Source organism: Kitasatospora sp. NPDC088160, from assembly GCF_044741445.1.
Taxonomy (GTDB): Bacteria; Actinomycetota; Actinomycetes; order Streptomycetales; family Streptomycetaceae; genus Kitasatospora.
The window spans coordinates 331,723-383,464 of the sequence record NZ_JBIUSS010000004.1 but is presented as its reverse complement, the minus strand read 5'-3'; the positions used below and the strand labels follow the sequence as shown (position 1 = coordinate 383,464).

The 51,742-nt window shown below is 69.9% G+C and carries 44 protein-coding genes, 1 pseudogene and 1 CRISPR repeat array (1 of these 46 cut by a window edge); of the genes and pseudogenes, 26 read left to right on the top strand and 19 right to left on the bottom strand.

Annotated features, from left to right (window positions below; genetic code table 11):
- Nucleotides 1-131: 131 nt before the first annotated feature.
- Nucleotides 132-680, bottom strand: coding sequence for a hypothetical protein (locus ACIOGZ_RS08735; protein ID WP_400985380.1), 549 nt, complete (start codon nucleotides 678-680; stop codon nucleotides 132-134).
- A gap of 148 nt (nucleotides 681-828) precedes the next feature.
- Between ACIOGZ_RS08735 and ACIOGZ_RS08730 the strand changes: the two genes are divergently transcribed.
- A complete protein-coding gene (locus tag ACIOGZ_RS08730) occupies nucleotides 829-2,073 on the top strand; it encodes an IS701 family transposase (protein WP_400985388.1) in 1,245 nt (414 codons plus the stop codon).
- A 205-nt stretch (nucleotides 2,074-2,278) separates the two neighbouring features.
- On the opposite strand, the gene ACIOGZ_RS08725 is transcribed toward ACIOGZ_RS08730, so the two are convergent.
- Complete coding sequence (locus tag ACIOGZ_RS08725; protein ID WP_400985378.1) at nucleotides 2,279-2,545, bottom strand: hypothetical protein; 267 nt, start codon at nucleotides 2,543-2,545, stop codon at nucleotides 2,279-2,281.
- 543 nt (nucleotides 2,546-3,088) lie between these two features.
- Between ACIOGZ_RS08725 and ACIOGZ_RS08720 the strand changes: the two genes are divergently transcribed.
- The 4 genes from ACIOGZ_RS08720 (at nucleotide 3,089) to ACIOGZ_RS08705 (ending at nucleotide 6,340) form a co-directional block, all read left to right on the top strand.
- Nucleotides 3,089-3,640, top strand: a complete 552-nt coding sequence (locus ACIOGZ_RS08720; RefSeq protein WP_400985376.1) for an RNA polymerase sigma factor — start codon at nucleotides 3,089-3,091, stop codon at nucleotides 3,638-3,640.
- Between the two features lie 174 nt (nucleotides 3,641-3,814).
- Entirely contained in the window at nucleotides 3,815-4,081 is a 267-nt protein-coding gene (locus ACIOGZ_RS08715; RefSeq protein WP_400985374.1) for a hypothetical protein, read from the top strand.
- 188 nt (nucleotides 4,082-4,269) lie between these two features.
- Nucleotides 4,270-4,935 (top strand): ParB/RepB/Spo0J family partition protein, encoded by a 666-nt coding sequence (locus ACIOGZ_RS08710; protein WP_400985372.1) that lies wholly within the window; start codon nucleotides 4,270-4,272, stop codon nucleotides 4,933-4,935.
- The gene (locus tag ACIOGZ_RS08705) at nucleotides 4,928-6,340 is read left to right on the top strand and encodes a ParB N-terminal domain-containing protein (RefSeq protein WP_400985370.1); all 1,413 of its coding nucleotides are present in this window, start codon (nucleotides 4,928-4,930) and stop codon (nucleotides 6,338-6,340) included. The genes ACIOGZ_RS08710 and ACIOGZ_RS08705 overlap by 8 nt, the downstream gene beginning before the upstream one ends.
- Nucleotides 6,341-6,440: 100 nt before the next feature.
- Here ACIOGZ_RS08705 and ACIOGZ_RS08700 read toward each other — a convergent pair.
- A pseudogene (locus ACIOGZ_RS08700) lies at nucleotides 6,441-6,797 on the bottom strand (transposase family protein); the annotation flags it as partial.
- Nucleotides 6,798-7,005: 208 nt separating this feature from the next.
- On the opposite strand from ACIOGZ_RS08700, the gene ACIOGZ_RS08695 reads away from it, so the two are divergent.
- Nucleotides 7,006-7,323 carry a hypothetical protein gene (locus tag ACIOGZ_RS08695; RefSeq protein WP_400985368.1) on the top strand — a complete coding sequence of 106 codons (318 nt, stop codon included), beginning with the start codon at nucleotides 7,006-7,008 and terminating at the stop codon, nucleotides 7,321-7,323.
- Between the two features lie 132 nt (nucleotides 7,324-7,455).
- Entirely contained in the window at nucleotides 7,456-8,091 is a 636-nt protein-coding gene (locus ACIOGZ_RS08690) for a hypothetical protein (RefSeq protein WP_400985366.1), read from the top strand.
- Nucleotides 8,092-8,155: 64 nt separating this feature from the next.
- Here ACIOGZ_RS08690 and ACIOGZ_RS08685 read toward each other — a convergent pair whose 3' ends face one another.
- Nucleotides 8,156-15,304: a polymorphic toxin-type HINT domain-containing protein gene (locus ACIOGZ_RS08685; RefSeq protein WP_400985364.1), complete on the bottom strand. Its 7,149-nt coding sequence runs from the start codon at nucleotides 15,302-15,304 to the stop codon at nucleotides 8,156-8,158.
- A gap of 610 nt (nucleotides 15,305-15,914) precedes the next feature.
- On the opposite strand from ACIOGZ_RS08685, the gene ACIOGZ_RS08680 reads away from it, so the two are divergent.
- Complete coding sequence (locus ACIOGZ_RS08680; RefSeq protein ID WP_400985363.1) at nucleotides 15,915-19,457, top strand: ricin-type beta-trefoil lectin domain protein; 3,543 nt, start codon at nucleotides 15,915-15,917, stop codon at nucleotides 19,455-19,457.
- A 369-nt stretch (nucleotides 19,458-19,826) separates the two neighbouring features.
- Here the strand turns inward: ACIOGZ_RS08680 and ACIOGZ_RS08675 are convergent, their stop codons facing one another.
- Nucleotides 19,827-20,333, bottom strand: a complete 507-nt coding sequence (locus tag ACIOGZ_RS08675; protein ID WP_400985361.1) for a hypothetical protein — start codon at nucleotides 20,331-20,333, stop codon at nucleotides 19,827-19,829.
- Between the two features lie 392 nt (nucleotides 20,334-20,725).
- Nucleotides 20,726-21,668: direct repeats of the CRISPR family, unit length 28 nt; unit sequence GGTCAGCCCCTGCACGCCCGGGTCGGAC.
- Between the two features lie 344 nt (nucleotides 21,669-22,012).
- Between ACIOGZ_RS08675 and ACIOGZ_RS08670 the strand changes: the two genes are divergently transcribed.
- The 3 genes from ACIOGZ_RS08670 to ACIOGZ_RS08660 all read left to right on the top strand — a co-directional run bounded on the left by ACIOGZ_RS08670 (nucleotide 22,013) and on the right by ACIOGZ_RS08660 (nucleotide 25,180).
- Nucleotides 22,013-22,498 (top strand): NUDIX domain-containing protein, encoded by a 486-nt coding sequence (locus tag ACIOGZ_RS08670; RefSeq protein WP_400985359.1) that lies wholly within the window; start codon nucleotides 22,013-22,015, stop codon nucleotides 22,496-22,498.
- A gap of 761 nt (nucleotides 22,499-23,259) precedes the next feature.
- The gene (locus ACIOGZ_RS08665; RefSeq protein WP_400985357.1) at nucleotides 23,260-24,435 is read left to right on the top strand and encodes a macrolide family glycosyltransferase; all 1,176 of its coding nucleotides are present in this window, start codon (nucleotides 23,260-23,262) and stop codon (nucleotides 24,433-24,435) included.
- A 97-nt stretch (nucleotides 24,436-24,532) separates the two neighbouring features.
- The gene (locus ACIOGZ_RS08660) at nucleotides 24,533-25,180 is read left to right on the top strand and encodes a M15 family metallopeptidase (RefSeq protein WP_400985356.1); all 648 of its coding nucleotides are present in this window, start codon (nucleotides 24,533-24,535) and stop codon (nucleotides 25,178-25,180) included.
- Between the two features lie 126 nt (nucleotides 25,181-25,306).
- Here the strand turns inward: ACIOGZ_RS08660 and ACIOGZ_RS08655 are convergent, their stop codons facing one another.
- Together ACIOGZ_RS08655 and ACIOGZ_RS08650 are read right to left on the bottom strand one after the other, a co-directional pair.
- Entirely contained in the window at nucleotides 25,307-25,633 is a 327-nt protein-coding gene (locus ACIOGZ_RS08655) for an antibiotic biosynthesis monooxygenase (RefSeq protein WP_363580788.1), read from the bottom strand.
- A gap of 401 nt (nucleotides 25,634-26,034) precedes the next feature.
- A complete protein-coding gene (locus tag ACIOGZ_RS08650) occupies nucleotides 26,035-26,790 on the bottom strand; it encodes a helix-turn-helix domain-containing protein (RefSeq protein ID WP_400985354.1) in 756 nt (251 codons plus the stop codon).
- Between the two features lie 157 nt (nucleotides 26,791-26,947).
- Between ACIOGZ_RS08650 and ACIOGZ_RS08645 the strand changes: the two genes are divergently transcribed.
- From ACIOGZ_RS08645 to ACIOGZ_RS08625, 5 genes are all read left to right on the top strand, one after another.
- Entirely contained in the window at nucleotides 26,948-27,139 is a 192-nt protein-coding gene (locus ACIOGZ_RS08645; RefSeq protein WP_363580784.1) for a hypothetical protein, read from the top strand.
- A gap of 19 nt (nucleotides 27,140-27,158) precedes the next feature.
- Nucleotides 27,159-27,299: a hypothetical protein gene (locus ACIOGZ_RS08640; protein ID WP_363580782.1), complete on the top strand. Its 141-nt coding sequence runs from the start codon at nucleotides 27,159-27,161 to the stop codon at nucleotides 27,297-27,299.
- Between the two features lie 176 nt (nucleotides 27,300-27,475).
- Nucleotides 27,476-27,682, top strand: a complete 207-nt coding sequence (locus ACIOGZ_RS08635; protein WP_363580780.1) for a hypothetical protein — start codon at nucleotides 27,476-27,478, stop codon at nucleotides 27,680-27,682.
- Nucleotides 27,683-27,740: 58 nt separating this feature from the next.
- Nucleotides 27,741-27,950: a DUF397 domain-containing protein gene (locus tag ACIOGZ_RS08630; protein WP_400805518.1), complete on the top strand. Its 210-nt coding sequence runs from the start codon at nucleotides 27,741-27,743 to the stop codon at nucleotides 27,948-27,950.
- A gap of 563 nt (nucleotides 27,951-28,513) precedes the next feature.
- A complete protein-coding gene (locus ACIOGZ_RS08625; RefSeq protein WP_400985353.1) occupies nucleotides 28,514-28,702 on the top strand; it encodes a hypothetical protein in 189 nt (62 codons plus the stop codon).
- 83 nt (nucleotides 28,703-28,785) lie between these two features.
- On the opposite strand, the gene ACIOGZ_RS08620 is transcribed toward ACIOGZ_RS08625, so the two are convergent.
- Nucleotides 28,786-29,196 (bottom strand): cupin domain-containing protein, encoded by a 411-nt coding sequence (locus tag ACIOGZ_RS08620; RefSeq protein WP_400805516.1) that lies wholly within the window; start codon nucleotides 29,194-29,196, stop codon nucleotides 28,786-28,788.
- 78 nt (nucleotides 29,197-29,274) lie between these two features.
- Between ACIOGZ_RS08620 and ACIOGZ_RS08615 the strand changes: the two genes are divergently transcribed.
- The gene (locus ACIOGZ_RS08615; protein WP_400985351.1) at nucleotides 29,275-29,772 is read left to right on the top strand and encodes a MarR family winged helix-turn-helix transcriptional regulator; all 498 of its coding nucleotides are present in this window, start codon (nucleotides 29,275-29,277) and stop codon (nucleotides 29,770-29,772) included.
- 49 nt (nucleotides 29,773-29,821) lie between these two features.
- On the top strand, nucleotides 29,822-30,874 hold the full coding sequence (locus ACIOGZ_RS08610) for a S41 family peptidase (protein ID WP_363580771.1): 1,053 nt from the start codon (nucleotides 29,822-29,824) through the stop codon (nucleotides 30,872-30,874).
- Here ACIOGZ_RS08610 and ACIOGZ_RS08605 read toward each other — a convergent pair.
- Nucleotides 30,871-32,943 (bottom strand): MFS transporter, encoded by a 2,073-nt coding sequence (locus ACIOGZ_RS08605; protein ID WP_400985349.1) that lies wholly within the window; start codon nucleotides 32,941-32,943, stop codon nucleotides 30,871-30,873. The genes ACIOGZ_RS08610 and ACIOGZ_RS08605 overlap by 4 nt on opposite strands.
- A gap of 403 nt (nucleotides 32,944-33,346) precedes the next feature.
- Between ACIOGZ_RS08605 and ACIOGZ_RS08600 the strand changes: the two genes are divergently transcribed.
- Nucleotides 33,347-34,489, top strand: a complete 1,143-nt coding sequence (locus ACIOGZ_RS08600; RefSeq protein ID WP_400985347.1) for a peptidoglycan-binding protein — start codon at nucleotides 33,347-33,349, stop codon at nucleotides 34,487-34,489.
- A gap of 17 nt (nucleotides 34,490-34,506) precedes the next feature.
- Here ACIOGZ_RS08600 and ACIOGZ_RS08595 read toward each other — a convergent pair whose 3' ends face one another.
- The 4 genes from ACIOGZ_RS08595 to ACIOGZ_RS08580 all read right to left on the bottom strand — a co-directional run bounded on the left by ACIOGZ_RS08595 (nucleotide 34,507) and on the right by ACIOGZ_RS08580 (nucleotide 39,342).
- Nucleotides 34,507-35,097: a TMEM165/GDT1 family protein gene (locus ACIOGZ_RS08595; protein ID WP_350878273.1), complete on the bottom strand. Its 591-nt coding sequence runs from the start codon at nucleotides 35,095-35,097 to the stop codon at nucleotides 34,507-34,509.
- A gap of 313 nt (nucleotides 35,098-35,410) precedes the next feature.
- The gene (locus tag ACIOGZ_RS08590) at nucleotides 35,411-36,127 is read right to left on the bottom strand and encodes an ABC transporter permease (RefSeq protein ID WP_363580974.1); all 717 of its coding nucleotides are present in this window, start codon (nucleotides 36,125-36,127) and stop codon (nucleotides 35,411-35,413) included.
- 50 nt (nucleotides 36,128-36,177) lie between these two features.
- Nucleotides 36,178-37,806, bottom strand: coding sequence for a dolichyl-phosphate-mannose--protein mannosyltransferase (locus tag ACIOGZ_RS08585; protein ID WP_400985346.1), 1,629 nt, complete (start codon nucleotides 37,804-37,806; stop codon nucleotides 36,178-36,180).
- A gap of 231 nt (nucleotides 37,807-38,037) precedes the next feature.
- On the bottom strand, nucleotides 38,038-39,342 hold the full coding sequence (locus ACIOGZ_RS08580; protein ID WP_400985344.1) for an MFS transporter: 1,305 nt from the start codon (nucleotides 39,340-39,342) through the stop codon (nucleotides 38,038-38,040).
- A 146-nt stretch (nucleotides 39,343-39,488) separates the two neighbouring features.
- On the opposite strand from ACIOGZ_RS08580, the gene ACIOGZ_RS08575 reads away from it, so the two are divergent.
- Nucleotides 39,489-40,049, top strand: coding sequence for a MarR family transcriptional regulator (locus tag ACIOGZ_RS08575; protein WP_363580762.1), 561 nt, complete (start codon nucleotides 39,489-39,491; stop codon nucleotides 40,047-40,049).
- Nucleotides 40,050-40,181: 132 nt separating this feature from the next.
- Here the strand turns inward: ACIOGZ_RS08575 and ACIOGZ_RS08570 are convergent, their stop codons facing one another.
- From ACIOGZ_RS08570 to ACIOGZ_RS08560, 3 genes are all read right to left on the bottom strand, one after another.
- Nucleotides 40,182-42,011: a glycosyl hydrolase family 18 protein gene (locus ACIOGZ_RS08570; protein WP_363580760.1), complete on the bottom strand. Its 1,830-nt coding sequence runs from the start codon at nucleotides 42,009-42,011 to the stop codon at nucleotides 40,182-40,184.
- A 363-nt stretch (nucleotides 42,012-42,374) separates the two neighbouring features.
- Nucleotides 42,375-43,001, bottom strand: coding sequence for a hypothetical protein (locus ACIOGZ_RS08565; protein ID WP_400985342.1), 627 nt, complete (start codon nucleotides 42,999-43,001; stop codon nucleotides 42,375-42,377).
- A gap of 149 nt (nucleotides 43,002-43,150) precedes the next feature.
- Entirely contained in the window at nucleotides 43,151-43,711 is a 561-nt protein-coding gene (locus ACIOGZ_RS08560; RefSeq protein WP_363580756.1) for a DoxX family membrane protein, read from the bottom strand.
- Between the two features lie 200 nt (nucleotides 43,712-43,911).
- Between ACIOGZ_RS08560 and ACIOGZ_RS08555 the strand changes: the two genes are divergently transcribed.
- The gene (locus tag ACIOGZ_RS08555) at nucleotides 43,912-44,544 is read left to right on the top strand and encodes a MarC family protein (protein ID WP_363580754.1); all 633 of its coding nucleotides are present in this window, start codon (nucleotides 43,912-43,914) and stop codon (nucleotides 44,542-44,544) included.
- 31 nt (nucleotides 44,545-44,575) lie between these two features.
- On the opposite strand, the gene ACIOGZ_RS08550 is transcribed toward ACIOGZ_RS08555, so the two are convergent.
- Entirely contained in the window at nucleotides 44,576-45,121 is a 546-nt protein-coding gene (locus ACIOGZ_RS08550) for an NAD(P)H-dependent oxidoreductase (RefSeq protein ID WP_363628616.1), read from the bottom strand.
- 76 nt (nucleotides 45,122-45,197) lie between these two features.
- Nucleotides 45,198-45,641: an Lrp/AsnC family transcriptional regulator gene (locus ACIOGZ_RS08545; protein ID WP_400985340.1), complete on the bottom strand. Its 444-nt coding sequence runs from the start codon at nucleotides 45,639-45,641 to the stop codon at nucleotides 45,198-45,200.
- 215 nt (nucleotides 45,642-45,856) lie between these two features.
- On the opposite strand from ACIOGZ_RS08545, the gene ACIOGZ_RS08540 reads away from it, so the two are divergent.
- From ACIOGZ_RS08540 to ACIOGZ_RS08530, 3 genes are all read left to right on the top strand, one after another.
- Nucleotides 45,857-46,687, top strand: coding sequence for a tryptophan 2,3-dioxygenase family protein (locus ACIOGZ_RS08540; RefSeq protein WP_363580750.1), 831 nt, complete (start codon nucleotides 45,857-45,859; stop codon nucleotides 46,685-46,687).
- A 14-nt stretch (nucleotides 46,688-46,701) separates the two neighbouring features.
- On the top strand, nucleotides 46,702-47,928 hold the full coding sequence (gene kynU / locus ACIOGZ_RS08535; protein WP_400985338.1) for a kynureninase: 1,227 nt from the start codon (nucleotides 46,702-46,704) through the stop codon (nucleotides 47,926-47,928).
- Nucleotides 47,929-48,054: 126 nt separating this feature from the next.
- Nucleotides 48,055-48,552 carry a hypothetical protein gene (locus ACIOGZ_RS08530; protein ID WP_400985337.1) on the top strand — a complete coding sequence of 166 codons (498 nt, stop codon included), beginning with the start codon at nucleotides 48,055-48,057 and terminating at the stop codon, nucleotides 48,550-48,552.
- Nucleotides 48,553-48,699: 147 nt separating this feature from the next.
- On the opposite strand, the gene ACIOGZ_RS08525 is transcribed toward ACIOGZ_RS08530, so the two are convergent.
- Nucleotides 48,700-50,100, bottom strand: coding sequence for a choice-of-anchor A family protein (locus tag ACIOGZ_RS08525; RefSeq protein ID WP_400985335.1), 1,401 nt, complete (start codon nucleotides 50,098-50,100; stop codon nucleotides 48,700-48,702).
- A 332-nt stretch (nucleotides 50,101-50,432) separates the two neighbouring features.
- Here ACIOGZ_RS08525 and ACIOGZ_RS08520 point away from each other — a divergent pair, with 332 nt between their 5' ends.
- Complete coding sequence (locus tag ACIOGZ_RS08520) at nucleotides 50,433-51,140, top strand: 4'-phosphopantetheinyl transferase family protein (RefSeq protein ID WP_400985333.1); 708 nt, start codon at nucleotides 50,433-50,435, stop codon at nucleotides 51,138-51,140.
- Between the two features lie 154 nt (nucleotides 51,141-51,294).
- Nucleotides 51,295-51,742, top strand: the 5' portion of a protein-coding gene (locus ACIOGZ_RS08515; RefSeq protein WP_400805503.1) for a DUF2269 family protein. 35 nt of this gene lie beyond the right edge of the window; the window shows 448 of its 483 coding nt (coding positions 1-448); the start codon lies at nucleotides 51,295-51,297; its stop codon lies beyond the right edge, outside the window.

Genomic DNA, 51,742 nt, shown 5'->3' with positions numbered 1-51,742 from the left:
GCTCCACCAAGCCCCACTCGGCATCGGAGAGTTCATGGCGACGTATCACCACACCATGATCCACTAGCCAAGATCACTTTGACGACACTGCCTAGTACTCCAGCTGTAGATCGCTCCTGTGCCGGTGGCGCCTATGCTCGCCATGGTTTGCGCGGCTTGCCCCAGCTGCCGTGTGGCCGGCTTCGAGTCTGGGCCAGCGTCGCCGCGTCGAACTCGCCCTTGCTGATGACCGCTCGTGGTTCTGGTACGAGCAGGGCCGCAGTCGATCGCCATGGGACAGCCGAGGCCCAACCGACCAGGGGCATCGTCTCGTCGTAGCGGGGAGCGAACTGCGCGACGGTGATGGTGGGCATCCGATAATTCAGGCTACGGACGTGTTCGACGAACGCTTCAGGCAGCGAGACGTGGTGCGTCTCCACGTAGTGCGGGAAGTCCTGGCGCCACAGCCAGGTACCGTCTGTCGTCAGTGAAGAGCACCCCGGGGAGTGGCGGTGGGCGCTGCCGGTGATGGCGTCGCGTCCCGCCTCCATGACGTCGATGAGGATGTGGCCAGCATCCAGGTAGGCCACCAGGTCCGCCTCGTCCGACTTGCCGACAGGCCGGACGGCATCGTGTATCGATCCGTTCGGCTGGCCGCAGCGGTTGTCCAGTTCGCCGTAGAAGCCCAGCAATCCCAGCACTGCGTCCTCCTCTACGAGCCTTGCCGTCCCATCGGCACGTGCAGGTGCGGCCACCGTTGATCATCAGTGTGTGAAGACAAACGATCACGCGGTGGCCGCAGGTCACAGCGTAGACGCCGACCACTGGCAGGAAGCGTTCGAGGGCCTGATGGGCCGTATTGCGGGCCGGTTCGCCCGGGTCGAACCCCGACACCGAATACGGCGCTTGGTCATGGGACTGCTCGCGGACCTGCCGAGGAAGAACTGCTGGACCATCGCCGAATGGGATGGAGAGGCGACTCCTGACGCCATGCAGCACTTGCTGAGCCGAGTCAAGTGGGACGCCGATGCCGTCCGCGACGACCTGCGCGCCTACGTCGTCGAGCACCTGCATGACGACCAGGCAGTACTCGTGGTCGACGAGACCGGCGACGTGAAGAAAGGCACCCACACTGTCGGCGTCCAGCGCCAGTACACCGGCACCGCGGGGAGAATCGAGAACTCCCAAGTGGCCGTCTACCTCGTCTACGCAGGTCGACGCGGACACGCCGCAGTGGACCGCGAGCTCTACATTCCGCGCTCGTGGACCGACCAGCCCGACCGCTGCCGGGCGGCCGGACTCGCCCCGGACACCCCGTTCGCCACCAAGCCCCAACTGGCCGCCCGCATGGTCACCCGCCTTCTGGACTCCGGCCACCACGCCCCCTGGGTGGCCGGAGACGAGGTCTACGGCGGCAACCCCCAACTGCGCACGGCCCTGGAGGAACGCACCACCGGCTACGTCCTCGCGGTGGCTCGCACCCACGAGGTCACCACCGGGGTCGGCAAGCTCCGCGCGGACGCCCTGGCCAAGAAGCTCCCCAGACGGGCCTGGCAGAAGCTGTCCGCCGGAGCCGGAGCCAAAGGACAGCGGTTCTACGACTGGGCCCACATCGACCTGCCCAGCACCGCTCCCGGCCACCGCCACCTGCTGATCCGCCGCAACCGCACTACCGGCGAACTCGCCTACTACCGCTGCTACTCACCCCGACCGGTGCCGCTGACAACCCTGGTGCGGGTCGCGGGATCCAGATGGAGAGTCGAAGAGGCATTCCAGACTGGAAAGGACCTGGCCAGCCTCGATGAGCACCAACTCCGCCGCTACACGTCCTGGTCCCGCTGGGTCACCCTCGCCATGCTCGCCCATGCCTTCCTGGCCGTCGTCCGCGCCGAGGAGCACCAGCTCCGCCCCGGGCCCGACGGCCTGATACCGCTGACATGCAACGAAATCCAGCGACTCTTCATAGCCCTTGTCGCCAGATCCGTTCACGAGGCCGACCACTGGCTTCGCTGGTCCATCTGGAGACGCCGCCATCAGGCCCGCTCCCAGGCCAGCCACTACCAACGCCAAGCCGCGACATCAGCACGATCGTGAACTACAGCTGGAGTACTAGCCCATAGATCATTTGTGCGAGTTTCCTGCATGTGTCTCGGGCCTCTTGAAGGAGGGCATCAGGGAGTTGTCCGGGAGATTTGCCGGACAACTTTCGAACCGCACTCGCCCTGGTGGAGAGTGTGGTCCTCGACCTTCGAGGAGTGCGCAATTGTCAGGAAGCCGACGGACCAGGCCGTGGGGGCCGTTACGTGGCCGAAGTCAGCAGGCAGACTCTACGGCCCTGCTGATGCGGTGTTGGCTCGACGCGACCGGCATGACCGTAAGGGACCTGCATACCGGACTCATGGCCGGTCGTCGGTGCCCGAAGATGGGTCGAACCGCCGTAGCCGACCGCCTGGCAGGAATGTATCTGACGGTCGACTTCGTCGACGCTGTAGCCGAGGTCTGCTTCGACGATATCGATGTCCGGCGAGCCCGTTCGCAGGAAGGTCGAGATGCTCTCAATGGCCAATCCTCGCCGTCACCTTGCTCAGCGAGTGAGTCCGTTTACAGGACCTTGCCGTTAGCGGCGGAGGCTTTCCACCGAGCGAATGAACCCGATCACGAATCAGCCGAGACCCTTAAAGCCAGAGCTGCGCGGCTGGACAGGGAGAATAGCCGCCTGCGTGTCCAAATCGCTGACCTTCGCGAACGAGGGCAGGTCGCCGCAAGTGCAGCTAGTCGCGCTATTCAGCAGCGGGACGACGCCAGGCGTCAGCGCGACGAGCGCGCGGCGGAACTGGCGGACCTCTTGGCTCAGTTAAGCCAAGACACCGAATGCGAGGGAGTTTCCAAGCCCGCACCGTCCGACCAGATCGACTCCGGACATGGTGCCGACGGTCAACCGGGTGATGCTGACGGTTGTCCGCCGCGTCAAGTCGCGGATGGGGTCGGACCTCAGCCAACGTCGTCCGGCTCTCCGAATAGGCTCGACGCAGATCGACCGGAGAGGTCTCTGCCGGCGGGTAGAGGAGGGGCTGTCGCACAGGCAGTGGCTGTCCTACCATCCCCAGCCTTGAGTGGAGTTACCGATGCTGCTCAGGAGTCTGGTAGCGGGGCGGCCCTCAGTGGGCGAGATCGTCTCGCGTTCGCGGCCTTCCGCGAAGTCCACTTCCGCGCTCACTACAGCTTCGTGTATGCAAGGTTTGGTGACCGGCGTCGGGCGCTACGGATCGCTGAGGAAACCTTCTCCCAGCTGGCGGCCAACTGGAGGTTCGTCCTAAGGCAGGAGATCCCCGCAGCCTACGCCTGGTCAATCACGCGGGAAGCTATCAGGCGCGAGTTCGGCTACGTGCAGCGGCGGGCCGGCGCCGCTCGGGAGGTGTTCGAGTCAGCCAGGGCGGGCCTTGCTCTCATGGATGACGCGACCGGTCTCTTCGAGGCCATTCTGGAACTACCAGAGCGTCAGTACGAGGTGGTCGTGCTCCGCTACATCCTTGAGCTCGATTTATATGAGGTGGCGGCCTACCTGGGGGTTTCAGAAACCAACGCGAGGGGCCTCGCCCGAAGGGCTACAGACCGTCTAAGCAGAATTCTGAACCGGCATCAGTCAATCGATCCATCATGAACTGCCAAATCGACAGGATTTCGGCTGCGGTGCGCGGACCGCCCAGAGCGGCCGACCAAGGCGACCACCGGCCCGGTGAGGGATCGCACCCCCCACCGAGCCGGGCCCCATCAGAAGCGGTACATAGCAAACCCATTACCGCCCTGAGACAAGCAGCACCTACAGGAGGACTACTTGGACAGCAACGGTAACGCGAACCCATCAATGCAGCCGCCGGTGATCAACATCAACATTGGCGGGACTGGTACAAAACTGCAGATCACCACGCCGGTCGCGATCGCCGATGGTGGCTCCATCGCTCAGGCGGAAGCTACGAAGTACAAACCGTCGGAAGCTGGCGAAGAACCGCCGTACTGGCGCCGCACCGCGGTCGTGTGGAGTGCAGTAGCCGCGCTTGCGACACTCGCGGGTGTGGCATTCTCCGCCTGGAGCGCCAGGTAGCGACGCCGCTGGCATCCTGCGGGTTTCCCGCAGCACGGGTGGGATCTGCCCGTCGGCTCCCGCCCGTGCTCTGTCGGATGCGCAGGGCCTCCCCGCTCGGGGACGGTGAATGGAGGCTCCCGCCCTGTGATCGTCTAGGCTGGCTGCCCAGTAGGGCGCGGGGAATCGGCCTATGAAGGATCCAGCTTGTGCCTGAACCGATCGACCGGATCATTGACTCCCTGCTGCCCCTCGCTGTCCCGATCGGCGACCTGACCCGGTACCACTGCAACCCGCGGCAAGGCGACGTGAGCTCTGTCGCCGACTCCCTGAAGTGGCATGGTCAGTTCAAGCCGATCGTCGCCAATCGCGGCACCCTCACGGGCCGCCTGAACGAGATCCTGGCGGGTAACCACACCTGGGATGCTGCCGTTCAGCGCGGCTGGGACCAGATCGCCGTGTCCTGGGTCGACGTCGATGACGACGCGGCCGCGAAGATCGTCATCGTCGACAACCGCACCAGCGACTTGGCCGGGTACGACACCGAGCTGCTGGCCGACATCCTGGGTGCCCTGCCCGACCTCGACGGCACCGGTTACGACCAGGACGCCGTCGACGACCTCCTCGACGGCATCGAGCTGCCGTCCCAGCTCGCCGCCGAGACCAGCGACCGCGAAGGCGACAAGACCGCCGACGAGCACCTGCAGTGGGGCTTCGTGCAGTGGGGCACCACCCGCGTGCAGATCACCAAGGAGGAGGTCGAACGGCTGAACAACATCCACGAGGCGTTCTACGAGGCCCGCGGCACCGACACCGGCTTCGCGCACTACCTCCTCGACCAGCACGACGCGGAGCAGGAGGCCGTCGATGCCTGAGTTCGTCGAGGCGTACGCCCTGGCTGGCCTCAAGCCCGCCCCGTACAACCCGCGCCGCCTGTCGGAGGAGGCGTTCGACCGGCTCCAGCGGTCCCTGGCCTTGTTCGGGTGCGTCAAGCCGGTGATCGTCAACGGCAACGGCATCCTCGTCGCCGGCCACCAGCGGACCAAGTCGTTGAAGGCGATCGGCCAGACTCACGCCCCGGCGATCCTCCTCGACGGGCACGTCTCCACCCAGGACGAAGTCCAGTTCAACCTGCTGCACAACTCGATCGAGACCGACGGTTCGAAGGTGCGAGTGCCCGCATCCGGGCCGGACGCGCAGGGCTGGGAGTGGATCCAGCCCGAGGACGTCACCGCAGTGTCCCGCTCCAACCCGGCGATCCAGGCCGAGATCCGCCGCCTGGTCACCCGCTACGGCACGTGGGGCTCCGTCGTCGCCGATGCGGCTGGCCGGGTCATCCTCAACAACGACTACGCGGTCGTCGTCTCCGACCTCAAGCTGCCGCTGCTGTGCTACCGCATGTCCGTGCAGGAAGCCGACGAACTCGCCGTGTGGCTGGACGGCGACTACGGCGTCTACGACTACACCCAGCTCGGCATCCACGCCTACAACCAGCACTGGTGCCAAATGCACCGCCTCGGCGGAGACGAAGGCGACTCCAACAAGTCCACCACCTACGAGCAGCACGTTCTGCCCGCGCTGCGCCCCGGCCAGCGGGTCATGGACTTCGGCGCCGGCGAGCTGGCCTACATCCAGCGGATCAAGGCCCAGGGCTGGGACGCGCACTGGTACGAGCCGCACGTCAAGGCCGCCGGGAAGCAGAACGCGCTCGACGTGGCGGCCACGGTCTCGCACATCCGCGACCTCCAGCGGGACATCCCCGCGAACGGCCTCTACGACGTCGTCGTACTGGACTCGGTGCTGAACTCCGTCACCTCCCTGGAGTTCGAGAACGCCGTGGTCGCCACGTGCAGTTCGCTGCTCGCCAAGAACGGCACCTTCTACACCGGGACCAGGTCGCTCGGCTCCGTCGCGCGCAGGGTCGGCGGGAAGAAAGCCCGCAACAACGGCCGGTACAGGCGCAGCGTCGAATTCCTGGACGACAACGGGTTCACCGCGAGCTTCCGTGCCGGCGTGTGGACGATGCAGAGGTTCCACGACCCTGAGTCGCTTCGGTCGCTGATGGGCCGGTACTTCGACGAGGTGGAGGTGCGGGGCAACCCGAACGGGAGCAACATCTACGCGGTGTGCCGCAAGCCGAGGGTGCTGCCGGAGGAGGAGCGGCGGGCGGCGCTGGAGCTGGAGTTCAACATGGAGTACCCGGGGGAGTACCGGCACAACCGGCACCGGCCGCTGGTGGAGGCGCTGATGAGGGCTTGCCGGGAGCGGGACGGCGGTTAGGGCACCACCAGTTGAGAGTATAAAATATAAGTGAAAGGATTGTTGACTACAAGGCAGAAAAGCCGAGTTGGCGTCTATGGTCATTGATAGGGGCGCCATGTTGCTCGGCGACGGCGTGGTCACGGGTGGGCACGAGCGTGCCGTCCACGACGAGTACGGGGCCCTCGCGGAACCGCTGCCGCTGCTTAAGCGCGAGCAGCGGCCCATGTGATCGACGATCCGATCGGCCGCTGACTTCGAGACGTTGAACAGCGGGGCGAGCTTCCGGAGCGTCAGGTTAGTGCGCGAGTAGGCAGCCACCAGCAGGACCCGGCCCTCCAATGGCAGCGACCACGGACGGCCCGGGCGGTTCCTGTCCGTGCCTTCCCGGCGCAATGTCGTGATCAGCTTGCGGAACGCGCGCGGACTCAGGCCGGGTGAACGGGGTTATCCAGGACGGCTCCGACGTCGTGATCACGCCAGCCGCGGCGAGATCGTCTCATCTTGATCACCCGTCCTGGCGATCCTCAGCCTTCGGCGGTGGCACATCTCGGCAGCCCGGACGGTTTCGGCATGAGAGCCTCACGATCACGGCCACTGAAACCGAGGTAGGTGAGCTTTTGCACCAGCGCGGCTGGCGGACGGCGTTCACGGTCGCTGAAAGGGTGAGCACGTGGGCTGCCCGGGTGAGTGTCATTGAGCGCGGCTATGGCGACGGCATCTGCGAGTACACCAACGACCTCTACTGTCGGAACTGGCTCCACGATGCGTGGCTCCTGCTGGACGACTGCGTTGTTCAGCTCTGGACGCCACAGATCAAAGCCCTGGGCGACTGGTACAGGGCCGCGACCGTTGACGACGACGGCCAAGCACTCGACCAGTTTCACAAACTGCCCGGCCCCGACCTGTGGTGGTGGCGGCGACACCCCCGCAGCCTCACCGGAGAACTCGGGCGATCACTCGGTTCGGCCGGCGCCATCGGCACCGACCCGGACACCACATGACCCTCAGCCTGGCGAGGTTACGAGGGCGGCGCCGTGATTGGCGTGTCGTGAAGGGGCGTTGCGGTGATTGAGCTACTGGTCTGATTCATCACCCCAAGGATCCCCGGGCGATTCCCGTGGGAGGATAGTCCTGTGATCGATCCTGCAGACATTGACTTGGCTGACTTCCTTGCTGCTTGCTATGGCCCGCCGAGCAGGAGCGCGGTAGGACTTCCTGACTCCTGCGACTGGCTCCCCGCTCCTCTAAGGGAATGGCACGTTCTCGCCTCGCGTTGGGAGAAGCGCATAAATTTCATGACAAAAATGATCGCGCCTGAGCGGATCCGTCTCGCCGGGGACGGCAATGCCGTTTTCATGATCGACAGTACCGGCGACTGGCGCTGGTGCTTCGATCCGGCCAACCCGGACAGTGTGTTTGAGGCCGGGCTTCACGAGCCATGGGAGAAGATGCCGGAGCGGATGTCGCAGTTCCTTGTGCATGCCACGATAAGGGAAGCTGTCTATGGTGCGACCTTTGGGACGCATGCGCTATCTGTGACTGAAGATGTTTTGCGCGAAATTCTTGCCCCCATGAGGGAAGTCGGATTTGGCGAGTGGAATTGGCCGGAGCCGGGCTACCGAATTTTTATGGGGGAAGGTTTTGTTGCGATGGTGGCCAAGTCGGTCCCTGGTCAGCCAGGATGGGATGTGGAGGTAGGTGCTTTTGAATCCTCCACACTGTCGGGGCTTGAAGATATTCCAGGGGTTGATTGGCGGAGGAATTCTTAGAGTCGCCCTATAGATGGCAGGCCGGACCCGCGTTAGGCGGGTCCGGCCGTGTGTTTTTCTGGCCCTAGCGCGCGTTACCCTTGTATTTCGACTCTCGGCTGACGGTTCCGTCTTCTCGTCTGAAAATAACCGTCAATTCAGAATTTTCTGGAAGCATGTCCCTCAGGCTTGTGTCGCAAGCCCAGCAGACCTCTCGTTCAGTTTCCTTGTTCCAGAAATGAATGTATAGGGTTGCATTTTTAATGCTCAAATCTTGCCGCATAAGCGACGCAACCTGCGCCTCTAGGTGGTGCCTGTAGCCCCGCTTGGTTCCGGGGGCAAAGTTACCATCCACCTCCGGGTGGATGTTGTCGAGGCCGGACGAAAGCGGAGTTTCATACCACCCGCGCCCCTCCACATACATTGCGCCAGTTGCGCCTCCGGGCTTCGGAAAGTGGCCAGCTGCCCGTTCGGCTAGTGCCAGCCCCGTCTCGTCCTTGCACACATTGTGCACGAGAACCGATATGGCGCCCGCGACCACGTAGTACGTGTGGAGGTCCGCGACGGTGAGGTTGTACATGGCCTGCTGGCCGGTGATCTCGTGGACGGCCCTGACGGTGGCGTCCTGCCCGTTTTCTGTTTTGAGGGTGTGGCCGGGCTGGAGGTCAGCCGCAGGGATCCACATCTGAGCGGTGGTGTCCCAGAAGGGGTGCTCGGAGGTGGTGTGTATGGTCTCTTCGCCGTCGTCCGACCGGATGGTGACGTCGATGAGGTCGGTGTCGTCGTGCTTCCACGTGGCGGTGACGGTGTGGCCGTTGTCTTCACCGGTCTGTGGGTCGGCCGCCTGGACTTGGTCACCCGGTTTGATGTCGATGATGTCCCGGGTGCTGCCGTCGGCCATGAGGACCTGCGTCGACGCCGCGAAGCTGCACGCGCCGGCCTTCGGCCGGATCTTCGAAGCGATCTTGCTGATGAGTTTCTTCACCACGCCGGGGTGCTTAGCGACTACTTCCGCACCGTGAACTGCCGTCTCGGCCGCGAGGCCGCCCGGGGTGATGATGGGCAGGGGCGGGCCCATGGTGTCGACCCACCACACGCCCCACTGGTACGCCTTGCTTTGCGTCTGCGGTCCGTCGAGGGGGCCAGCGACTTCCGAGATGATGGTGGTGAGGTTGAGCGGGGAGTTCGGGTTTTCCCGCTGGTTCTTGAAGTTGTCTGCTGTCTTGTCGTCGCCAAGGAGTCGCGCGGCGCCCTCGGCCAACTTGTTGTATTGCTTGACGGTTTCGTGCCAGGCGCCGCTTGCCGCCTGCTTGGCCTTGTTGACGGCGTCGTCGCAGGACTTGCAGTCGATGCCGAGGAACAGTCCGCTGGGGTCGCTGGCGTTGATGGGGTCGTTGTTGCTGTAGGCGTAGCCGTTCCACTGCTGGGGATTGGCCGGGTCGAGGATGGGGTCGGGGTTGATGAAGCGTCCGCGGACGGGGTCGTATTGGCGGGCGCCGAGGTTGGTGAGTCCGGTGGTGTCGTCTTTGGTGCCGCCGACGAAGCCCTTGCTGCCAGCCCACTGGCCGGCATCGGGCTGGGTGCCGCGGGGGTTGCCGAAGGGGTCGGTGGGCCGGCGGGTGACAGTCTGGTTGGCGTCGGTTCCGATCTGGACGCCGTTGGTGTTGTGTGGGTCGGCGGCCTGGATGACGACGTTGCCGCCGCCGATGGCCGAGGTGACCCTGGTGTAGGTGAGGTTCCCTCCTGCGGCGATGGAGCGGACGTTGGTCAGGGTACCGGTGGCGGCGTCGAGGGTGAGCTCGTCGGTGGGCAGGTTGAGGGTGGTCTTGCCGGGGTTGCGGCGGATCAGCTGGTTGCCGTCCGCGTCGTAGAGGTAGCTGGTGGTTCCGGCTGCCCCGGTCGAACTGAGGGACGCCAGTTTGCTTTCACTGTTCCAGGCGAGCGTTGTGGTGCCGCTGGTGTCGGTGATGGCGGTGGTGTTCCCTGCGGCGTCGTACTGGTAGCTGACGGCCTTGGTGCCTGCCTGCCCGCTGGTGGTGGAGCTGAGCAGGGCGTGGGGCCCTCCGGTTCCGCTTCCGGTGTTGGGGGAGTTGGTGGGGGTGTTGCGGCTCTTGGCCGCTCCGAAGGTCTGGGTGGTGGTGGTGTCGTTGAGGCTGTTGCCGGTGATGTCGTGCTGGACGAGGCCGGTGCGGTTACCGGTCGCATCGTAGGTGTAGGTGTTCCAGTAGGGTGCCGGTCCGCCGACGGTCCGTCCGCCGGGGTTGACGGTGGCCGGGCCGTTCGCGTTGTTGCATCCGCCGACACCGGGCACGGTGGTGGAGCTGCCGGTGCCGTGGACGGCGCCTGAGGAGTCGGTCCAGTCGGCGGTGGTGGAGGTGCCCGCGGTGTCGGTCCAGGCGCCCGTCAGCCGGCCCAGGTGGTCATAGGTGAAGCACTGGGTGTCGGTTGCGGACGCGTCCTGGATGTCGGTGACCGAGGTGATCCGGCCGGACGGATTGTAGGTGTAGCTGGTCTGGTTGGCGGAGACGGTTCCGACCTGGCGGTCGAGGAAGTTGTTGATGACCCGTCCGGTGGCCCAGTCGTACTGCTGGGTGGAGACGACCTGTGTGCCGTAGTCGCCGACCGTCGTCCGCACGGGGCGTGCGAGGGCGTCGTAGTCGACCTGCGCGACGATGGCCTGGTCGAGGCTGGCGGATCCGTAGAGCAGGCCGGTGATGGTCCGGGCGTAGGTGATCGATTCGGCTGGGAGTCCGCCGGCTGCGGGGATTTCGGTCCCGGTGGCAGTGCCGAGGACCGGGCTGTAGGTGTTGGTGGTGGTGTAGGTGCCGGCGAGTGCCCCTTCGACGGACGGGATGGTGATGGAGGTGCCGAGCGGCCGGTAGGCGGTGTCGTAGCCGGTCACGGCGGTGGTGTAGGCGGCGCCTCCGCTGCCGCCGACGTAGCGGGTGGAGGCGGTGGGCTGGCCCTTGGCGAGGGTGTCGTAGGTCCATGCCGCCAGCTGGTTCGCGGGCGCCACGGTGCCGTTGAACGTGCCGGTCTTGCGGCCGAGCAGGTCGTAGGTATAGGCGAGCGTGTTTCCCTTGGCGTCGATGGTGTGGTCGACCAGCGAGTTGACGTCATAGAAAACCTGGGTGGCACCGGTGTCCGGGGTGGACACTGAGTTCTGCCGTCCACGCAGGTCGTAGGAGTTGGTCCAGGTGTTGCCGCTGCTGTCGGTGCGGGTGGCAGGCTGACCTGTCGGCGTGTAGGCGTAAGTGGTGACGTCGGCGTCGGCACTGTTGCCCGTCGCGGTTGGTGTGCGGTACTGCCAGACGGCGGTGGCGCGCCCCCGGGCGTCGGTCACGGTCGAGGTCGGCGTGCCGCCGCTCGGCGGGGTGGTGTCGACCCGGTCCGCACCGGGGTAGGCGGTGGTAGTGGCCCACTGGAGGTTGCCGTAGGAGCGGAACTCCGCCCGTGCCACACGCCCGTTGCCGTCGTAGGTGTTCCAGGTCTGGCCTGGGATCTGGCCGTCACCCACCGGGACGAAGACCGATTCGGTGGGGAAGGAGCTCTTCTCGTAGTACGGTGCCGAGGTCTTGATGACCCAGCCGTGCGTGTCGTAGACGGTATCGGTGATGAGGCGCCCGGTCGGCCGGGCGTCGCTGGTGCGCTGGCTCTGACGCGGGCGGCCTAGGCCGTCGTAGACGTCGATATTCACCGTGTACGTGGCCGCGTCGTCATTGAGCGACTCGGTTTTGACCGTGGACGGCCCTGCGGTGCCCCTGAGCGAGTAGGTGAATTGTTTGCTCGGGAGCTTGTCGGTCGGGCGGTCCGGTGCCCAGACGGCAGTGAGCCGGCCGACGGCGTCGTACTGAGCGGTGATGACGCGGCCGTTGGCGTCGGTGCTGGTCAGCGCCGATTCGCGGGCCGGGTCCAGCGTGGTGGTGGTGGTCCAGTCGGCGCCCATGGGTCCGGTGGTCTGCATCTGGGTCGGCAGGGCACCGGTGGCCGGGGTGAATGTGCTCCTGGTCACCGTGGGGGTGACCGACGGGCCGCTCAGCTGCGCGCCAGCGTTGTTGTAGGTGGAGCCGTCGGTGGTCGCCGTTGTCAGGCTCCGACCGTAGGCGTCGAACGTCGCGCTGCCGGCGTGGGCGTAGACGGCGTTGCCTGCCTGGTCGAAGCGGTCGAGGACCTGGTTGCTCGTCGGGTCGCCGGCCGCGCCAGCTTTCCCGAAGGGCTTGCCGTCGTAGAGCGTGCGGCCGCTGGACAGGGTGTTGGCCGGGGTGGCTTTTCCTGTGCAGGATCCCTGGAAGGCGGTCTTCTCCGAGACGAGCGTGAGCAGCTGCGGGTTGTCGCTGGCCGCGTAGCTGGTGACGGCGCAGGTTTCCGGGGTGGCGGCGGTGCCGTCGCCCTTGTCGTCGACCTTGACGACACGGTTGCCGTTGGCCGGTTCCGTGGTCGCGACCACCGTTGTGGTGCGCCAGCTGCCGTCGGCGAGCTTGGCCTTGGTGATCGCGGTGGTCTCGGAGTCAGGACGCCAGGCGTAGACCTTCGGCGCGCCCGCACTCTGGGCGTGGGTCGCGGAGACCGTCTGCCCGTTGTAGGTGCTGCCGGACACCGCTGTGACCGTGCCGCCGGCCTGGTCGTAGACCTCGGTGGCGACGACGCGGCCGGACAGCTGGGCGCTGTCGGTGACGGTGCCGCCGAGCGGGCTGGGGACCTGGACGCTGCGTTGGGTCGTGCCGTTGGCGAGGTAGTCGTCGTTCATGCCCCGCAGGTAGGTGACCTTCTGCTGGGTCTTGGGGGCCTCGCTGGAGTTACCGCTTCCGGTGGTGGTGGTCACCGACTGGTAGCCGCGGAAGTTGTCCCAGGTGCGGGTCTTGGGGTCGGTGAACTCGGCGTCGTTGCGGTGCCAGGCCGCGCCGCCGTTGTAGGTGTACTCGGTGGTCTTGCCGATGTTGGGGGTGCTGACGAGGTCCTGCTCGACGATGGTTTTGACGAGGGGCTTGTCGAACCAGTCGTTGACCGGGTCCTTGGAGGACCAGAAGTCCGGGTACCACTTGACGGGTATGCAGGCCATCGTGTTGCTGTCCTCGGAGGACGGCATGTGCTTGTTGACCCGGGAGCACTCGGGTTCGTTGTAGATGACGTCGATGCTGCCGCCCATCTCGGTCGTGATGTTCTGGATGCGCGGGCGCATGAACATCGGCGAGGCGGGGACGAGGCCGTCGACGCGGTTGGCCCGCATCTGGTACTGGAACCGGACTGGCGGCAGGTCCTTGATCTCGGCCTGTCCGTTGCTCGGGACACGCTGGATCGAGTCGAGCTGCAGGAGGCGCTTGGTGCCGTCCTTGGGGTCGGCGAGCTCCTGGCTGAGGTTCCAGGTGTCGACGGTGCGGTAGGCGGAGTTGACCAGGACCTGGGTGCTGATCGTGGTCAGGCGCTTGGTGGTGAAGAACGTCGGTGCGGAGTTGACACAGCTGGTGTCGGTGCAGATCTGGTCGACCGGCGTATCCGGCCACGCGTTGGTGTTGGAAGCACGCTTGCCCTCGGAGCAGTCGTTCGTGGCGTCGGGCATGCAGCGTTCGGCGGTGGTGAAGAGGACCTTCGCCGCCGGTTTGGTGCTTCCCTTGGCGGCCTTCTGCTCGTCCAGGCGCTGGCCGTAGGCGATCTCCTTGAGGTAGCCAGCCCGCTGGTAGTCGGCGAGGGTGCCGTTGCCGCCGCTCTGGACGCGGCCGCGCTTGTACTTGTTGGCCTCGGCCGCGTACTTGTACGTGGTCAGGTTTCCGTGCGGGTCGACCACGTAGTCGAGCTGCCAGCGCCAGGCCATCTGGCACCATGAGTTCTTCCCGCTACCGGAGTTGTAGCAGGGGTCGCCGCTGTTCGGCGAGTACACCGGCACCGTGAGGACGGAGTTCGCGGCCGGATCCGAGCCGTCGCCACCGGGCAGGTGGTTGAGGCCGAAGTAGTACTGGACACCGTCGGACGTGGTGATCCGCCAGTACTCCATACCCTGGTAGTCGACATCGCCCGCGGCCTTCGAAGCCCCGGTGAGCTGCTCGACCTTGGAGCCGTCGTCGCCCTCCAGATGCCAGGTGCCGGTGGCGTCGTCGCGCACGATCTTGCCCGAATGGCCGCCGAGGGAAATCGTGGCGTTCTGCCCGCCCCAGCACTCGTCGCCCGAGCCCGTGATGCCGGCCTTGTCGCAACTGCGGTAGGAGCGTTCGACGAAGCCGGGCTCGTAGCCCCAGCCGTCACCGATCCACGAGGGCTGGGCGTTGGTCGAGGAGGTCTTGCCGTCCACGTCCGCCGAGTTGTAGCCCAGCGACACGGTCGGAGCCGCACCGCCGAGCGCGGGCGGAACCTGGATCGGGTAGCCGTACGTGAAGCTGCCCGTGTTGGACCCGGCGGACCAGGCCGACGACGGTGACAGGGACGTCGCGGTGTAATTGCCCATGGCACCGGAGGGAGACGGCGCCGCGGCGAGCACCACCGAACCGCCGCTTCCACTCGTGTCGGCGGCGGCCACCGACTGCGCGAGCGCCCCCGTCGTGCTGAACGAGGCCTTCACGGCTCCGTTCTGCCCCTGCTGGGGAGCTGCCCTGGGGGGCAGCGTGACATCGGCGGTGATCTTGCCCTGCCCGTCGGCCTTCGCCTCAACCGGCGCCTGGGTGCGACACTCGGGCAGGTCCGGCGTGGTCAGCGCGCAGGCCGGCAGAGCGACGAGGTGGGCCCGGTCGGACCACCCGGCCGCCTGCAGCGCCTTCAGGTCCAGGGTGACGCTCGCGACACGGCCTTCGCCGCTGGCGGGCGCTTCGGCGTCGCTCAGGGCGACGAGCGGGCCGGTGACGCCGGCCGCCTTGCCCGTGTCCGGTCCGGTCACCTGAACCGTGACCGTGTGCGCGCTTTCGCCTGTGCCGGTGCCGGGGGCGACCTGGACGGCCAGTGCTCCTGCCTTCGCGCCGGTCGCGCCCCCGGAGGCGGGCGATGCGCCGCCGGTGGCGGCGCGCGCGGCCTGCGCCTCAGGGCTGTCGGCCCCCAGTGCCACGGTCGCGGTGCCGGTCACCAGCGGCGCCGTCGGCTCAGGCTTCCAGACGGGAACCTTGGCAGAGGGCTTGGACGCCGTCGGCTTGACGTCCTGCCCCGCGACCGAGACGGTCGAGTCACCCAGCGGTGTGTGCGGGGGCGTCCAGATCTTCCCCTTCGGCGCGGGGTAGGTCCACGCCACAGCGGGCGGCGCGGTTATCCCGGTCATTGTCAGGGCGACCATCGCCGCCACAGCAGGCGACCGCCACCGGTTGCCTGGTGGTCTTCCAGCCCGTTTCCGGGCAGGCCAAAGCATCGTCACATCTCCTCATAATTATCGACATGGCATCAAATTGGCATAGCAGGGCCATGATCGATGTGACGATATGTGAAGCCTTGGACACTGGGATGGCCGTCCAGCGTCGTGCATGAGATGTTTATGAAGTCTTGATCTCACAATCTGGCGCGAAATCAGACATGTCGGCACAAGTCGGTGGTGGGTTTGACGTATACGCAGGTCAGGCCACATCGTTCCCATCCGAACGCAGACACACGGCAGTGTCTGCCGACCGGGAGGGACTCACCGAAGATCCATGTCCACCACGTCACGGACAATCACGAGCACGCCACCGCCACTGCCACTGCCACTGCCGATACGCAAACGCGCCACTCGCCTGACCGCGCTCGGAACCGGTTGCATTCTGAGCCTCGGTCTGCTCGCTGCGCCGAGCGCCCTGGCCGCCGAGCCCGCCGCCACACCCACCCACGGCCCGGTCGGCGGGTGGGCCCCACTTGTTCCGCCTACACCCGCCCCGCCTCGTACACCTCTGCAGCAGGCGGTGCTGGACTCCGTCGCCAAGGCCAAGTCCACGGGCAAGCCGGTCGTCATCGACGCTCTGACCGACGTGGCGTCGAAGACCGTCGCCAACCCGGACGGCAAGCTGACAACCACTGACAATGCCCAACCGGTCCGCGTGAAGCGGGACAACGGCTGGGCCGACCTCGACTCCACCCTCCGCCAGAACTCCGACGGCACCGTAAGCCCCGCCGTCGCGAGCACGCCGCTGACGCTGTCCGGTGGCGGAAACGGCCCGATGGCCACTGTTACGACCGCCGACGGAAAGCAACTGTCCGTCGGCGCACCGTTCGCGCTGCCCAAGCCCGCTCTGGACAAGGACACGGCTACCTACGCGAACGTGCTTCCCGGCGTCGACCTCCAGCTGACCGCACTGCCCATCGGCGGCTGGCGCGACGTGATCGTGGTCCGCACGCCCGAGGCCGCCGTCAACCCCGCACTGAAGACCCTGCGCTTTCCGATCACCGCCAAGGGCCTGACGGTCACCTCCGACGACCAGGGCCGCATCGACGTCAAGGACAACAAGGGCGACCTGCGTTTCCGCTCGCCCTCACCCCTGCAGTGGGATTCCTCCACGCCCGCGGCGGCCCCCGCTGCCGCATCCAAGGCCGTGAAGTCCGCCTTGAGGACGGCAGCTGCGCCCGCAGCAGACCCAGCACCCGCAACCGGCATTCGCTCGTCGGCTGAGGTGCCGGGCGACGGGGCGAACGTGGCCGCGATCTCCACCAAGGTCACCTCCTCGGCCATCGAACTGACGCCGAACCAGGACGCGCTCGGCTCCGGCACCGGCCCGTGGTACCTCGATCCGTCGCTCGTGGCGACGAGCTCGGTCCAGGGAGCCGTGGAGGTCCAGGAGAACCACAAGACGGCGGAGAACTTCAACAAGAAGAGCAACCTGGCCACCGGCTACTGCGGCTACCACAGCAGCGACCCGAGCCTGGACTGCGGTGACCTTGGCCGCCAGCGCGCCTACTTCCAATTCGGCATCAACCCGGCGCTCTACACCAAGCCCGGCGGCGCCGAGAGCCCGCCGACCATCTTCAACTCCACCCTCAACTTCCAGGTCACCGGCGCCTCCAGCCCCAGCACCAACACCCCGCTCGTGGTGTACTCGGCTCCCAAGCCCATCCACGAGCACACCAGCTGGAACGACCAGCCCTGCGGGGACAGCAAGACCGTCGTCATGGAGAACTGCCCGACGGTCAACGGCCAGTGGATCACCGGCACCGGCCCGCTGGCCGTCGACGTCACCGACATGATGAAGCAGGCGATCGCCGGCCAGTGGCCCTGGTGGACCGCCGCCATCGCCCCGATGAACAACGAGTACGACAAGAGTTTCCGGCACTACATCGCCAACAACCCGTACATCACCACCACCTACGACATCACCCCGACCGTCTGGTACCCGCGCACCAGCCCCGCCCCCGGCTTCGCCTGGAACAACAGCACCGCCGAGTGCACCACCGGCGGCGCCCACCCCTGGGACAACCCCGGCTGGATCGGCAGCAACCAGAACATCTACCTGACCGCCAACAGCTACTCCCCTGCCGGCCAGTCCCTGTACACCAGCTACCGCATGTGGGACGACAACGACGGCAACTTCTCCTTCACCGACGGACGGTGGGGCCGCAGCTACAACGACCCCGCCGAGTCCGTCACGCCCGGTTCGCTCAGCGACGGCCACCAGTACGGCTGGTACGCCCAGTCCGGTGACGGCACTCTCAGCTCACCCGAAAGCGCCTGGTGCTACTTCCGCGTCGACCGGACCAACCCGCGCGTCAGTATCAGCTCCACCGACTTCCCGCCGTCCGGCACCCCGAACCCCACCCCGGCCAAGTACATGAACGACTGGGGCAGGTTCGCGATCAACGCGGAGGACCCGGCCCCGGGCGCGGGTCTGCAGGCCTCGGGCGTCGCCTGCGTGCGGGTGAGCACCGACCCGACCCCGGTCGTCGGCTGGAAGTGCGGCCAGAGCGGCACGCTCTCGCCGGGACAGCCCTACGACTACCAGCCGCGTCAGTGGGGCACCAACACCCTCTACGCGTGGGCCATGGACAACGCCGGCAACTACAGCCAGCCGGCCCTCTACAACTTCTACGTGCCCTGGAAGCCCGGTACCCAGCCGCTGTTCGGTGACGTCACCAACGACCAGCAGCCGGACATCGTCCTCGCCGACAAGAACGGCGACCTGCGGATCATCGGCGGCACCGCCGACCCGACGAACTCCCTGGTCGCGCCCGCCGCCGCGGCACCCGGCAACCTCAAGTACGGGGCCACCTGGGCCGACTACCAGATCAGCCACCACGGCGCCCTCACCGCCGGACTGCCCGTCGACCAGCTCGTCGTCCACTACACGGGCGCCGCGGCCGAGCTCAAGAAGATCCTCTACGTCATCCCCAACGACGGCACCGGACGCTTCGACCAGAGCCAACCCCTGGCGCCCAGCCGCCCCACCACCTGCAAGGTCTACGGCACCACCACGCCGTGCGACGGATACAACAGCGGTGACTGGAGCAACGTCTCCCAGGTGATCGCGTTCGGCACACCCAAGGGCGAGGCCGTCGGCCCCAAGGCGGGCGACCCGACGAAGACGGTCTTCACCACTCAGACGTCCATCATGACGCTGGAGAACAACAACCTCTACGTCTTCAACCCCGTCGGCAACCTCCTCAGCAGCACCACCCTCATCCCCACCCTCTCCGGCAGCTGGAACGACCTCGAACTTATCAACCCCGGCGCCGCCAACGGGCCCACGACCAACCCCGCCACCAAGGCGACCACGAACCAGACCACGCTCTGGGCACGCAACCGCCTTAGCGGCGACATCTACGCCTACCCCCTCGGCTTCAACGCCGACGGCACCGTCGACTACTCCGCCCTCACCAAGCCCGACGCCGGCACTCCCATCCTGACCGGCGCCAACTGGACCGCCGCAGCCCAGCCGAAGATAGGCGCCGCGGACCTCAACAACGACGGCTACCCCGACCTCTGGGCCATCAACAACAGCAACGCCATCACCGTGTTCCCCGGCAAGAGCAGCACCGGTGCCAAGAACAAGGTCGACGGCTTCGACAACTGGCAGTTCCTCGGCTACGCCGACGCCAGCGTCTCCGTCCACCCCAACGCCGTGAACTGGCAGTGCATGGATGCCGAAGGCGGTCCCCGAGACGGCGCCGAAGTTGCCATCTACAGCTGCTGGCAGACCGCCAACCAGCGGTTCAGCTTCGCCACGGACGGCACCATCCGCGCCGGCAGCTGGTGCCTGTCCACCAAGGACAACGCACTCGGCAACGGCACCCGTGTCATCCTCACCACCTGTACCGGCAACACCGGCCAGAAGTGGAGCATGCGCCCCGACGGCCGCATCTACCTGCCGGCAACCGTCGACCCCGCCAACAACCCCGGCGGCCAGTGCCTCGAACTTCCCGGCTGGGCCACCGACCAGGGCACCCGCCTCGGCATCTGGACCTGCCCCGGCGTGCAGGCCAACCAGCAGTGGACCCTGCAACCCGAACGTACCCCGTAACGCGTCAACCATCACCAAGGTGAGCTGACGTAGCAACCGCAGGGCGAGGGGACCGGCCATTCCGGGTCCCTCGCCCTGCTTGCATGTACCGGTATCGAGCGCCCTCCGGACGGAAAGCAGTCGTGCGAGGCAAGGGCGGCAGAGCCCCGGCGGTGAGGCTTGCGACACCACCGCCGGGGCGCTTATAACCAGGCCTTCCAACTGTTCGGTCGGGAGCGAGCCGGGCCTCGAACACCATCGCCTTCGACTGCATGACCGCTATGCAGGCTGTCGTCGACAGACCGCAGCAACCGACGCCTGTCGGGAGCGGGACGGCGGTTAGGCCACTAACAATTATGAGTATAAAATATAAGCGCTAGATTTGTTCAACTAGTAGACAGGATAAGTAAGTTGCCATCCATGGCCATCGAGGCGGGAGGGCGTCGGTATCGGCACCTGTAGCTCAAGTACGTCACCGGCATCGACCTCAGCCGACACTGTGCCGTCGCTCTCCACGGCCGCTGCAGGCGCCTCATTGACGAGACCACCCGCCACGCCACCGTCGAACTCAACGAGTTCCCACACGCCCTCGCCTGGTACCTGTGCGGCGTCACCGCCGGCCCCTACCGCTGGGCCGACAACCCCCACCTCGCCCTCGAAGCAGCCCCCGGCCACACCCAAGACCTCACCGTCCAGGACCTCACCGTCCACCTTGACGGCGTCCGCCCCATCCCCTTCACCGACGCCGACATCCCCGCCGACGACCCCCACGCCGACGACCCGCTCTTCCGCACCTGCCGCAACTGGCAGTTCGCCCACTACCTCCGGGCATGCGGCGTCCCCCATGTCCACGGCGACCGGCCCCGCATCACCACCCTGCGGCCCGGCAACGGCCAAGGTGAACTCCTCCCGAAGCCGCCCCGTATCGTCGCCGCCACGGACAAGGAGACTGGCGCCCCCGGTAGCGGGCACGCTCGGTCGAACGGAGAGCCCCAGGAGCAGTCCGGGCCCGTCCCGCATCAGCTGCGACTCGGCGCAGTAGAGCTAGCGCAGGACGTACCGGGTCGTGCGGTTCGGGGCGACCGGCTGCGGGCCCTGGAAGGCCACGGCCAGGGCGGCGGCGAAGCTCCGGAGAAGTCCGGGAAGAAGAGGGCCACGAAGGGGGCTGAGGGCGGCAAGGGCAAGAGCGGCAAGTAGCGGGCGAACCTGCGGGTACCATCACCCCGGGAGAAGGGGTCAGCACTTCGGCGCAGGCCTCCTTTTCGCGTGCTGCCGGAGGAAGTTGGGCCAGTCAGCCCCTGCGCGCCCGGGTCGGACCCGTCTCTTATGCTCCAGACGGCCTTGACGACTGGTCAGCCCCTGCGCACCCGGGTCGGACTCGGTACCCGTGATAGCGCGCACGATCGCTCCCGGTCAGCCCCTGCACGCCCGGGTCGGACATCTTGTGCTGGGGGTTCAGCTCGACCGCGAGCGGTCAGCCCCTGCACGCCCGGGTCGGACGCCGGTGGTCGTCCCCGAGCGGGCCGTCCCCGAGGTCAGCCCCTGCACGCCCGGGTCGGACGCCGGTGGTCGTCCCCGAGCGGGCCGTCCCCGAGGTCAGCCCCTGCACGCCCGGGTCGGACGCGCTCGACGAGGCGCTGGCCCTGCCCACCGACGGTCAGCCCCTGCACGCCCGGGTCGGACCGGCCGTCCTCGTGCAGCTCCCGGAACAGCTCCGGTCAGCCCCTGCACGCCCGGGTCGGACACCCTGCCGTGCCTGGTCCGGCTGCCGGTCGGCGGTCAGCCCCTGCACACCCGGGTCGGACACCTGGACCCCGCCGACCTCGCCGCCCCGCAGCGGTCAGCCCCTGCACGCCCGGGTCGGACTCCCCGGCGACGGTGTCCAGGGCTGCCAGCACCGGTCAGCCCCTGCACGCCCGGGTCGGACGGCATCTACGAGGACGGCGCCGACATGGCGGCCGGTCAGCCCCTGCACGCCCGGGTCGGACGTGCCGAGCTTGTACTCGACGTGGAAGACCGCCGGTCAGCCCCTGCACGCCCGGGTCGGACACTCGCCCATATGCCCACCTCCCATCCCAGCGAGGTCAGCCCCTGCACGCCCGGGTCGGACCGCGACCCCGCCTGCGGCCAGGCGGTGGTCGACGGTCAGCCCCTGCACGCCCGGGTCGGACTCGAGTCCGCCGGCCAGGGTCAGCAGGGTGGACGGTCAGCCCCTGCACGCCCGGGTCGGACCCTTCATGAACTGGGGTTCTGCGTGGGCTTTGCGCATTCTTTGCCCTCTGTGGAGTTGTGGTCCGAGCGCGGTTGGGTGGGGGGCTGCCGGGGGATTACTCCCGCCGAGGTGACCCGTCGCCTGGTGGCGGTGGGCCTTCCCGCGTCAGCGCGGCCAACACCGGACGGGACTTCCCGGCGCGCTCCCGGTAGTACTGGATGCGCCGGCCTACGGGCAGAGCGGGATCCACAGCCATGCCATCAGCGTAGGGCCGCCGGGTCGATCAAGGCAGCCGGAGAACGGAATTGGGCACGCCTCGGATGCAGCCCCCTGGGGATTCCGTCACGGCGACTACAGTCTCGCCGTGACCGACTCCCCGCACGAAGCCCTGGCCCAGCCGCGCACCGCAGCCGGTGTGCTGTTCTTCGACGAGGAGAACCGCATCCTCCTCGTGAAGCCGACCTACAAGCCTGGTTGGGAAATCCCAGGCGGCTACCTGCACGCGGGCGAGACCCCGAGCGAGGGCGCGGCCCGGGAGGTCGCGGAAGAGCTCGGCATCACCCCGCCCGTCGGCCGTCTGCTCGTCGCCGACTGGGCACCCCACCCCGCCGAGGGCGACAAGCTCCTCTTCGTCTTCGACGGAGGGATTCTCCCGGCCGCCGAACTCGACCGCATCACCGTCGACCAGGTCGAGATCGGCGAGCACTCCTTTCACCACGTCGACCAACTCGACGCGCTCCTCATCCCCCGGCTCGCCCGCCGAGTCCACGCCGCATACGCCGCCCGAACACAGGGCGAGACCGCCTACCTTGAGCACGGCGCGCCGCACGCGCAGCCAGGGATCCTCTGACGGCACCCCCAGCAACCACTGGATGCGAGTAGGAGTGTCGTGCGTGCCGACCTGCGGCACCGAGCCGTCGCGACTCCATACAGCAAGCTCGCCGTCCGCCCCGAAGTAACCACGCCGGTCGTGGCCATCGACGAGTGGCCATGACTGGCTCGGTCATCGTTCGAGGCCCGGCTCGCACAAAGGCAGGAAGTGGATGACCGGTTCCTCATACGGATGAGCCGCGCGCACCGCTCGCAGCACAGCCTCAGCCCGCTCGGCATCGCAAACGGATTCGACCCTGCTCTCCTCGCCCGGCTCGTATCGCCCACTTCACCGTCGTAGGGCCGAGAACCAGGCAAGGGCTTCCATGTCCCCGTGACCCGCCAGAGGCTGGCGCACCGGGCGTAGTCGCCCACCCGCCCCGCGCCGGCCGCCTGGAGAGCATCGATCACCTTCTCGACATGACTCTCCGGGACAGATATCTCGATCTCCAAACGCGCCATGCCCGGACCCTGACAACCAGTGCCGGCCAACACTTTCGCAACAGGCCCTGGATCCCGAGATCCAGCCGTCCTGCGAGACGGCGGCTCCGCGCCGCGTCGTCACGCGCCGTCCGCGAGGTCGCGCAGCGTCTGCCGCCGGACCCACCAATCTTCGGCCGAACCGTATCCCCCGTCACAGCGGCGATGGAAAACGTTACGTACTGTGCTGACAGGCGAGTTGACGTCAAGTCAGCCAGCCGAACGCAGGACACCTAACGACATACGAGGAGAGGGCCTGACATGTCCCGACCAGCACACATCGCCATGGTGAACATCCCGGCGCACGGCCACGTCAACCCCAGCCTGGAGGTGATGCGGGAGCTGGTCGCCCGCGGCCACCGGGTCAGCTATGTCAACGACCCGTCGTTCGCCGGGCAGATCGAATCCACCGGCGCCCGACTCGTGCCCCACGACACGACCCTGCCGATCGCCAAGGGCGGGGTCGACCCCAACATCGGGGCCGGTGTGCACACCATGATCTTCGAGGAGGCGCAGGCGATGCTGCCGCGACTGCGCGAGGCCTTCCACGACGACCGGCCCGACCTCGTCCTGTACGACTTCATGGCGTACGCGGGCCGGGCGCTGGCCGACGGCTGGGGCGTGCCGTCCATGCTGATCTCGCGGTCCATGATCATCCGGGAGGACTCCCACCTGGCGCGCTTCGAGATGGCACGGGAGGCCTTGGAGGCGGAGAAGATCCCGGAGCGGTTCGCGCAGTGGCTCGCCGACAACGGCGTGCCGGCGGGCGAACCGTTCGGGTACATGCTGCGCCCGGATCGCGGGCTGGCGCTCATCCCGCGGGTGCTCCAGCCCGAGATCGAGCTGGTCGATCCCCAGATCTTCTCCTTCGCCGGGCCCTGCCTCGGCGCCCGCGAGCACCAGGGCGGTTGGACCCGTCCGGAGGGGGCGCAGAAGGTGCTGCTGGTCTCGCTCGGCTCCACCTTCACCCACCAGCCCGACTTCTACCGCGCGTGCCTGGAGGCCTTCGGCGACCTGCCCGACTGGCACGTCGTGCTCCAGGTCGGCCAGGCAACCGACCCGGCCGAACTGGGTACGATCCCGGCCAACATCGAAGTGCACCAGTGGGTGCCGCAGTTCGCCGTGCTCCAGCAGGCCGACGCGTTCGTGACCCACGCCGGAATGGGCGGGTGCAGCGAGGGCCTGTACTGCGGGCTGCCGATGGTCGCGGTACCGCAGGCCGCCGACCAGTTCGACAACGCGGACCGGCTGGTCGAACTCGGCGTCGCCCGCCGGCTGGACACCCCCCAGGCCACCCCGGAGGCGCTGCGCTCCGCCGTACTGGAGCTGACCGGCGACCCGGCGGTGACCGCCCGGCTGGCCGAGCTCAGCCGCGAGGTCCGCGCCGGCGGCAGCGCGGCCAGGGCCGCCGACCTGGTCGAGGCCGCCCTCGTCTGACCACCCGTCCGCCACCGCCCCGACCCCCGGGGCGGCGGCGGACGCCGCACCTGCCGTCGGGCCCACACCGCCGCTCCCTCCTCCCCAGGAGACCCTGTTGACCGAGATCATCCTCATGTCCGACCCGCAGGTGGCCGCCGTCCCCGTCCAGGACTGCGGCGACCGCCTCCTGGACGTACGCGAGCACGAACTCCTGCTGGACGACCGCAAGCACGACGACACCGGGGCGTTCGCCCACCTGCGGTCCCGCGTGCTCGACCGGCTCCTCGACGCCCAATCGCACCTCCCGGACGGCCTGCGGCTGCTCTTCGTCGAGGGCTACCGCCCGCCGGCCCTCCAGCGCCGCTACTTCGACGACTACGCCGCCGAGTTGCGCGCCGCACACCCCAACTGGCCGGCCGCGCAGCTCCGCTCGGCCGCGAGCCGCTACGTCTCCCCGCCCGAGATCGCACCACACAGCGCCGGCGCCGCCGTCGACCTCACCCTGGCCGACGCCGACGGCCACGAACTCGACCTCGGCACCCGGGTCAACGCCACCCCGGAGGAAAGCGCCGGCGCCTGCTACACCGACGCCGCCGACCTCTCCCCCGGAGCCCGCACCAACCGGCAACTCCTCAGCCACACCCTCACCCGCGCCGGCCTCGTCAACTACCCCACCGAGTGGTGGCACTGGTCCTACGGCGACCGCTACTGGGCCCTCACAACAGGCACACGATCCGCCCTCTACGGCCCCGAACACCTATAACCCTCACGCGCGGCTGCCCTCCCACGCCCGCCGCAAGCTCCGCCCGACCCGCCGACGACAGGACGGGCCACCCAGAGCGCCCCGGGGCTCGGAAGCCCCGGGGCGCGTCGGTCACTCGGTGAGGCGTCAGGCCTTGGGGCCGGCGGACTGGACGACCTCGAAGGACCAGAGGGTGGAGCCGGAGGCGGCGGGGCGCTTGGGGGCCTCGCCCTCCGGGGCGGCGGGGCGGTGGGCGGCCTGCATGGGGCCCTCCATCCACGCCTTGAAGTCCTCCTCGCTGCGCCAGCGGGTGTAGACGAGGTACTGGTCGGTGCCCTCGACGGGGCGGAGGAGCTCGAACCACTCGAAGCCGTCCGAGTTCTCCACCGCGCCGGCGCGGGAGGCGAAGCGCTGCTCCAGGACCTCCCGCTGCTCGGCGGGAACCGTCAGTACGTTGATCTTGACGACGGACATGCCGCTCCTTCTGCTCCGCCGGGGCCGCGGGTGCGGCCACCGGTCCGGTGACTGTCTGCGGTCAGCAGTCTCCTACACCTCACACCGTACGGGTCGGGCGATCCGGGGCCTGTCGATCGTGACGCCCTGCGGCAACTTGCCCGAAGTGCAGGCGGAGAAGGTGCGCGCAAGCCTGGTTGGAGAACCCGAAATCCAACCGAATGGGGCACAGCCATGGGTATCGGCGACAAGTTCCGGGACAAGGCCGAGCAGTTGGAGGAGGAGGCGAAGTCGCGCCTCGGCAGCAAGGCTGGGCGTTACGGCTGTCCCCAGCGCTCCTGAGAAGAGTCCCCGCACCGTCCCATCCCTTATCGGGTGAGGTCAGATGCGAGCACTCTTCCCCGTCTGCACTGTGAGGCGGGCTACGCCTCCGGCGGCACGCTGTAGCGGCTCAGGACGTCGTCCGCCGTGGACTTGTCCAGCAGGCGCAGTTCCCACGGCCCGGAGTTGACGTCGAAGTCCTTGCCGAAGCCAACCCACTTGCCGGCCATGCGGCGGCCGGTCGGGTCGACCAGCAACTGAATGGCGCCGTGGTACCTGGCCCCCTGGTAGTAGCCGTCCTGCGCGGTCTGTTCCACCCAGGAACCCGTCACGACGTTCCGATCAACAGTGAGATCGAATGACAGTGGCGAGTCAGGGTTGGACGACGCACCGGGCAGGGATCGCCCCGTGATCCGGTTCCCGCTCTGGGACAGCACGACGTGATGCAGGCCGGTGAACGTGTTCTCCCGACTGCTGCTGTAGAACTCGTAGTGGCTGACCCATACCCCCGAGTAGTCCTCACCGGTAGGAGTGGGCGCGGCCTGCACGGGCACGCCCGGTTCATCACTGGTCACGTCGTGCCCTCCCGTACCGTCCACGCTGACCCTTGGCGGCAACTGTGGCGAGTCGAAGCCGAGGCGGTCAACGGGAATCTTGGTGACAGCTTCAAGGGCTCGAACGTACACCGGGCGGGGATACCGCACCTCTCCCGACTCCCAGCGCTGAACAAGGCGCTTGCTGGCGTCGTTCGGCTCCCCTTGGTCGTCCCCGACCGCCCGCAGCCGCTTCGCGAACTCGTCCTGACTGAGACGGAGCCCGAGGCGTACGGCCCGAAGGGTCTCATTCGGCGTAGTCATGGCTAGACGATAGGCCCAAACGTCGCCCAACGACGCCGAAGTGACGTCTTGCCACGACTCCGGAGTGACGCCCTCACGCCGTCGCAATGGCTCACAAGGTCGGGGCACGATCAGCCTGCTGACAGTCGGAGGACCACGGAATCGGAGTCGGAGAGCGGTGACGATGACACGCGAGGACCACGAGGCCGATCGACACAGGCGACCGCCCGGCAAGGGCGCCAGCCCGGCCTTGATCGCCGCTTGCCGCGCCGACTACCGCGAGGCCAAGGCGGACGACGACCGGCGTCCCCCGGACCCCTTCAAGTACGCCCCGCTGGGGTGGGAGGACGTGACCAGTGGCGCCGCCTGACAGCCGGCCGAGGTGCGCCGTGTGCGCGTCCTTCGACAAGATCGACCACGCGTTCGCGGAGTCGCCCCAGCTTCCGGATCAGTCGGTGCTGCGCGAGATCGAACTTCGCCGCCTGGCGCACGAACTCATCTGCAAGGCGGTGGCGCGTGTCGCTTCGTGAGATCGCTCGGCGGAGACCGGACACGCCCGCCCCAAACGCTGATCAGTGCCCCGGCTGCCAGTACTTCGACTTCGCGCAAGCGCAGTACCCGGCCGAGGATTTCCCCACGATCGCGCGGAACTTGGCGCGTAGGCGGGCGCAGCACATCGCGGACGGCGAATGCCCGGTAGTGCACGATGCCGACGAGTGAGCCGGAGTACCTGCCGCCGGACTGGACGAGTTTCCTGGGCGGACCAGTGCCGTACCCGGTTGACCAAGGCGACCAGGACAGCGCCGAGGAGGACGCCTTGCCGCCCTTGGGGCCCGTCCCCGACTCGCCGACCATGGCCCGCCTCAGGATCGCGACGGCGATCGCCAACGCCCGCTCCCGCTGGGGGATTTGAGACTCCCACTCCAAGAGGGTGGGGACCGCAAGGGAAGATCGAGAGAGAGGACAGTGCAATGACCGCCCGTCCCGAATTCGAGTTCGTCACCATCGCGGCGTGCCAGAACACGGTGCGCAAGGCGTGCCCGCAGGTGGCCACCAACATCCCCGGCGTCGTCGCCTTGCGCGACAGCGAGCGGCCCGGTGAGGTGGTCACCATGACCCGTGAGGCGTGGGCGGAGTTCACCTACGCCGTCAAGTGCGGGGAGTTCGACCTGAGCGCGTAGGAGAGTAGTGGACTGTCCGCTGTGTGATCAGCCCGTCGCGTTCGACCCGGAGACAGGCCAAGGCTTCTGCTTCCGGTGCGACCAGTGGGTGACCGTCTACCCGGATCGACCGGATCCGTACCGGTACACGCCCAAGAATCGGCCCTACCGGCCGAGAAGGCACGACCCGAACGACCACCCGGGTAGCAACGGTGGGCAGTCCACGCCCGCATGACCCCGAAAACAGCCCCGTCCATGCATCGTCCCCCGTGACGCATGGGCGGAGCTTCGCCGTTCGGCGACAGTTCCCTCGACGGCCGTGCAGCTTATGTGAGTGGCTTGACACATTCGTTGATCTTGACGACGGACATGCCGCTCCTTCTGCTCCGCCGGGGCCGCGGGTGCGGCCGCCGGTCCGGTGACTGTCTGCGGTCAGCAGTCTCCTACACCTCACACCGTGCGGGTCGGGCGATCCGGGGTCTGTCGATCGTGACGCTCTGCGGCAACTTGCCCGAAGTGCAGGCGGAGAAGGTGCGTGCAAGCCTGGTTGGAGAACCCGAAATCCAACCGAATGGGGCACAGCCATGGGTATCGGCGACAAGTTCCGGGACAAGGCCGAGCAGTTGGAGGAGGAGGCGAAGTCGCGCCTCGGCAGCAAGCCCCCGAAGGGGGACGACGCCCAGCAGAAGGCCGCCCAGACCCAGCAGCAGGGCCAACAGCAGGGTCAGCAGAACCTGGACGACCTCCAGGACGACATCGACGACCAGAAGTAGCGGCGAGGACCGGGCGGGGACGGTCAGGGGTAGGCCCTCGACCGTCCCCGCACCCGTGCCCGGACCGCCGGACCGCCTCGCGGTCAGGCGATCCACGGCGGGAGGAGGCGCTCGGCGTCGCGGGGGGCGAGGCCGCAGGCGCCTTCGGGGGTGACGGCGTCGGGGTTGTAGGCGTGGGCGGGGGACGGGCCGGCGACGATGGCGGTGAAGCCGTCGGCGGTGGTGATCTGGCGGGCGAGGTCGGCGGGGAGGACGAGGGTGTCGCCGGCGGTGAGGGGCACCGGGCCGTCGGGGAGGGTGACGGTGGCGGTGCCGGTGAGCAGCGTCCAGATCTGTTCGACGTCCATGGCGTGCAGCGGGCCGCTCTTTCCGGCCGTCATGTCGACCTGCCACAGGGCGAGGGCGGTTGAGCCCTGGGTGGGTGAGGCGTAGGTGGTCATGACGGCGTTCGGCGTCTCGGTGCGACGGGCGTCGGTGTGGCGGATCACGGGCATGGCGAGGGAACCCCCTAGGATGGTCAATGGCGTTGTCTATATGGTCAATGAGGTTGTCTACCTATGTCAAGCGAGCCCGTGAGCACACCCACCAGCGCACCCACGAGCGAACCCGCCCCGCCCGGCTTCGAGTTGCCGCTGCGCCTGCTGCTCGCCTTCCGGACGATCATCGACGAGCTGCACGAGCGCATCGCCCGCGAGGGCCACCCCGACCTGCGGCCCATGCACGGCTTCGTCTTCCAGGCGATCGGACCGCACGGCACCACCGCCGTCGAACTCGGCCGCCGACTCGGCGTCTCCAAGCAGGCCGCCGGCAAGACCATCGAGAACCTGGAGCAGCTCGGCTACGTCGAGCGCGGCGGCGACCCGGCCGACGCCCGCCGCAAGGTGGTCCGGCTGACCGCCCGCGGGGTGGACTGCCTGGTCCGGTCGGCCCGGATCTTCGACGAGCTGCGCGCCGAGTGGTCCGCCACCCTAGGCGAGGAGCGCCTGCGCGAGGTGGAGACGGCCCTGCGCCTGCTCGCCCCCGGCGACCCGTTCCGCCTCGACACCCCTCGCTGGTTCGGGAGTCCGTGAGGGAGGATCAGGAGCGACACGAACCAGGGGCAAGCGGAGGGAGAAGCGGATGAGACGGCTGGGACGGACGGTTGCGGCGGCGGCCGTACTGGTGCTCGCGGCGTGCTCCTCGCCGGCCCCCGAGTCACCGGCCCCCGAGTCACCGACCCCCGAATCACCAGCCCCCGAGCACATGTCCCCCGAGGCCCGCGGCTACCTCTCCGAGGCCCTGGACCTCATCCAGCGGAAGTCCCTCAACACCTCGAAGGTGGACTGGCCGAAGCTCCGCACCCAGGCCTTCGCCCAGGCGGCCACGGCCCGCACCCCGGCCGACACCCACACCGCGATCAGCGCCGCCGTCACCGCCCTCGACGACCACCACAGCCGCTTCTACCCGCCCGACCAGGCGGCGAGGGTCGACGCCGACCCGGAGGCAGTGAACGCCCCGACCACCCGGCAACTCCCCGGCCGAATAGCCCAGTTGACCCTCCCGGCGGTGAACGGATCGGAGCGCACCTACGCCGAGTACGTCACCCGCGGCCGTGCCGCCGTCGCCGAAGCGAGCGCCTGCGGCTGGGTGGTGGACCTGCGCAACGAGACCGGGGGCGGGATGTGGGCCCCGCTGGCCGTCGCGGCGCCGGTCCTCGGCGACGGCCCGCTGGGCGCCTTCGTCACCGCGGACGGCACCCGCAGCACCTGGTCGGTCCGCGACGGCGTGCCGTACCTGGACGACGCCCCGCAGGCTTCCCCCGCCACCCAGCACGACAAGGCGCCCACCCACCACGACAAGACGCCCGGAACGCCCGTCGCCGTCCTCACCGGCCGCGCGACCGGCAGCGCGGGCGAGGCGGTCGCCATCGCCTTCATCGGCCGCCCGGCCACCCGCAGCTTCGGCCAGCCCACCTACGGGGTGCCCACCGGCAACGCCGCCCACCGGCTGTCGGACGGCGCCGTCCTGCTGCTCACCGGCGCCGCCGAGGCCGACCGCACCGGCAGGGTGCACGAGGGCCCGATCGAGCCGGACGAGGCGGTCGAAACGGCCGACCCCCGCAAGGACGACGACCCCACGCTCGCCGCCGCCGTCACCTGGCTCTCCCACCAGACCCCCTGCGAGGCGGGCTAGAACGACCGCCCCTCGCCCCGGTACGGCGGCTCGTGGGCCGGTCGGTCGGGGCGGTCGCGCCGGTCGGCGCAGAGGGTGGAACTGAGGCGGGTGAGCAGGTCGGCGAGGTCGGCGTACTGCTGCTCGTCCCAGTCGCCGAGCAGGTCGGCGAGTTGCGAGCGCCGGGCGGCGACCAGCTTGACGGCCGCCTCCGCCCCCGGTTCGGTGAGCCGTAGCGGCAGCCCGCCGCTGCGGACGGCGAGGCCCCGGCCCTCGACTTCCCGGACGGCGCTCTCGATGACGGCGATCGGGATGATCCGCCGCTCGGCGAGTTCGGCCGGCTCGACCGAGCCGTGGTGGTGCATCTGCAACAGCAGCCAGCTGGAGGCGGGTTGGAGGTCCAGCCCGGCCCCCTCGGTGATCCGCCGGAAGAGGTCGCGCCGGGCCTCGCGGGAGCTCAGCACCGAGAGCGCGCGGGCGATCTCGTCCAGCGACGAGCGTTGGACGGGGTTGAGGCCGATGGATCCGCTCAGGTCGGGCGCGGTGGCGGTGGAGCGCAGCTTCTGCTCGCGCAGGAACAGCGACAGCACGAAGGCGACCATCGCGACGGGCACCGCGTACAGGAACACCCTGGTGATCGACTCGGCGTACGCGTGGTGGACGGCTTCCTGGGCGACGGCGGGCAGCCGGGTGATCACCCGTGGGTCGGAGGTGACGGCCTCGGGGTGGAAGCCGGGCGGCAGCGGCAGGCCGGTGAGGGCGTCGGCGAGCCGGTCGCGCAGCCCGCTGGCGAACAGGGTGCCGAAGATGGAGACGCCGAAGGAGGCGCCGATGGAGCGGAAGAAGGTGGCGCCGGCGGTGGCGACGCCGAGGTCCTGGTAGCCGACGGAGTTCTGCACGATCAGCACCAGTACCTGCATGACCAGGCCCAGCCCGAGGCCGAAGACCAGGAAGTAGAGGCTCATCTCCGTGGTGCTGCTGTGCTCGTCGAGCCGGGAGAGCAGCAGCAGGCCGACGGTGGTGACGGCCGTCCCGGCGATCGGGAAGATCTGGTAGTGGCCGGTGCGGGCGACGATCTGGCCGGAGCCGATCGAGGTGAACAGCATGCCGAGCACCATCGGCAACATGTGGATGCCGGACAGGGTGGGCGAGACCTGCATGACGACCTGGAGGAAGGTCGGCAGGTAGGTGAGGGCGCCGAACATCGCGAAGCCGACCACGAAGGAGATCACCGCGACCAGGCTGAACGTCCGGGAGCGGAACAGCCGCAGCGGCAGCACCGGTTCGCTGGCCGTCCGCTCGACCAGGACGAAGGCGAGCAGCAGCACCAGGCCGAGCACGCCGAGCCCGACGATCTGCCAGGAGGTCCAGCCCCAGGTGGTGCCGCCGAGGGAGGTCATCAGCACCAGGCAGGTGGCGACGGCGGCGATCAGCACGGTGCCGAGGTAGTCGATCCGGTGCCGGCGCCTGACCTCCTGCCCGTGCAGGACGGCGGCGATCACCACCAGGGCGACGATGCCGATCGGCAGGTTGATGTAGAAGACCCAGCGCCAGCTGAGGTTGTCGACGAACAGGCCGCCGAGCAGCGGCCCGAGGACGCTGGTCACGCCGAAGACGGCGCCGAAGAGGCCCTGGTACTTGCCGCGGTCCCGGGGGGAGACGAGGTCGCCGACGATGGCCTGGGTGAGCACGATCAGCCCGCCGCCGCCCAGGCCCTGCAGCGCGCGGAAGGCGATGAGTTCGCCCATGTTCTGGGCGATGCCGCAGAGTACGGAGCCGAGCAGGAAGATCACGATGGAGGCCTGGAAGAAGCGCTTCCGGCCGTACATGTCGCCGAGCTTGCCCCAGAGCGGGGTGGCGGCGGTGGAGGCCAGCAGGTAGGCGGTGACCACCCAGGAGATGTGGTCCAGGCCGCCGAGGTCGCTGACGATGGTGGGCAGCGCGGTGGAGACGATGGTCTGGTCGAGGGCGGCGAGCAGCATCGCCAGCAGCAGGGCGCCGATCGGCACCCAGAGGTTGGGGGTGGTGACCTCCGGCGGGCCGGGCTCGTACGCCGGGCTGCGGTCGGACGCGGCGCGCGAGTCCGTCATGGCGGCTCCGTAGGGTCGCGGGCCCCGGCCGAGGCGGCGGGCCCGTGCGGATGATCACTCCCAGCTCACCATGCTGTCAGAAATGCCCTGGTTTGCTCCCCCGGATTGAGCCGAACGTAGCCTCCGGGCCTGCCCGAGCGGACCCTCCGGGCCTGCCGACCCAGGACGCGCCGGGCCGAGCCGACCACACCCACCGCACCGACCCGACCGCCGGCACCGGGGACATCCGCCGCCCCCCGACCGTTCCTCGGGAGACAACCGCCACCAACCGCCACAACACCCCCGCCCGGGTCCGGACGCCCCTGTCCCCCCTCCGGGACGTCCTGCATAATCAGGCGCGATCGTGAGCCCGGGAACCGCCCCGGGGCACGGAGACCGCCCGAGAACCGAGGAGGACCGGCCGATGCCGGACCAGCACTGCCCGACGTGCGGCACCGCACGCTCCACCGGGTGCGGCTGCGTCCCGGACCCGAGCCTCACCGAGACGGCCGTCCTCCCGCACCTCGAAGGCCCGCCGCTGGTCCGCCCGTACGTGCCGCAGGCGGTCGGCCAGGTCGCCGAGGAGCCCGTGGCGGACGTCCCCGCCGTCGACCCGTTCGCGACCGCCGTCCTGCCGCCGGTCGCCCCGGGACAGCCGGCCCCCGTCCACCCCGCCGCGCCCCCGCCCGCCGCTGCCCCGCCCGTGGTTCCCCCGCTGGGGCCGGACGCCGACGCCTACGCCACCACCGTGCTGCCGCCGGTGCCCGCCTCCGGGCCGGGCGCTTACGCGGCGGCGACGGCCCCGCAGGCCGCGTCCGGCGGCGACCTCGGAGTCTTCCCCTTCGACCACGCGACGCCCGGGCCCGAGCCGGAGCCCGTCGGCGGCCGGGCCGCGCGCAGAGCCGCCGAGCAGGCCACGCAGAACCCGCTGGCCCGGCACAAGCTGCTGCTGGCCGGGGTGGGCGCCGGCCTGGTCGCGCTCACCATCGGCATCGCGTACGCGGTGACGCCCTCGCCCGCGCCGACGACCCGGCAGGCGCAGCCGCTGCCCACCACCCTGGCGCCCGCGCCGGTGGAGCCGACCGCCCCGGCACCGACGGACCCGGCCACCCCGCCGCCGACCAGCGAGGCGCCGAGTCCGACGTCGTCCCCCACCCGCAAGCCGAGCCCGACGAAGACGGCCACCCCGGCGCCGACGCCGACCACCCAGGCCCCGGCCGCCGCTCCCCCGGCCCCGGCTTCCGCCCCGACCGCGCCCCCGACACCCACGCCCACCCCCACCACCGCGACGCCCACGCCGACTCCGACGCCGACCCCCACCCCGACGCCGACCCCGACCACCCGGGTGCTCCAGATGGGGATGACCGGCGCCGACGTCAAGGACATGCAGCAGCGGTTGTGGGCGGCCGAGTGCGGATACGTCGACAAGTCGATGATCACTGGCACCTTCGACTTCTGGACCAGGTCGGTGCTCGGCGACTACCAGACCAGCAACCGGATCAAGGGCGAGACCTACGTCTACGGCCCGAAGACCCGGGCCGCCCTGGAGGCCGACCCGGGCTGCTGAGCCCCGCGAACAAGGGGTCAGCCGGTGATCGCCCCGAAGATGCTGATGCCCGCCAGCACCACCATGATCGCCGCCGCGACCCGGATGATCAGCTTCATCGGCACGTACTTGAGCAGCTTCTGCCCGCCCACGATGGCGAGCCCGCCGACCGCGCACAGCGCCAGCCAGGCGCCGAGGCCGACGGCCAGCGGATCGGCGTACTTGGCGGCCAGGTTGGCGGTCATGATCTGGGTCAGGTCGCCGAACTCGGCGACCGCGACGACCACGAAGCTGGCCCCGGCCACCTTCCAGAAGCTGTTCGAGGACGGCTCCTTGGCGGCGTGCCCCTCCTCGTCGTCGCCCCCGCCGTGGAACAGCAGCATGGCCGCGCCGGCCAGGAACAGCACGCCGGTGACGCCCTCCACCCAGCGGTGCGGCAGCAGCGAGAGCAGGTGCCCGGCGGCGAGGGCGAGGACGACCTGAACGCCCATCGCGGCGGCGACACCCGCGAAGACGTAGCTGGCACGGTACTTGGTGCCGAGTACGAGGCTGGCCAGCGCGGTCTTGTCCGGCAGTTCGGCCAGGAAGATGATGCCGAACGTCAGCGCGGCCACGGTCAAACTCATCAGAAAGGGTCCCTCGGTCGGGCTGCCCGGCCTCCGCAGGTCCGTCAGGGGACGCTTCGGCCCGACAGCACTGGTCATGGTCACAGCACTGCGGCCGAAGGTCTCGCCGGCACCGACCCCGGAGGATCGGGTGCCCCGGGCGCCGGGCCCGTGAGGGCCAGTATGTCGACGGTCCGGTGGAGGGCTACTCCCCTTCAACGTGCTCAAGGGTACCCGACCGCGTCCGGTGCCCAAGGCGGCCCGGTCCCCGCCCCCGTCCGGCACCCGCCCCGGCCCGGTACCCCACGCTCACCAACCCACGCTCACCAACCCACGCTCACCAGCCCGCGTTCACCAGCCCCCGGCCGACCAGCTCCAGCACCACCACGATCGCCACCGACTCCACCGCCAGCAGCCCGACCAGCACGAACAGCTGCACCGCCCCCGCCTGGACGGGCGAGGCGCCGCCGAGCAGCATGCCGACGAAGGCGCCGGGGAGGGTGACCAGGCCGACCGTCCGGGTCTGGTCGAGGGCGGGCACCAGCGAGGTCGCGGCGGCGGTGCGGCAGATCTCCAGCCGGGCGTCGCGGTCCTCGAAGCCGAGCGCCAGGGCCGCCTCCACCTCGCCGCGGCGCTGCCGCAGCTCGTCGAGGGCGCGCCGCCCGGCCAGCGAGGTGGCGGTGAGCGCGCCGCCGATCAGGATGCCCGCGACGGGGATGACGGACAGGCCCTTGGCCGGCAGCAGCCCGACGGCCAGCAGCAGGGCGAGCACCGGCAGCACGCCGGCGCCGATCGGCGCGGCCGCCCAGACCCAGCCGGGGCCGGGGGTCATCCGCCGCCCGGCGGTGCGCACCGCGACGGTGAACATCAGCAGCACGAACAGCGCCGACCACCAGAGCGAGCCGACCACCCAGCTGATCACCGCGGCGACGGCGGCCAGTTGCACCACCGCGCGCAGTCCGGCCCGCAGCACCGCGTGCCCGTGGCCGAGCAGGCCCCGGCCGGCGACCGCGACGGCGGCCAGCAGCAGGGCGGCGGTGACCACCCCGAGCATCGGGGTGACGGGCAGCAGCTGGCCGCCCGCGGCGGACAGGGTCACCGGTGTCAGATCCAGCTGGTGAACCACATCCGGTCCTGCCAGGACGTCATCGGGATCACCTCCGCCGTGTACAGCGGGTAGAAGAAGGCGAAGCAGGCGACGATGGCGAGCACGATCAGCCCGGCGCCGGCCGCGCCGATCCGGCGGCGTTCGGGGCTGCATCCGGCCGGGCCGAGGATCGCCCCGAGCATCTGCGCGACGGCCAGGCACAGGAACGGCACCAGGACGACCATGTAGAAGGAGAAGACGGTCCGCTCCTGGTATTGGAACCAGGGCAGGTAGATCCCGGCGACGGCGCACAGCACGGCGCCCGAGCGCCAGTCCCGGCGGAAGAACCAGCGCCACAGCAGGTAGACCAGGGCGAAGCAGGCCGTCCACCAGAGCAGCGGGGTGCCGAGGCCGAGGATCTGGGACGCGCAGCCGCCGGTGGCGGTGCAGCCGTGCTGCCCGTTCGGGACCTGCTCCCAGTACATGGAGACGGGGCGGCCGACGACCAGCCAGCTGAAGGGGTTGGACTGGTAGGTGTGCGGGGTGCTCAGCCCGGTGTTGAAGTCGTACATCTGCGAGTGGTAGTGCCACAGGCTGCGCAGCGGCGCGGGCACCCAGCTCATCGACACCTGCGGCAGCGGGACGCCGAGGAAGGTGTCCGGGGACAGGCCGGGGCGGCCGTCGGCCCAGTGCCGGTCGTACCCGCCCTCGCCGTTGCCGCCGCCGGCGAGCCAGCCGGCCCAGGCGCCGACGTACACCACCAGGGCGGAGCCGACCATGGCGAGGAAGGCGGGGACGGCGTCGCGGCGCAGCATCGAGCGCCAGGGGCGGCGGGCGCCGGCCCCGCGTCGGCCGGACTGGTCCCACAGGACGGTCAGCAGGCCGAAGGCGGCGAGGATCATCGCGCCGTTCCACTTGACGGCGCAGGCGGCGCCGAGGAGCACCCCGGCGGCGATCCGCCAGGGCCGCAGGCCGAGCCGGACGCGGTCGCCGTCGCCGTCGCCGTCGGTGATGCCGGCCAGCCGGGCGCGGACGTGGTCGCGGTCGATCAGGAGGCTGCCGAAGGCGGCGAGCACGAAGAACATCTGGATGCCGTCGAGCAGCCCGACCCGGCTCATCACCAGCTGGAGGCCGTCGACCGCCATCAGCAGGGCCGCCGTGCAGCCGATCAGGGTGGAGCCGAAGAGCCGGCGGCCGATCCGGGCGAGCATCAGCACGGTGACGGTGCCGAGCAGGGCGGTCATGAACCGCCAGCCGAAGGGGTGCAGGCCGAACAGCTGTTCGCCGATCGCCATCACCCATTTGCCGAGCGGCGGGTGGGCGATGAACTCGGGCGCGGAGGTGAGCGGGATGTGCTGCGGGACGGCCAGGACGTCGGCGTTGGCGTGGTCCGGCCAGCTGCCCTCGTAGCCCTGCCGCAGCAGCGACCAGGCGTCCTTGGGGTAGTACGTCTCGTCGAAGACGAAGGCGTTGGGGTAGCCGAGGTTCCAGAACCGCAGCAGGCCCGCGAAGAGCGCGACGCCGATCGGCCCGAGCCAGCCGGACCAGTCGGCCGGCAGGCGGAGCAGCCGGCCCCGGGCCGGTGCCGGGGCGGCGGGGGCCGGGGCCTGGGCCGCCGGGGGGTGCGTGAGCGCCGCTTGCGTCATTGCCTCGCCGATTCGCCTGTCTCCTGTGCCGGCCGGGTCTCCTGTACCGACCGGGCCGGGCGGCCAACAGCCACTGACACTATGTGGCGGTGGTCGCGAAGCCAAGCGCGACGGGCGCCGACCAGGTGACCCGGTCGGCGCCCGTCGACACGCCTGTTCGATCGGCGGTCACGCCGCCGTCTGCAACCCCCGTCGGCGGTCACGCAGCCGCCCACAGCCCCCCGTCGGCGGTCACGCCGCCGTCTGCAACTCCCGGACGACCGTGGTGCGGACCACGGCCGGGGCCGCGTTGTCCTGCTCCGGCGTGAGGTACGGGCGCAGCCGCAGCGCCAGGACGACGACCAGCAGCGTGGAGCCCGCCATGGCCGCGAGGTAGAGCGGCCAGGTGCCGGAGCCGACCAGCAGCACGCCGACGGCCGGGCCGACCGCGATGGCGATCTGCTTCACCAGGGCGTACCCGGAGTTGTAGGTGCCGAGCAGCCGGGCCGGGGCGAGGTCGGCGACGATCGGGCCCATGGTGGGCGCGAGCAGCGACTCGCCGACGCCGAACAGGGCGTAGATCGAGACGATCGCGACCGTGGCGGCCATGGTCTCGGTCCGGATCAGGCCGGCCACCAGGGCCATCGCCCAGGCGCCGAGCCAGACCACGCCGGCCGCGGCCATCGCGGTGGTGCGGCGGCGGCGCGCGGTGATCCGCACCATGAACATCTGCAGGACGACGATGGTCAGCGCGTTGGCGCCGATCGCGAAGCCCAGGGTGGAGGGCGCGGTGCCGACGGTGTCGGTGGCGAAGGCCGCGACGCCGGACTCGAACTGGCCGTAGCAGGTGAAGAAGATCAGCCCGGCGAGCACGCAGAGCCGCAGCATCGCCTTGTCGGCGACCAGCGCGCGCAGGCCGGTCGGGCCGTCGTTCTTCTCCTGGAGCGGGATCAGCGGGTTGGCCGGCATCCGGGCGGTGCCGGTGACCAGGGCCAGGCCGAGGAAGGTCGCCGCCTCGATGGTGAACAGCCGGGTGAGGCTGGCCGGGTCGGCGACGTTCACGATCTGGCCGCCGACCAGGGCGCCGATGCCCATGCCCAGGTTGACCAGGGTGAACTGGAGCGCGAAGGCGTGCGAGCGGGTCGCGGCCGTCGAGCAGCGGACGATCATCGTGGCGAGCGCCGGCTGGCAGGTGGTGACACCCGCGCCGAACAGGAAGGAGGAGACCAGCAGGGCCGGGGTGCCGGTGGCGTGGCCGAAGGCGAACGCGCCGGTGGCGGCGAGCGCCGTGCCGGCCAGCAGGACCGGACGGGGGCCGTACCTGTCGATGCCGCGACCGGTGAACGGCAGGACGGCGAGCGCCGCCAGCGCGAAGACGGTGAACACCATCCCGGCCGCCAGCGAACCCAGCCCGCGCACCTGGTCCACGTACACGAACATGTACGGCATCGTGAAGCCGCTGCCGAACGCGCTGAGCGCGTTGCCGATCTGGACGCGGCGCAGCGGGCCGCCCGCCCCGCGTCGCTGCTGCCTCTGCTGCTTCACCGTGCCGGTCACCGTGCACATCCCTTCCTGGATTCAACTGGATACTCTTAAGTCCAGAAGATTTCAGAGCTAAAGTTTGACAAGATAAATTCTTAGCACTGGAAGAGTGTGGAGTCAAAGGCTTAAGAGATGCACGCCCCCGTGCGACACTGGTCCGCATGACTACGGACAAGCCCCCGCCGGCCACCGCCAGGGAGCTCGGCATCACCGAGCAGGTGGCCGTCTACCAGCGGGAATTCCCCACCGTCGACCCCCAGGTGGAGACCATCGTGCAGACCCTGTCCCGGGTCGCCCGGCGGATGGGCGTGGCCTACGACCGGCAGCTGACTGTGCTGGGAATCACGGCCGCCGAGTGGGAGGTGCTCAAGGCACTGGTGGTCTCCGGCAGCCCGTACCAGCTCGGACCGGGCGAGCTGGCCAAGCGGCTCGGGCTCACCCCGGCCGCGATGACGCACCGGATCGACCGGATGGTGACCGAGGACCTCGTCACCCGGGAGCGCGACGAGACCAACCGGGTCCGGGTGATCATCGAGCTGACCGAGAACGGCCGCGACAAGTGGCTGGAGTCGATGCGGATGGCGGCGGTGTTCGAGGAGGAGCTGCTCCAGGACGTCACGGGCGAGGAGCGGGCCGTGCTGTCCGCGATGCTGGCGCGGATGCTGCGGCGGATCGAGGAGAGCCAGCCGGACGCGCTCGGGCGCACCGCCGACCTGGCCTGAGCCGCGCCCCCGGGTCGCGCCCCCGAAACGCAACGAGTCCGGCCCGCCGGGGGTGCTCCCCCGGCGGGCCGGACCGCTTGGTTCAGGTGCTGCGAGGGTCCGTCAGGCCCTCAGTCCGTGCCGCCCGAGGGGTCAGCAGGCGCCGTTGTCGGTCCAGACGCCCCACTGGCCGCTCTGGCTCGGGTCATCGCCCTTGGTCCACCACTTGTTGGTGTAGTAGTGGCCCTTCCACGAGACCTTGGTGCCGCCGGCCGCGTAGGTGGTGTTGGCGTCCCAGCTCGGGGCGGCCGGGCAGCCGGCCGGCGAGGTCGGGGTGCCGGTGGGGGTACCGGTCGGAGTACCCGTGGGGGTGCCGGTCGGAGTACCCGTGGGCGTGCCGGTCGGGGTCTGGGTCGGGGTCGCCGTGCTGCTCGGGGTGCCGGTCGGCGGGGCCGGGCAACCGGCGGCGGAGCCGTTGGTGGCGTTCACCATCGTGTCGAACAGGCCGGTCTTGGTGCCCAGGTCGTACAGCGAGAAGGCGAAGGAGCCGCCGAGGCCGTTGCAGTGCGCGTAGTCGAGCTTGGCCTGGATCGACCGGGTGTCCTCACCGCTCCAGAAGGTGTTGCCGTCGTAGAAGTACGTGGCCTTGGCGTCGTCGTCCCAGAAGGTCCTGGACGGGTTGTCGACGAAGCCCGCGAGCTCCTTGTACATCTGGATGCCGGGGACGTTGCCGGACATCGCCGCGCCGGTCGCCGGGCTGGCGGCGGGCTGGAACAGGCCGTTCTTGCCGTTGTTCTGGACGCCGGTCCAGCCGCGGTAGTAGAACGGCACACCCATGTTGATCTTGTTGGCGGGGAAGCCGCCGGGGATCCCGTAGTCCGCGTCGCCGACCGTCCACGCCTTGATGGCGTTGTCGATCGAGTACTTGCCGTGGCCCGGCTTGACCGGGGTCGACGGGTCGTTCGGGCCCGCGTAGAGCGCGGCCTGGTGGTTGGTCGGCCCCTGGGCGTCCCAGCCGCCGTGCATGTCGTAGGTCATGACGTCGAGGAAGGTGAGGTACTGACCGATCTTGTCGGTCTCGACGTTCATGATCTTGTCCTGGCCGGCGCCGACCGCCGCCGACAGGGCGTAGGTCTTGTTGTCGGCCTTGCCCTGGGCGTCCAGCTGGGTGCGGAACTCCTTCAGCAGCGCCGTGAAGTTCTGCTTGTCGGCCGGGCTGGAGATGTTGCCGGTGTGGCCGCCGCCGCCCGGGTACTCCCAGTCGATGTCGATGCCGTCGAAGATGCCGGCGCCGGAGCCCGGGCCGCCGTAGCCGGCGTCGCTCGGGAGGTTGCCCTTGATGAACATGTCGAGGCAGGACGAGACCAGGTGCTTGCGCGAGGCGTCCGTGGCGGAGGCCGGCGAGAAGTACTTGGAGTAGGTCCAACCGCCGATCGAGAGCAGGATCTTGAGGTTGGGGTTCTTCGCCTTCAGCTTCTTCAGCTGGTTGAAGTTGCCCGCGATCGGCTGGTTCCAGACGTCGCCGACGCCGTCGACCGAGATGTCCGCGCCGAAGCTCTTCTGGTAGTCGGCGAACGCGTCGGCCGCGCCGTCACCCGCGTTGGGGTTGTTGTCGTTCGTGTCGGCGGCCTTGGTCGCCTCGAAACAGCCCAGGTCGGTCGGGTGGATGTTCGCGAAGTCGTAGATCAGGTAGTCGAGCTTCCCGGCCACGCCGGTGTCCTGGATCGTCTTCGGGTAGTACGCGTTGGCGTAGACCGACCACTGGTCGTAGTAGGCGACCTTGATGCCGCCGCTGGTGGCGGCCGCGCCGGTGGTGTTGGTGGTCGCGGCGTTGGCCGCGGCGCCGCCGGTCAGCGCGAGGCCCGCGCCGAGCAGCACGGAGGCGGCGGTGCCGGCCGCGACGGCGGCCAGGCTCTTCGGGCGGCGTCGACGGCCGCCCGTCGGAGCCGGGGTCCCGGCCCTTTCAATGCGTGAACGCAGCATGGGTGCGTGACTCCTGGTTGTGGGGGTTTTCCGTCGTCCCGTGGGGGTGCGCCCGAGGTGGGGTCGGGCGACCGGGACATGACAGCTCAGTGCGGGGAATCGTGCGGGGAATCGTGCGGGATCAGCGGGATCGGGCCTGGACGGACACCGGGATGTGCCGAACCGGCGCCCGCGGCACGAGGCCGTTGACGCCGGTTCAGGGGCTCCCTGCACCTGGGCAATAAAAATGGACTAGACCAACTCCCCCGTCAAGGGGTCCCGTTGGGCCTTGAGCCGCGCTTAAGGTTCGGCCCCCGCCCGGCACCCGCGCTGACCTGCGAGCCAGCAGCGGGAAGTCAGTGGGGGAAGTCAGTGGCGGGGAAGTCAGTAGCGCAGCGCGTTCGCCACCACGGCCTTCAGGCTGCCCGAGAGGTCCCGGTTGCTGCGCGCGGTGGCCTGGGCGCTCCGGCCGGCCGCCACGTCCTGGACCGTCACCGCGGTCGCGTCCTGCACCGTGCCGGAGTCGTCGGTGAAGTCGACCTGGATCACGTACCGGTACGACTGCTGCCCGTGGTTGGTGACGGTCAGCTCCACCTGCGCCCTGCCGTCCGAGCCGGTGCTCACCGCCCCGACGGCCACGTCCCCCTTGGCGTCCAGCCCGCCCTTGATCCCGGAGACCGCCGAGGAGGCCGCCGACACCGCCGCCGAGGCCCGCGCCTCCGCCGAGGCGATCACCGCCCCCGCCCCGCCCGCCACCGAGGCCAGCGCCGAGGCGGCGGAGGCCGCGGCCGAGGCGCCCCGCTCGATCGCGGCGGAGGCCGAGGTGGCCACGCTGCTCGCGCTCTTTCCGGAGGAACAGCCCGCCAGCGCCGCCGCGGCGACCATGGTGGCGGCCAACACCCCGGCCACCGCCCGGCGTTGGCGGCGCACCGGCGGCGCGTCCAGCTGCCGCGCGGTGACCCGCGGCCTCGAACCGATCCGGGTGAGCGGCTGGCGGTCCAGGCGGTCCATGCGGTCCCTCGTTTCTGCCCCGGCGCCGGGCTGCCCGGCACGCCTTCCCGACCACCCTCCGAGGGCCGCCCGGGGGCCGCCAGCAGGACTGGTGCCTCCGGGTGACCGGGACGAGCAAGGCCGGAACAGGACCTGGGGCCGCCGGCGCGTCAGGACAGCCCCGAGCCCTCCTGCTCGTCCGCCTCCATCGCGGCCCGCTCCTCGCGCAGCCGCACCACGTGCCGGCGCCGCGCCACCACGCCGTACGCCCCGGCGACGGACCCCGCGAAGGCCACCAGGCCCATCCACGGCTGGTCAAGGACGTGACAGGTCAGGTGGTCCAGCGAGTACCGCCCAGGACCGGCCAGGCCGAGCGCCAGCCCGGCCGCGCCGAGGAAGGCCGGGTACTCGTAGCCGCCGGAGGTCGCGAAGAAGCCCCCGGGGGCGTGCACCGCCACCGCGCCGGCCATCGTCCCGGCCACCACCGCGCCGGCCGCGCCGGTGGCCAGCCCGGCGACCAGCAGCACGCCGCCGCCCGCCTCACCGGCGCCCGCCGCGATGGCGCTCTGCCGGCCCGGGTGGAAGCCCATGTGCTCCATCGCCTGGGCGGTACCCTCCAGGCCTCCGCCGCCGAACCAGCCGAACAGCTTCTGGGTGCCGTGCGCGATCAGCACCCCGCCGACCGCGCCGCGCAGGGCCAGCAGGCCCAGGTCCTTACGGTTCAGACACATGTCGCATCCTCGTTCCCGGGGAGGTGATCCGACTTCCATGGGAGCCGAGAGCGCGCACCCGTTCGAGCCAGGACGGCCATCCGGGCGAATTCGTCGGCGACCGGGAATGAACCGCTCCCCGGCGAGATTCACGCCACGCCCGACCGCGGGGCGTGGCGTGGCGGAGCGGCCGCACCGGCCACCGCGGTCATGCTTGGCGCATGTTCGTCTTCAATCTGAGCAGCGCCTTCATCACCTTCTTCGCCGTGGTCGGCCCGCCCAAGGTCCTGCTGGCCTTCGCCCGGCTGGCCTCCACCCGGAGCACCCGGGAACTGCGACGGCTGGCGGCGTGGAGCACGATCATCTCGGCGGTGATCGGCCTGGTGCTCGGCTTCACCGCGGACGAGGTCACCACGCTCTTCCACATCAGCGACCAGTCGCTGCAGCTCGCGGGCGGGACGATCTTCTTCATCTACGCGGTCGCGCTGGTCTTCGGCGTCCACCTCGGCGGCGAGAACGAGGACGACGACCACCTGCCGAACCCGATGGTGGACGGCATCCGCGAACTGCTGCTGCCGTACATCGCCAGCCCGCTCGCGGTCACCGCCGTGCTGGTCGCCTCGCTCGCCCGCAACGACTGGAGCTGGAAGGCCACCATCGGCGGGGCCTACCTCGCGGTCGTGGTGATCAACTACGTCTGCGTGGCCCTGCTGGCGCCGCTGATGCAGCGCACCCACCGCACCTCGCTGGAGGTGCTCTCCCGGCTGCTCGGGCTGCTGCTGGCGGCGGTCGGCGTGGAGCTGTTCCTGACCGGCCTGGCCGGACTCGGGGTCCACCTGCCCGAAGGGCACTGAGCCCGGCCGCCGCCCGTCAGACCGCCACCCGTCAGACCGCGGCCGCCGCCAGCCGGGCCAGCACCTCCCCGATCCGCTCCCGCACCAGCGGATCGGCGACCAGCCCGTCCGGGCCGACCGCCCCGCGGTCCAGCGGGATGCGGACGCAGGCCCCGTCCACCACCGCCGCGCCGGTGTAGCCGAGGACGGTGCGCAGGGTGGCCTCGGCGCCCTGGCCCCGGCCCGGGCCCGCCGCGTTGATCCAACCGGCGGGCTTGTCCGCGATCTCCGTCCCGCCGACCGTCCAGTCCAGCAGGTTCTTGAAGGAGCCGGGCAGCGTCCCGGCGTACTCGGGGGTGCAGACCAGCAGCGCGTCGGCGGCCCTGACGGCGGCGCGCAGGGCGGCCACCGGCCCGGGCAGCGGGTCGGTGTCGTGGTCCGGGTTGAAGTGCGGCAGGCCGGCCAGCCCCGCGTAGTAGGTGGCCCGCAGGCCCGGGGTGGCGGCGGCCACGGCGGCGGCGGTGCGCAGCACCGTCTCGTTGGCGGAACCGGCCCGCAGGCTCCCGGGCAGCAGCAGGATGTGGCGCTCGTTCGGCATGCCGAGGAACCTACCGTTCCGGCCCCGGGCCGCACGGCGGTCGCGACGGCGCCATCGCGCTGTGGCGCTACGGCTCCTACGCCCCGGCGGGCGCGACCACCGGCCGCCAGGGCACCGGGCTGGAGAGGATCATCGAGCTGGACGGCTGGCCGTAGCCGCCGAGCCGGTCGCACAGGGCCTCGAAATCGGCCATCGTGGGCACCGCGACCAGCAGCGCGCAGCAGGCCCCTCCGGTGACCCGGTGCAACTGGAGCACCTCCGACCAGGCGGCCACCTGGGGGTCGCGCAGCACGCAGCGCGGGCCGTAGCACTGGATCTGGACCAGCGCGGTGATCGGCAGTCCGGCCCGGCTGAGGTCCACGTGGGCGTGGTACCCGGTGATCACGCCGTCGGACTCCAGTCGGCGGACCCGTTCGGCCACCGCAGGTGCGGACAGGCTCACCCGGCGGGAGAGTTCGTTGTAGGAGAGCCGGGCGTCGGTCTGCAACTCGGCCAGCAGGCGGCGGTCGACGGCGTCCATGGCGGCTCCCGGAGTGACTGGAATGGGTGGTTTCGCGATCGTAAAGCGAATCGGCCGAACGCCTCGCGAACAACAGCCCGGATCGCGGTTGCGGTGTCCGTCGACCATTCAACCGGGGGGTCGCACCGCCGCACAATGGGCACCCCGGTGGAACCAGGCCATCCGTCTGGTCGCCGGTCCGGGCGACGGGCCCGGGTGGATCAGGAGGAGTCGGGATGGGGCACGACACGGTGGAGACGCCCAGCCTGTCGTTCGGTCGGCGCGGGGAGCCGGATCGGGGCACCCCGTACGCCCGCTACGTGTGCCTGGACGAGCTGCACAGCCTGCAGCACCCGCGCAGCAAGGTGCCGGCCGAGCTGTCGTTCATCGTCACCACGCAGGTGATGGAGCTGCTGTTCGACCTGTTGCGGCACGAGTGGACGCTCGCCCAGCGCGCGCTGCGCGAGGACGACCTGCCCGCCGCACTGGCCGCGCTGCGGCGCGGCACCCACGTGCAGGACGTGCTGGTGGAGTCCTGGGACCTGCTGGCCACCATGACGCCGCAGGAGTTCAACGGCTTCCGCGCGGCGTTCGGCCAGGCCTCCGGCTTCCAGTCCGCGGCCTTCCTGCACCTGGAGTTCCTGCTCGGCAACAAGAACGCCGCACTGCTCACGATGTACGACGGGATGCCGCGGACGCAGGCCGAGCTGACCGAGGCGCTGCGCTCCCCCGGCCTGTACGACGACGCGCTGGCCCTGCTGGCACGGCGCGGCCTGCCGCTGCGCCCGGAGCCCTCCGAGGAGCGCTACCGCGCCAGCGACGAGGTCGCCGCGGCCTGGCGCCTGGTCTACACCGACCCGGAGCACGCCGGACTGCGGCCGCTCGCCGAGGCGCTGCTGGACGTCGCCGAGCGGGTCACCCGCTGGCGCCAGCGCCACCTGTCCGCGGTCAAGCGGACCATGGGCGGCAAGCCCGGCTCGGGCGGCTCCAGCGGGCTGAGCTGGCTGCGCAGGTCCGCCGAGCAGGACGTGTTCCCGGAGCTGTGGACGATCCGGGACGAGCTGTGAACGAGGGGATGGGCATGGTCACGCGCGAGGAGTGCGCGGCGCTGGACGCCGTCGACCCGCTGGCGGCGTTCCGCAAGGAGTTCGCCCTGCCGGACGGGGTGGTCTACCTGGACGGGAACTCGCTCGGCGCGCTGCCGGTGCGCACCGCGGAGCGGGTGCGGCAGGTGGTCGAGGAGGAGTGGGGCCGGGAGCTGATCCGCAGCTGGAACGACGCGGGCTGGTTCGAGCAGCCCTACCGGCTGGGGCGGCGGATCGCCCCGCTGGTCGGGGCCGGGCCGGAGGAGGTGGTGGTCTGCGACACCACCTCGGTGAACCTGTTCAAGGTGCTCGTCGCCGCGCTGCGGCTGCGCCCCGGGCGGCGCACGGTGCTGGGCGACGGCGAGGCGTTCCCGACCGACCTGTACATCGCCGAGGGCGCCACCGGCCTGGTCGAGGGCGCGCGCAGCGTGCTGGTCCGGCCCGAGGAGCTGGACCGGCACCTGGACGGCGACGTCGCCGCGGTCGTCCTCTCGCACGTGGACTACCGCACCGGCGAGCTGCTGGACCTGCCCGGGATCACCGCCCGGGTGCAGGCCGCGGGCGCGCTGATGATCTGGGACGTCTGCCACTCGGTGGGCGCGCTGCCGGTCGAACTCGGCGCCGCGGGAGCGGACTTCGCGGTCGGCTGCACCTACAAGTACCTGAACGGCGGCCCCGGCTCGCCGGCCTTCCTGTACGTCGCCGAGCGGCACCTCGCGGCCGGCCCGCGGCAGCCGCTGAGCGGCTGGTTCGGGCACGCCCGCCCGTTCGCCTTCGAGCCCGGGTACGACCCCAAGCCGGGCATCGGGCGCTTCCTGACCAGTTCGCCGTCGCTGCTCGGGCAGGCCGCGCTGGGCGCGAGCCTGGACGTCTGGGAGCGCGCCGACCCGGCCGCCGTCCGGGCGAAGAGCCTGGCCCTGACCGACCTGTTCATCGAACTGGTCGAGGGGTTGGACGGGATCGAGGTGGTGACCCCGCGCGAGCACGCCCGGCGGGGCAGCCAGGTCGCGCTGCGGCACGCCGACGGCTATCCGGTGGTGCAGGCGCTGATCGCGCGCGGCGTGATCGGGGACTTCCGCGCGCCCGACCTCATGCGGTTCGGCTTCACCCCGCTGTACCTCTCGTACACCGACGTCTGGGACGCGGCCCGGGAGCTGGCCGAGGTGCTGGCCGGCGGGGAGTGGCGGGAGGAGCGGTTCTCCCTCCGGGGCGAGGTGACCTGAGGCCCGGCGCCGCGCCGCGGCCCGCCATGGAACAGTGACGCACGTCATGCCCAGGTAAAGTTCGACCCTCATCACCCTTGGGAAACCTCCTGATTGACTCACCGTCAGCCACAAGGGGAGGTTTGCGTGAACATCGAACTCGGACCGCTTTCGCCCGAACCCTTCATGCTGGCCCTGGGGTTGACCCTGTTCTTCCTGATCACGTGGACGCTGGGCCACCGCATCCTCCCCCGCGTCGAGCGGATTCAGGCCGAGCGGTGGGACGCGACCGAGGGCCGCGCCGAACGCGCCGAAGCCATCCGCGCCGAAGCCGAGGCCGCCCACGACGCCGGCCGACAGGAACTGGCTCAGGCCCGGCACGAGGCGGCCCGGATCCGACAGGAGTACGCCGAGCAGGGCGCGGCGGCCGTCGCCGCGGCCCGCGCGGAGGGCATCCGCGACCGGGACCGGCTGGTCACCGCCACCCACGCGCGGATCGCCGCCGACCAGGCCGAAGCCGCCGAACAACTCCGGCAGGACGTAGGAGAGTTGGCCGTGACGCTGGCCGGCCGGGTGGTCGGTGAACCGGTGCACGCCGTCGCCGCCGGCCGCCGCACGGTGGACCGCTTCTTCCGCTCCCGCTGAGCCGCCGTCGGCCCCTCGCCCGTGCTGGGCGAGGGGCCGACGCATGCCTGCGGCGGGCCGTCGACACGGCCCAGGCCGCCCGGTCGGGGTCGACACGGGCGGCCTGGGCCGTTGTTGCTGCTCGGGCGTCCTTGCGCTGGGCAGGCCCTAGCTGTGGCGACCGCGACGGCGGGCGGCCAGGACGGCGAGACCGCCGAGGCCGAGCAGGCCGACGCCGGCCAGGCCGAAGACCACCGGGGCGTTGCCCGCGCCGGTGGAGGGCAGCTCACCACCGCCACCGGGGTGGTGGCTGGTCGGGTGCTCGGACGGGTGGTGGCTGGTCGGGGCCGGACCCGAGCTGGACGGACTGGCCGAGGGCGAGGAGGACGGTGACGACGACGGCGAGGAAGAGGGCGACGACGACGGCGAGGAGGACGGACTGGCCGAGGGCGAGGAGGACGGTGACGACGACGGCGAAGAGGAGGGCGACGACGACGGCGAGGAGGACGGGGAGGAAGAGGGCGAGGTGGACGGCGACGGGCTCGGCGTCGTCTGGCAGTCCGGCAGGTCCCCGTCGAACGGGTAGCTGTGGATCTCGTAACCGCCGGTGCCGGTGTGGATCAGGTTGCCCGCGAGGTACACCCGGCCGTTCATCCCGGGCTGGGCGATGGTCGTGGTGCCGCCCGGGTTGCCGGCCAGGACCGAGCCCTGGAACTGGGCGCTGCCGAGGATCTGCGCCGAGGTCGCGGTCGGGAAGTTGTACATCAGCTTCGACCGCATGTCGGTGGTCTGGTCCCCGGCCAGGCCGGTGCCCGTGTAGGTGTTGATGATCGGGCTGTCCCCGAGCATGTTCACCACGACGGTGGCCCCGGCCGGGATGTTGTTGAAGACCAGTCCGATCTGCCCGCCGCTCGGCGAGGCGAGGTTCTGGGTGACGTTGAAGACCTGCTTCAGGCTGGTCCCGTCACCGGTGAGGGTCGCCTGGCTGGAGGAGATGTCGACGGTGCCGGTCGCGGCGGCCTTGCCGACGCAGTCGGAGATCTCCTCGATCTGGGTGAGCACCGTCTGGTACGGGGCGGCGGCGTTCGGGTCCTGGATCGACTGGCCGGTGGGGTCGATGCTGACGGTGCCGGTGACGCTGCCCGCGTGGCGCAGGTTGCCGAAGGCCGGGCCGTGGGAGTCGCTCCCGCCGATCAGGATCGAGTTGCCGGTCACGACGTCGACGTTGCCGCCGGTGGTGACGAAGTCGCTGCCGTTGGGCGGCACGACGCGCGAGCCGACGCCGACGACGCCCATGTTGTAGATGCCGCCGCCGTTCTTCTCGACGGTCAGGTTCCCCAGCGCGACGATCTTGCCCTCGGCCTCCGCGGCGCGACCGGTCACGGTGTAGTCGCCGCCGGTGAAGACGTTGATGCTGGCGTCCCGGCCGGGGAAGTCGCCGTTGTTCGGCGGCGGCCAGGTGGCGGGGCAGTCGGGGCCCGTGCAGGCGCCCAGCGGCGGGGCGAGCGGCGCGGCCGAACCGACCGTCAGCACGGCCGCCAGCGGCAGCGCCGCGACGACGGTCGCCACGGCGACCCGGACGGTCCGACGCCTGCGGGTAGCGGGTTCTCTTCTCACGGCGGTCGTTCTGTGATCCGGCGTACCGGTGCCCTGACCCATCGACACATTCCTCCGCGCATAGGAAAAGGAGCAGGTGCGCATAACCTGCCCCGTTCGTACTATCTGCTGGCGATCCCGCAGATCCGGGACATCCAACATCAAATCGGGCGATTCCTACCCTACAGATCCTCAGATCCGATCCGAGAATCCACCGCGCGGCGCAGCAGTCGCCTCCCACCGGCCCTGCCCGGACGACCTCCGCGCCGCCCCCGCCCGACGCCCGCGCCCGTTAGGTTGGAGCAATGACCTCCGAGGCCCAGGACCAGAGCACGCCGCTCGTCGCCGTCGCGTCCGCCGACGCCGTACTGCGGCACCCCGAAGCGGGCGAGCACCTGCTCACCCCCCTCGAACTCGAACGCGCCGCCCGCTTCCGGCACGAGTCCGGGCGGATCGACTTCACCGCCGGCCACGTACTGGTCCGGCTCTGCGCCGCCCGGCTGCTCGACGTCCCGGCGGCCTCGCTCACGCTCGCCCAGCAGTGCCCGGACTGCGGCCTGGCCGACCACGGCAAGCCGTACCTGCCGGACCACCCCGAGGTGCACGTGAGCCTGTCGCACACCCGGGGCGTGGTCGCGGCCGGAGCCGGCCACCAGCCGGTCGGGGTGGACGTCGAGCTGGCCGCGCGCGGTGGGTCGCTGGGCTCGGTCGCCCGCCGGGTGCTCTCCCCCGCCGAACTGCGCCTGGTCGAGACGGCACCGGAGCCGGACCAGGCGTTCCTGCGGCTGTGGGTGCGCAAGGAGTCGCTGATCAAGATCGGGCGGGCCACCCTGGACACCCTGGCCTCCGTCGACCTGTCCGACCTGCCCCTGGACGTCCCGCCCGGCGCCCCGCTGCGCAGCCGCCACCAGGACCTGCACCTGCTCGACTGGGCCGACCCGGAGCACGGCGCCGCCGTCGCGGCGGTCAGCACCGCCGCGCCGAGGATCGTCCGGCTGACGACGGCGGGCTGACCAGGGCGGAGCTCCGCCGTCCTGCGGAACGAGCACGCCCACCCGCGCGGCGGGCCCCCGGATAAGCGGTGTTAGCGTGCCTGATCGCGGGCGCGCCGCCACCGGACGCCCGCCGCACCAGCTGCCCACCGCCGGATGTAAGGGTGTCCCCGCCATGGCCAAGTTCCTGCTGAGCCTGCACGTCCTCGCGTCGGTCCTGTTCATAGGCCCGGTCGCGGTGGCCGTCAGCATGTTCCCGCGCCGGGCCAAGGCCGCGCTGGCCGGCGGGCCGGACCAGGCCTCGGACGCGGGCGTGCTGCGGATCCTGCACCGGATCACCCAGGTCTACGCCCTGCTGGGGGTCGCGGTGCCGGTGATGGGCATCGGCCTCGCCCAGGTGATGGACGTGCTCGGGCAGTCCTGGATCATCGTCTCGATGGTGCTCACCGCGATCGCCGCGCTCTCGCTGCTGCTCTTCGTCCTGCCCGGGCAGCAGGCCGCGGTGGACGCGCTCGGCGCCGACACCGCGCCGGGGCAGCACGCCAAGGCCGTCCAGGGCCTGCGGCTGCTGCCGATGACGGCCGGGGTGTTCAACCTGCTGTGGGCGGTGGTCGTGGTGCTGA

Bases quoted from the DNA above. Each gene is read 5' to 3' on its own strand.
- ACIOGZ_RS08730 (WP_400985388.1), top strand. From the start codon at position 829: ATGGGCCGTATTGCGGGCCGGTTCGCCCGGGTCGAACCCCGACACCGA.
- ACIOGZ_RS08705 (WP_400985370.1), top strand. From the start codon at position 4,928: ATGCCTGAGTTCGTCGAGGCGTACGCCCTGGCTGGCCTCAAGCCCGCC.
- ACIOGZ_RS08685 (WP_400985364.1), bottom strand. From the start codon at position 15,304: ATGACCGGGATAACCGCGCCGCCCGCTGTGGCGTGGACCTACCCCGCG.
- ACIOGZ_RS08665 (WP_400985357.1), top strand. From the start codon at position 23,260: ATGTCCCGACCAGCACACATCGCCATGGTGAACATCCCGGCGCACGGC.
- ACIOGZ_RS08655 (WP_363580788.1), bottom strand. From the start codon at position 25,633: ATGTCCGTCGTCAAGATCAACGTACTGACGGTTCCCGCCGAGCAGCGG.
- ACIOGZ_RS08650 (WP_400985354.1), bottom strand. From the start codon at position 26,790: ATGACTACGCCGAATGAGACCCTTCGGGCCGTACGCCTCGGGCTCCGT.
- ACIOGZ_RS08635 (WP_363580780.1), top strand. From the start codon at position 27,476: ATGCCGACGAGTGAGCCGGAGTACCTGCCGCCGGACTGGACGAGTTTC.
- ACIOGZ_RS08630 (WP_400805518.1), top strand. From the start codon at position 27,741: ATGACCGCCCGTCCCGAATTCGAGTTCGTCACCATCGCGGCGTGCCAG.
- ACIOGZ_RS08625 (WP_400985353.1), top strand. From the start codon at position 28,514: ATGGGTATCGGCGACAAGTTCCGGGACAAGGCCGAGCAGTTGGAGGAG.
- ACIOGZ_RS08620 (WP_400805516.1), bottom strand. From the start codon at position 29,196: ATGCCCGTGATCCGCCACACCGACGCCCGTCGCACCGAGACGCCGAAC.
- ACIOGZ_RS08610 (WP_363580771.1), top strand. From the start codon at position 29,822: ATGAGACGGCTGGGACGGACGGTTGCGGCGGCGGCCGTACTGGTGCTC.
- ACIOGZ_RS08605 (WP_400985349.1), bottom strand. From the start codon at position 32,943: ATGACGGACTCGCGCGCCGCGTCCGACCGCAGCCCGGCGTACGAGCCC.
- ACIOGZ_RS08600 (WP_400985347.1), top strand. From the start codon at position 33,347: ATGCCGGACCAGCACTGCCCGACGTGCGGCACCGCACGCTCCACCGGG.
- ACIOGZ_RS08590 (WP_363580974.1), bottom strand. From the start codon at position 36,127: ATGCTCGGGGTGGTCACCGCCGCCCTGCTGCTGGCCGCCGTCGCGGTC.
- ACIOGZ_RS08585 (WP_400985346.1), bottom strand. From the start codon at position 37,806: ATGACGCAAGCGGCGCTCACGCACCCCCCGGCGGCCCAGGCCCCGGCC.
- ACIOGZ_RS08575 (WP_363580762.1), top strand. From the start codon at position 39,489: ATGACTACGGACAAGCCCCCGCCGGCCACCGCCAGGGAGCTCGGCATC.
- ACIOGZ_RS08570 (WP_363580760.1), bottom strand. From the start codon at position 42,011: ATGCTGCGTTCACGCATTGAAAGGGCCGGGACCCCGGCTCCGACGGGC.
- ACIOGZ_RS08565 (WP_400985342.1), bottom strand. From the start codon at position 43,001: ATGGACCGCCTGGACCGCCAGCCGCTCACCCGGATCGGTTCGAGGCCG.
- ACIOGZ_RS08560 (WP_363580756.1), bottom strand. From the start codon at position 43,711: ATGTGTCTGAACCGTAAGGACCTGGGCCTGCTGGCCCTGCGCGGCGCG.
- ACIOGZ_RS08555 (WP_363580754.1), top strand. From the start codon at position 43,912: ATGTTCGTCTTCAATCTGAGCAGCGCCTTCATCACCTTCTTCGCCGTG.
- ACIOGZ_RS08550 (WP_363628616.1), bottom strand. From the start codon at position 45,121: ATGCCGAACGAGCGCCACATCCTGCTGCTGCCCGGGAGCCTGCGGGCC.
- ACIOGZ_RS08545 (WP_400985340.1), bottom strand. From the start codon at position 45,641: ATGGACGCCGTCGACCGCCGCCTGCTGGCCGAGTTGCAGACCGACGCC.
- ACIOGZ_RS08540 (WP_363580750.1), top strand. From the start codon at position 45,857: ATGGGGCACGACACGGTGGAGACGCCCAGCCTGTCGTTCGGTCGGCGC.
- kynU (WP_400985338.1), top strand. From the start codon at position 46,702: ATGGTCACGCGCGAGGAGTGCGCGGCGCTGGACGCCGTCGACCCGCTG.
- ACIOGZ_RS08520 (WP_400985333.1), top strand. From the start codon at position 50,433: ATGACCTCCGAGGCCCAGGACCAGAGCACGCCGCTCGTCGCCGTCGCG.